This window comes from Ornithinimicrobium avium, assembly GCF_003351765.1.
In the GTDB taxonomy this organism is placed as follows: Bacteria; Actinomycetota; Actinomycetes; order Actinomycetales; family Dermatophilaceae; genus Ornithinicoccus; species Ornithinicoccus avius.
The window spans coordinates 3307506-3363723 of the sequence record NZ_CP031229.1 but is presented as its reverse complement, the minus strand read 5'-3'; the positions used below and the strand labels follow the sequence as shown (position 1 = coordinate 3363723).

General features: G+C 73.3%; 52 protein-coding genes, 2 tRNA genes and 1 pseudogene (2 of these 55 only partly in view). 18 read left to right on the top strand and 37 right to left on the bottom strand.

Going from position 1 to position 56218, the window contains the following annotated elements; all coding sequences use genetic code 11:
* Positions 1–245 carry the 5' portion of a VOC family protein gene (locus tag DV701_RS15435; RefSeq protein ID WP_114929572.1) on the bottom strand. The gene continues 253 nt to the left of window position 1, outside the view, so only the first 245 of its 498 coding nucleotides appear in the window; it begins with the start codon at positions 243–245; its stop codon lies off the left edge, out of view.
* A gap of 27 nt (positions 246–272) precedes the next feature.
* Between DV701_RS15435 and DV701_RS15430 the strand changes: the two genes are divergently transcribed.
* Positions 273–1151 (top strand): AraC family transcriptional regulator, encoded by an 879-nt coding sequence (locus tag DV701_RS15430; protein ID WP_202863555.1) that lies wholly within the window; start codon positions 273–275, stop codon positions 1149–1151.
* On the opposite strand, the gene DV701_RS15425 is transcribed toward DV701_RS15430, so the two are convergent.
* The 5 genes from DV701_RS15425 to DV701_RS15405 form a co-directional block, all read right to left on the bottom strand.
* Positions 1140–1433 (bottom strand): hypothetical protein, encoded by a 294-nt coding sequence (locus DV701_RS15425; RefSeq protein ID WP_114929570.1) that lies wholly within the window; start codon positions 1431–1433, stop codon positions 1140–1142. The genes DV701_RS15430 and DV701_RS15425 overlap by 12 nt on opposite strands.
* A complete protein-coding gene (locus DV701_RS15420) occupies positions 1433–2308 on the bottom strand; it encodes a Bax inhibitor-1/YccA family protein (protein ID WP_114929568.1) in 876 nt (291 codons plus the stop codon). Before DV701_RS15420 ends, DV701_RS15425 begins: the two co-directional genes overlap by 1 nt.
* Positions 2309–2411: 103 nt before the next feature.
* Positions 2412–3455 (bottom strand): glutathione synthase, encoded by a 1044-nt coding sequence (locus DV701_RS15415; RefSeq protein WP_114929566.1) that lies wholly within the window; start codon positions 3453–3455, stop codon positions 2412–2414.
* Positions 3452–4630: a flavohemoglobin expression-modulating QEGLA motif protein gene (locus tag DV701_RS15410; RefSeq protein WP_228255071.1), complete on the bottom strand. Its 1179-nt coding sequence runs from the start codon at positions 4628–4630 to the stop codon at positions 3452–3454. The genes DV701_RS15415 and DV701_RS15410 overlap by 4 nt, the downstream gene beginning before the upstream one ends.
* A 4-nt stretch (positions 4631–4634) precedes the next feature.
* A complete protein-coding gene (locus tag DV701_RS15405; protein ID WP_114929564.1) occupies positions 4635–5423 on the bottom strand; it encodes an N-formylglutamate amidohydrolase in 789 nt (262 codons plus the stop codon).
* A 125-nt stretch (positions 5424–5548) separates the two neighbouring features.
* Here DV701_RS15405 and DV701_RS18940 point away from each other — a divergent pair.
* Together DV701_RS18940 and DV701_RS15395 are read left to right on the top strand one after the other, a co-directional pair.
* Positions 5549–6301, top strand: a pseudogene (locus DV701_RS18940) (M14 family zinc carboxypeptidase); the annotation flags it as partial.
* 1807 nt (positions 6302–8108) lie between these two features.
* Positions 8109–9512 carry a UTP--glucose-1-phosphate uridylyltransferase gene (locus tag DV701_RS15395; protein ID WP_324616596.1) on the top strand — a complete coding sequence of 468 codons (1404 nt, stop codon included), beginning with the start codon at positions 8109–8111 and terminating at the stop codon, positions 9510–9512.
* A 61-nt stretch (positions 9513–9573) separates the two neighbouring features.
* Here DV701_RS15395 and DV701_RS15390 read toward each other — a convergent pair whose 3' ends face one another.
* From DV701_RS15390 to DV701_RS18930, 11 genes are all read right to left on the bottom strand, one after another.
* Positions 9574–10617: an ArsA family ATPase gene (locus DV701_RS15390; protein WP_114929558.1), complete on the bottom strand. Its 1044-nt coding sequence runs from the start codon at positions 10615–10617 to the stop codon at positions 9574–9576.
* 34 nt (positions 10618–10651) lie between these two features.
* Positions 10652–10930 carry a cory-CC-star protein gene (locus DV701_RS15385; RefSeq protein WP_114929556.1) on the bottom strand — a complete coding sequence of 93 codons (279 nt, stop codon included), beginning with the start codon at positions 10928–10930 and terminating at the stop codon, positions 10652–10654.
* A 21-nt stretch (positions 10931–10951) separates the two neighbouring features.
* Positions 10952–12664, bottom strand: a complete 1713-nt coding sequence (locus tag DV701_RS15380) for a carbon starvation CstA family protein (protein ID WP_114929554.1) — start codon at positions 12662–12664, stop codon at positions 10952–10954.
* Positions 12665–12752: 88 nt separating this feature from the next.
* Positions 12753–12826: transfer RNA gene (locus DV701_RS15375), tRNA-Leu, on the bottom strand.
* Between the two features lie 27 nt (positions 12827–12853).
* Positions 12854–13678 (bottom strand): uracil-DNA glycosylase, encoded by an 825-nt coding sequence (locus DV701_RS15370; RefSeq protein ID WP_114929552.1) that lies wholly within the window; start codon positions 13676–13678, stop codon positions 12854–12856.
* The gene (locus DV701_RS15365) at positions 13675–14628 is read right to left on the bottom strand and encodes a Ppx/GppA phosphatase family protein (RefSeq protein WP_114929550.1); all 954 of its coding nucleotides are present in this window, start codon (positions 14626–14628) and stop codon (positions 13675–13677) included. The genes DV701_RS15370 and DV701_RS15365 overlap by 4 nt, the downstream gene beginning before the upstream one ends.
* The gene (locus DV701_RS15360) at positions 14625–15161 is read right to left on the bottom strand and encodes a DUF501 domain-containing protein (protein WP_114929548.1); all 537 of its coding nucleotides are present in this window, start codon (positions 15159–15161) and stop codon (positions 14625–14627) included. Before DV701_RS15360 ends, DV701_RS15365 begins: the two co-directional genes overlap by 4 nt.
* Positions 15158–15709: a septum formation initiator family protein gene (locus DV701_RS15355; RefSeq protein ID WP_162803076.1), complete on the bottom strand. Its 552-nt coding sequence runs from the start codon at positions 15707–15709 to the stop codon at positions 15158–15160. Before DV701_RS15355 ends, DV701_RS15360 begins: the two co-directional genes overlap by 4 nt.
* A gap of 139 nt (positions 15710–15848) precedes the next feature.
* Positions 15849–17135 carry a phosphopyruvate hydratase gene (gene eno, locus DV701_RS15350; protein WP_114929544.1) on the bottom strand — a complete coding sequence of 429 codons (1287 nt, stop codon included), beginning with the start codon at positions 17133–17135 and terminating at the stop codon, positions 15849–15851.
* Between the two features lie 62 nt (positions 17136–17197).
* Entirely contained in the window at positions 17198–18214 is a 1017-nt protein-coding gene (locus tag DV701_RS18935) for a MazG family protein (protein ID WP_228255070.1), read from the bottom strand.
* Positions 18187–18738: a hypothetical protein gene (locus DV701_RS18930; protein ID WP_228255069.1), complete on the bottom strand. Its 552-nt coding sequence runs from the start codon at positions 18736–18738 to the stop codon at positions 18187–18189. Before DV701_RS18930 ends, DV701_RS18935 begins: the two co-directional genes overlap by 28 nt.
* Before the next feature lie 107 nt (positions 18739–18845).
* On the opposite strand from DV701_RS18930, the gene DV701_RS15340 reads away from it, so the two are divergent.
* A complete protein-coding gene (locus DV701_RS15340) occupies positions 18846–19511 on the top strand; it encodes an NAD(P)H-binding protein (RefSeq protein ID WP_114929541.1) in 666 nt (221 codons plus the stop codon).
* A gap of 30 nt (positions 19512–19541) precedes the next feature.
* Here the strand turns inward: DV701_RS15340 and mfd are convergent, their stop codons facing one another.
* A complete protein-coding gene (mfd, locus tag DV701_RS15335; protein WP_114929539.1) occupies positions 19542–23144 on the bottom strand; it encodes a transcription-repair coupling factor in 3603 nt (1200 codons plus the stop codon).
* A 149-nt stretch (positions 23145–23293) separates the two neighbouring features.
* Here mfd and DV701_RS18530 point away from each other — a divergent pair, with 149 nt between their 5' ends.
* Positions 23294–25372 (top strand): TPM domain-containing protein, encoded by a 2079-nt coding sequence (locus DV701_RS18530; RefSeq protein ID WP_202863554.1) that lies wholly within the window; start codon positions 23294–23296, stop codon positions 25370–25372.
* Positions 25373–25475: 103 nt separating this feature from the next.
* A complete protein-coding gene (locus DV701_RS15325) occupies positions 25476–26195 on the top strand; it encodes a PspA/IM30 family protein (RefSeq protein ID WP_114929535.1) in 720 nt (239 codons plus the stop codon).
* Positions 26196–26302: 107 nt separating this feature from the next.
* Here DV701_RS15325 and DV701_RS15320 read toward each other — a convergent pair whose 3' ends face one another.
* The 5 genes from DV701_RS15320 to glmU form a co-directional block, all read right to left on the bottom strand.
* Positions 26303–27394, bottom strand: a complete 1092-nt coding sequence (locus DV701_RS15320; protein WP_114929533.1) for a 3-deoxy-7-phosphoheptulonate synthase — start codon at positions 27392–27394, stop codon at positions 26303–26305.
* 206 nt (positions 27395–27600) lie between these two features.
* The gene (gene pth / locus DV701_RS15315) at positions 27601–28197 is read right to left on the bottom strand and encodes an aminoacyl-tRNA hydrolase (RefSeq protein ID WP_114929531.1); all 597 of its coding nucleotides are present in this window, start codon (positions 28195–28197) and stop codon (positions 27601–27603) included.
* A gap of 105 nt (positions 28198–28302) precedes the next feature.
* On the bottom strand, positions 28303–28983 hold the full coding sequence (locus DV701_RS15310) for a 50S ribosomal protein L25/general stress protein Ctc (RefSeq protein ID WP_114929529.1): 681 nt from the start codon (positions 28981–28983) through the stop codon (positions 28303–28305).
* Between the two features lie 226 nt (positions 28984–29209).
* The gene (locus DV701_RS15305) at positions 29210–30193 is read right to left on the bottom strand and encodes a ribose-phosphate diphosphokinase (RefSeq protein WP_114929527.1); all 984 of its coding nucleotides are present in this window, start codon (positions 30191–30193) and stop codon (positions 29210–29212) included.
* Positions 30194–31720: a bifunctional UDP-N-acetylglucosamine diphosphorylase/glucosamine-1-phosphate N-acetyltransferase GlmU gene (gene glmU / locus DV701_RS15300; RefSeq protein ID WP_114929525.1), complete on the bottom strand. Its 1527-nt coding sequence runs from the start codon at positions 31718–31720 to the stop codon at positions 30194–30196. It lies immediately after the preceding gene.
* A gap of 99 nt (positions 31721–31819) precedes the next feature.
* On the opposite strand from glmU, the gene DV701_RS15295 reads away from it, so the two are divergent.
* Positions 31820–32443, top strand: coding sequence for a TetR/AcrR family transcriptional regulator (locus tag DV701_RS15295; RefSeq protein WP_114931245.1), 624 nt, complete (start codon positions 31820–31822; stop codon positions 32441–32443).
* A gap of 39 nt (positions 32444–32482) precedes the next feature.
* Positions 32483–32561, top strand: a tRNA-Gln gene (locus DV701_RS15290).
* A 37-nt stretch (positions 32562–32598) separates the two neighbouring features.
* On the opposite strand, the gene DV701_RS15285 is transcribed toward DV701_RS15290, so the two are convergent.
* On the bottom strand, positions 32599–33114 hold the full coding sequence (locus DV701_RS15285; RefSeq protein WP_114929523.1) for a MarR family winged helix-turn-helix transcriptional regulator: 516 nt from the start codon (positions 33112–33114) through the stop codon (positions 32599–32601).
* A 91-nt stretch (positions 33115–33205) separates the two neighbouring features.
* Between DV701_RS15285 and DV701_RS15280 the strand changes: the two genes are divergently transcribed.
* Genes DV701_RS15280 through DV701_RS15260 form a run of 5 tightly spaced genes read left to right on the top strand, consistent with a single transcriptional unit; the run spans position 33206 to position 36912 of the window.
* The gene (locus DV701_RS15280; RefSeq protein WP_114929521.1) at positions 33206–33838 is read left to right on the top strand and encodes a TetR family transcriptional regulator; all 633 of its coding nucleotides are present in this window, start codon (positions 33206–33208) and stop codon (positions 33836–33838) included.
* Positions 33835–34767: an ABC transporter ATP-binding protein gene (locus DV701_RS15275; RefSeq protein ID WP_114929519.1), complete on the top strand. Its 933-nt coding sequence runs from the start codon at positions 33835–33837 to the stop codon at positions 34765–34767. The genes DV701_RS15280 and DV701_RS15275 overlap by 4 nt, the downstream gene beginning before the upstream one ends.
* A gap of 1 nt (position 34768) precedes the next feature.
* The gene (locus tag DV701_RS15270; protein WP_114929517.1) at positions 34769–36412 is read left to right on the top strand and encodes an ABC transporter permease; all 1644 of its coding nucleotides are present in this window, start codon (positions 34769–34771) and stop codon (positions 36410–36412) included.
* An 18-nt stretch (positions 36413–36430) separates the two neighbouring features.
* Positions 36431–36634: a hypothetical protein gene (locus DV701_RS15265; RefSeq protein ID WP_162803075.1), complete on the top strand. Its 204-nt coding sequence runs from the start codon at positions 36431–36433 to the stop codon at positions 36632–36634.
* A complete protein-coding gene (locus DV701_RS15260; RefSeq protein WP_114929498.1) occupies positions 36616–36912 on the top strand; it encodes a YetF domain-containing protein in 297 nt (98 codons plus the stop codon). The genes DV701_RS15265 and DV701_RS15260 overlap by 19 nt, the downstream gene beginning before the upstream one ends.
* A gap of 162 nt (positions 36913–37074) precedes the next feature.
* Here DV701_RS15260 and DV701_RS15255 read toward each other — a convergent pair whose 3' ends face one another.
* From DV701_RS15255 to rsmA, 4 genes are read right to left on the bottom strand one after another with little or no spacing between them, the layout of a single operon-like run.
* Positions 37075–38922 (bottom strand): ABC-F family ATP-binding cassette domain-containing protein, encoded by a 1848-nt coding sequence (locus DV701_RS15255; RefSeq protein WP_114929496.1) that lies wholly within the window; start codon positions 38920–38922, stop codon positions 37075–37077.
* Positions 38922–39917, bottom strand: a complete 996-nt coding sequence (locus tag DV701_RS15250) for a 4-(cytidine 5'-diphospho)-2-C-methyl-D-erythritol kinase (protein ID WP_114929494.1) — start codon at positions 39915–39917, stop codon at positions 38922–38924. The genes DV701_RS15255 and DV701_RS15250 overlap by 1 nt, the downstream gene beginning before the upstream one ends.
* A 10-nt stretch (positions 39918–39927) precedes the next feature.
* Positions 39928–41241: an MFS transporter gene (locus DV701_RS15245; RefSeq protein WP_114929492.1), complete on the bottom strand. Its 1314-nt coding sequence runs from the start codon at positions 41239–41241 to the stop codon at positions 39928–39930.
* A gap of 1 nt (position 41242) precedes the next feature.
* A complete protein-coding gene (gene rsmA / locus DV701_RS15240; protein ID WP_228255068.1) occupies positions 41243–42130 on the bottom strand; it encodes a 16S rRNA (adenine(1518)-N(6)/adenine(1519)-N(6))-dimethyltransferase RsmA in 888 nt (295 codons plus the stop codon).
* A gap of 80 nt (positions 42131–42210) precedes the next feature.
* On the opposite strand from rsmA, the gene DV701_RS15235 reads away from it, so the two are divergent.
* Complete coding sequence (locus DV701_RS15235) at positions 42211–42558, top strand: thioredoxin family protein (protein WP_114929490.1); 348 nt, start codon at positions 42211–42213, stop codon at positions 42556–42558.
* Positions 42559–42608: 50 nt separating this feature from the next.
* On the opposite strand, the gene DV701_RS15230 is transcribed toward DV701_RS15235, so the two are convergent.
* The 7 genes from DV701_RS15230 to DV701_RS15200 form a co-directional block, all read right to left on the bottom strand.
* Positions 42609–43913 (bottom strand): FAD-dependent oxidoreductase, encoded by a 1305-nt coding sequence (locus DV701_RS15230; protein WP_162803074.1) that lies wholly within the window; start codon positions 43911–43913, stop codon positions 42609–42611.
* A 29-nt stretch (positions 43914–43942) separates the two neighbouring features.
* Positions 43943–44788 carry a TatD family hydrolase gene (locus tag DV701_RS15225; RefSeq protein WP_114931241.1) on the bottom strand — a complete coding sequence of 282 codons (846 nt, stop codon included), beginning with the start codon at positions 44786–44788 and terminating at the stop codon, positions 43943–43945.
* 22 nt (positions 44789–44810) lie between these two features.
* Positions 44811–46634 (bottom strand): methionine--tRNA ligase, encoded by a 1824-nt coding sequence (metG, locus tag DV701_RS15220; RefSeq protein WP_114929486.1) that lies wholly within the window; start codon positions 46632–46634, stop codon positions 44811–44813.
* Between the two features lie 61 nt (positions 46635–46695).
* A complete protein-coding gene (locus tag DV701_RS15215) occupies positions 46696–47727 on the bottom strand; it encodes a GNAT family N-acetyltransferase (protein ID WP_114929484.1) in 1032 nt (343 codons plus the stop codon).
* Positions 47728–47810: 83 nt separating this feature from the next.
* Positions 47811–49172, bottom strand: coding sequence for a hypothetical protein (locus DV701_RS15210; RefSeq protein WP_114929482.1), 1362 nt, complete (start codon positions 49170–49172; stop codon positions 47811–47813).
* On the bottom strand, positions 49165–49650 hold the full coding sequence (locus DV701_RS15205) for a SigE family RNA polymerase sigma factor (protein WP_162803073.1): 486 nt from the start codon (positions 49648–49650) through the stop codon (positions 49165–49167). Before DV701_RS15205 ends, DV701_RS15210 begins: the two co-directional genes overlap by 8 nt.
* A gap of 95 nt (positions 49651–49745) precedes the next feature.
* The gene (locus tag DV701_RS15200) at positions 49746–50702 is read right to left on the bottom strand and encodes a cytochrome b/b6 domain-containing protein (protein WP_228255067.1); all 957 of its coding nucleotides are present in this window, start codon (positions 50700–50702) and stop codon (positions 49746–49748) included.
* A 78-nt stretch (positions 50703–50780) separates the two neighbouring features.
* Between DV701_RS15200 and DV701_RS15195 the strand changes: the two genes are divergently transcribed.
* On the top strand, positions 50781–51554 hold the full coding sequence (locus tag DV701_RS15195) for a HipA family kinase (protein ID WP_114929478.1): 774 nt from the start codon (positions 50781–50783) through the stop codon (positions 51552–51554).
* Positions 51551–51937 carry a DUF3037 domain-containing protein gene (locus tag DV701_RS15190; protein ID WP_114929476.1) on the top strand — a complete coding sequence of 129 codons (387 nt, stop codon included), beginning with the start codon at positions 51551–51553 and terminating at the stop codon, positions 51935–51937. Before DV701_RS15195 ends, DV701_RS15190 begins: the two co-directional genes overlap by 4 nt.
* 104 nt (positions 51938–52041) lie before the next feature.
* On the opposite strand, the gene DV701_RS15185 is transcribed toward DV701_RS15190, so the two are convergent.
* Positions 52042–54237: a hypothetical protein gene (locus DV701_RS15185; protein ID WP_114929474.1), complete on the bottom strand. Its 2196-nt coding sequence runs from the start codon at positions 54235–54237 to the stop codon at positions 52042–52044.
* Positions 54230–54724, bottom strand: coding sequence for a SigE family RNA polymerase sigma factor (locus DV701_RS15180; RefSeq protein ID WP_228255066.1), 495 nt, complete (start codon positions 54722–54724; stop codon positions 54230–54232). Before DV701_RS15180 ends, DV701_RS15185 begins: the two co-directional genes overlap by 8 nt.
* Before the next feature lie 196 nt (positions 54725–54920).
* Here DV701_RS15180 and DV701_RS15175 point away from each other — a divergent pair, with 196 nt between their 5' ends.
* Together DV701_RS15175 and DV701_RS15170 are read left to right on the top strand one after the other, a co-directional pair.
* Complete coding sequence (locus DV701_RS15175; RefSeq protein ID WP_114929470.1) at positions 54921–55532, top strand: DUF4126 domain-containing protein; 612 nt, start codon at positions 54921–54923, stop codon at positions 55530–55532.
* 88 nt (positions 55533–55620) lie between these two features.
* Positions 55621–56218: the 5' portion of an SPFH domain-containing protein gene (locus tag DV701_RS15170; protein ID WP_114929468.1), read on the top strand. 374 nt of this gene lie beyond the right edge of the window; only the first 598 of its 972 coding nucleotides appear in the window; its start codon is at positions 55621–55623; the stop codon falls past the right edge of the window.

Genomic DNA, 56218 nt, shown 5'->3' with positions numbered 1-56218 from the left:
TTGGCCACGGCGTGGAACTGCTCGTTGGCGTCCATCACCTGCAACCGGCCGTCCTCGAGCTCCAGCTCGCAGTGCCAGACGCTGCCGTCGGGGCCGTTCATCCGGCTGGTCACGCGGGCGTCGAGGACGTCGGTGTAGAAGTCCACCGCCTCCGCCGCGGGCGAGACCACGAGCAGGGGGGTGAGCGTGCTGTAGCCCACGGGCCGGTACGGCGTCGGGGCAGAGGGTCGGGTGTCTGTCGTCATGTCACCCACCCTCCTAGGATCAGCGACGTGCCGCTTGAAGATCCGCGACGATCTGGCCCGGCGCGACCTGCCGGGGTGCTCTGGCCGGCCCGCGGTCAGGACGTCTACGACGTCGGCCAGGAGCAGGTGTCCGAGCCGATCACCGAGGTCGTCAGCCACTACTGGTGGGTGCGCTGGCGTCGGGAGTCCGTCCGCCCGTTCCGGCCCCACGTCCTTGGCCACCCGGTGGCGCACCTGACGGTCGAGGACGCCGAGGGCGGACGCATGCACGGTGTCGGTATGCCGTCCGCCCTCGTCCACGGGCTCCTCACCCGCGTCTTCGCGCCCGACCTGCCGACGGCCGGCAGGGTCGCAGGGGTCGCCTTCCGGCCCGGCGGGCTGGCTGCCCTGCTCGACCGGGACGTGCGTGACCTGACCGACCGGATCGTGCGGGCCGCGGACGTGCTCGGCCCACGGGTGAGCGAGGCCGCGCAGGCGGTGCTGGGCGAGCCGGACGAGGCCACCCGCCGTCAGCTTCTCCTCGCCTACCTGCTCGAGGTGCTCGATCCGCAGCTGCAGCGGGTGCGTGAGGACACCGCATACGCGACCGTGCTGGGGGCGGTGGACCTGATGCGGGCGCGTGAGCACACCACGCTCGCGCCGGTCGCGGACCGGTTGCACGTGTCGACCCGGACGCTGCAGCGGATGTTCGCGCGCTACGTCGGAGCCTCCCCGCTGTGGGTGCTGCGGCGCTACCGCCTGCAGGATGCGGCGCGCGCCATCGACACCGGCGACGGGCAGGACCTCGCCGCGCTGGCGAGCGACCTGGGCTTCGCCGACCAGGCGCACCTGACCCGCGCGTTCACCGCCGTGGTCGGGGTGCCGCCCTCGGCCTACCGACGGGGCGGGCCGGGATCAGGGCAGTGAGCGGCGCAGCGCGGTCAGCCGCCCGCCGAGCTCCTCCTCGCCCAGCCCGGCCGCGCGCCAGTCGTAGACCATCACCCGCAGCTGGTCCATGAGGACCCCGGGACCGAGGTCGGGGACCGGGACACGCTCCGTACCCTGCACGTCGGCGACCGCGTCGGCGAGCGCCTGCACCGTCGCCGACACCCCCGGGACGGCAGGGAGCGCGCGGTCCAGGGGCAGCTGCTGCCACCGCCGGACCACGCGCTCCAGCTCGTCCCCGACCGTGCGGCCGGGGTCGGTCATCAGCTCCTCTGCAGGATCGAGAAGAGACGCAGGAACTCGATGTAGAGCCAGACCAGGGTCGCCACGAGGCCGTGGGCGAGCAGCCAGGAGTACTTCTCCGGCGCACCGCCGGAGACCGCGCGGTCGATCGAGTCGAAGTCGACGGCCAGCGAGTAGGACGCCAGGCCGACACCGAAGAGCGAGACGAGGATGCCCAGCGGGCCGCCGTAGATGCCCCAGCCGTCGCCGAAGCCCAGGAACGAGGCACCGATGTTGACGAGCAGGAAGACCAGGTAGCCCATCGCCATCATCCCGAAGATGCGGCGCGACTTGCTGGTGACCTTGATGAAGCCGGCCTTCCAGCCGATGAACATCCCGGCGAAGGTCGCCATCGTGGCGACCACCGCGGTGGTGACGACGCCGGGGTACATCGCGTTGAAGGTCACGCTGACCGCGCCCAGGAACAGGCCCTGCAGCACGGCGTGCACCATGATCAGCGGGACGTTGACCTGCTTGGAGAAGCCGATGGCGAAGCTCAGCGCGAGCGAGCCGAACATGCCGAGCAGCCAGACCGGCATCGCCACGCCCGGCTGGGCACCCACGTAGAACCAGGTGGCGGCGGTCACGGCGAGCACGACGCCGAAGAGCATCAGCGACTTGACGACGACGTCGTCCAGGGTCAGCCGTCCGGTCTGCGCCGGGCCCGCGGGCGTCTGCGCGTACATGTCGCGCAGCTGCCGGTCGGTGAGCGTCTCGCTGGGGCCGGGCTGGTAGCCGGCCGGGATGGTCGGCGCGCCCTGGGCAGAGGCGTGGCCACCGGCCTGCTGGCCGAAGCCTGCGTAGGCGCGCTGCGCGGCCTCCCTGTCGATGCGGTTGAAGACCGGGTTGACGGCCATGAAACCTCCGTGGTTCGCGTGGCACGACGGGAAAGTCCCCCGCCGTGTCGGTTCACAGCCTAGAACGAGCGACCGGCGCAGACCATTCCGCGGCGGGTCTGTGTCAGAGGGTGGCGAGCCTGACGTTGGCGAGCTCGCGACCGTAGTGCGCGCGCATCGCGACCTTGCGCTCGAGGTCCTCGATGACGGCGGGCGCGAAGTCCACCTCGTAGAGCGCCTCGCAGCTGCCCAGCCCGCCGGGGCTGAAGACGTTGACCTCCATGAGCTTGTCCCCGACGATGTCGAGCCCGACCAGGAACATCCCGTCGGCGACCAGCTTGGGCCGCACGGCGTCCACCAGGCCGAGCATCTCGTCGGTGACCTCCACCGCCTCCGCCTTGCCGCCGGCGGACATGTTGGAGCGGATGTCCTCGCTCGTGCTCCGGCGCCGGAAGGCGGCATACTTGCCGTCCACCTTCAGCGGGCGACCGTTCATCACGAACATCCGGACGTCGCCGTCCTTGGCCTGCGGCAGGTACTCCTGCACCACGACATATCCGTCGCGCGCGATCGCCTCGATGATCTGGTTGAGGTTGGGCGACTCCTTGGAGTTGACCATGAAGACGCCCGAGCCGCCGGATCCCTGGAGCGGTTTGAGCACCGCCTTGCCGCCCAGCTCCTGGACGAACTGCTCGATCCGCAGCCCGTCCCGCGAGATGAGGGTCCGCGGCCGGACCGCCTCCGGGAAGTGCTGGAAGTAGGACTTGGACAGCGCGGTCGCCAGGCTGCCCGGGTCGTTGACCACCAGGACGCCTCCGGAGGCGATGAGGTCGCCGAAACCGACGAGGGCGTTGTTGGCCCAGGCCGCTCCGTCCGCGTCCTCGGCGGGGTCGCTGCGCAGCATGACGACGTCGAACTCGTCGAGCGGGATCTGCTCGTCCTCCTCCGGCTTCTGGACGTCGTGCAGATAGCGCTCGAGCGAGCGGTAGGTCTTCTCCGCCCCCGCCCGGGCGCGCGCGGACAGCGAGCCGTCCGGCTCGTAGCCGAAGTCGCCCATCCCCATCAGCCAGGCCTCGTGACCCATGTTGGTGGCGGTCATCGCCAGCCGTGTGGTGGTGTAGACGGACTGCTCGGTCATGACGTCGTTGACGACGAAGGCGATCTTCATCCCAGGCCTTTCGTGAGGGTGGTGAGGTCGTCGGTCCCGGCGACCTCGTGCAGGCGCGTGACGGCGCGGGGGTCGCGCAGCCAGCGGGGGGTGAGTCGGGGCGGGCGCAGGATCCCGCGGTCGTGCAGGTCCTGCACCAGCGGCAGGTCGCGCAGGGCGAACTTGCCCAGGAAGAGCAGGTCCAGGGTCCCGCCGCCGGCCAGGTGGTCACGCAGGTCGAGCAGGCCGCGCAGGTAGATGGCGTCCTTGGTGAGCCCGCCGGAGCGGTAGACCCGCATGACGGTGGTGTAGGCCGTGCCCGCCGGCACGCCGTCCGCCACCAGGGCCGCGTGCGCCTCCCGGAACGAGGCGCCGGAGAGCATCCGGTGGACGGTGAGCACCCGCACGGCCAGCTGCCGGAGCCGGAACGGCGTCAGGCCTCCGCAGCCCACCTCGGCGAGCACCGCCAGGCCCTCCTGGGTCTCGTCGTAGCCGGCCAGGCCCTCGCCGAGGGTCTTCACCGGCTGGCCGGACCCGTTGACCTGGGTCACCAGGTGGGTGCCGACCTCGTGCTGGAGCAGGGCGTCGCCGCGGACGGCCGCGACGGCCGCGGTCTCGCTGATCAGCAGGGTGCTGCCCTCGACGAGCACGCCGCTGACGTCGGGCCGGACCTCGGCGTGGATCCCGACATCGGGATCGTCCTCGCGGTAGGTCTCGATCTCGGCCTCCGCCAGCGCCAGGAACTCCTCGGCGGTCAGCATGTCGCCGGGCTGCCCGGCCACGTCGAGCCGGGCGACGAGGTCCTGGGCCTGCCCGCGCAGGGTGGGCCCGACGGCTCCGTACAGCTCCACCGACAGCGCCCGGAAGTCGGCGGTGCCCCGCGCCCGGAGCATCTCCAGCTGGAGCTTCATCTCCCGGTGCTTGCGGCGCAGCAGGTCGCCCAGCGTCGGGTCGCCGACCCGGTCGAGGGCGACGTGGTCCAGCTGGGCGTCGAGGACGTCGGGGTCGGCGTCGAGCTCCCGGTAGCGGAACGGAGGCTCCTTCACAGTGCCGGCCAGGAACTCGGCGCGGTGCGCCTCGGCGTCGACAGGCGTGACGTCCAGGATGAAGCGGATGCCCGAGGAGAGCATCGCCAGGGTGTGGTCGACGGCGAGGTCCTCGGCGCTCAGCACGGCGGGACCCTCGGCGGGGGTCACGCGCTCACCTGCGCTCCAGGGTGCGCAGCGCGTCCAGCACCGGCGCGTGGGTGGCGGCGAGGGCGTCCGCCAGCTCCTGCAGGTGCTGCCGGTCCGGCTGGCCGGTCCACTCGTCCATGAAGGTCTTCTTGAACTCCAGGGCGAGGCAGACGCCGACGCCTGCGTAGCGCTCGTGGACCCACCAGGCCAGGGCCCGGCCCTCGAACTTGACGTTCTCCCGCACGTCCAGGTGGTGTCCCTGCACCTGCTGGGCCCGCAGCGTCCGGGAGAAGGCCTGCACGAGCGGGGCGAACCTCTCGTCCACGGTGCCGGTGCCCAGGTTGACCTCCGGGTTCTCCTCGACGTCCGCCTCGTCGGCGTCGGCACCGTCCCGGCGGTGGTTGTAGGAGTGCACGTCGTAGACCACGAAGGGACCGCGCGCCGCCACCTCGTCCAGGTGCCGGGCGAGGTCGGCGTAGAAGGCGTCGTAGACCTGCAGGCTCCCCGCGACGAGCTCCTCCTCGAGCGGGTCCGCACGCCATACCTCCAGCCCCCAGCAGTCCTCCGGCGTGCGGTAGACGGCCGTCTCACGGGGCCGGTTGAGGTCGACCTCGAAGCGCGAGCGTCGGGCGACGACGCGGGCCGGGGCGGCCGCGCCGATCACGTCGGTGAAGGGATCCTCCTCGCGCAGCCGCACGGCCTCCTCGAGGATCATCGCGGCGGCGATCTCGGGGCGCAGCTCGTGGCCCTGGTGGATGGCGGTGGCGACCAGCTGCCCGGACCAGTCGCCATGGATGTCGTGCGTCGGTGGCATGTGCCCTGTCTACCCGACGTTGACGCACGCGTCACCCTGAGGGCCGACCGCAGGACGGCGGGGATTCCGTTTGTCGGGGGTGGCCGTTAGGCTCTGGGGGTCATCCGGCCGGAAGGAGTGAGGGTATGGCGCGTCTCGCCCCCTCGCGCCGGCGCGCCCGCAGCTCGCTCGCCCTGGTGCTGACCGCCGGTGTCGGACTGAGCGGTGTCGCCGGCACGGGCCTGGTCGCTGGCGCGAGCCCCACGACGTCCGCCCGCACGATCGCGCCACCGCAGCACCCCGTCCAGCCGCTCCGCCAACCACTGCCCGAGCCGCCGGTCGACGCGTCCGACCCGGCGCTGCGCCTGGGGCTGACGCCCTACCACGACGTCTCGCGCCGGATCAACGCCGCCGTCGCCTCCTCCGACCGGGTCTCCGCGCAGGTGCTCACCACCACCGCCGGCGGCCGCGACGTGGTCATGGTCACGCTCACCGCGCCGGAGACCCCGGCGCAGATCGAGCGTCAGCAGGCGATGCGCGAGCTGGTCGGCGACCGTCCGGCGCTGGCCGCCCGCGACACCGAGGTGGCCCGGGACTACAAGGTGCCGGTGCTCGTCGACGCCAACATCCACGGCAACGAGTTCGAGGGCACCGACGCGGCGCTGCGGCTGGTCGAGGAGTGGGCGACCTCCACCGACCCGCAGGTGGTGCGCACCCTGGAGACCACCCGCGTGCACCTGGTGATCTCGGCCAACCCGGACGGCCGGGCCGCCAACACCCGGCGCAACGCGGCCGGCTTCGACCTCAACCGCGACCTGCTCACCGCCAGCCAGCCGGAGTCGCGGGCGCTGCGCGAGGTCCTGGCCCGGGTCCAGCCGGTGATGATGATCGACCTGCACGGCTACGTCAACGGCACGCTGGTGGAGCCCACGACGCCGCCGCACGGGGAGAACTACGAATACGACCTCTTCCTCAAGCACGCCTGGCCCAACGCGCTCGGTATCGAGCAGGCCATCCTCGACCTCGGCTACGGCGAGTCCGACGGCCTGCGCCCGCCCCAGGTGCCGCTGCGCGACTGGGACGAGGGCTGGGACGACTGGCCGCCGATCTTCGCGCCCCAGTACGCCGCCCTCCACGGTGCGGTGGCGCACACGGTCGAGATCCCGCTGCGGGTCAACAACTCCTCCTACCAGCTGCCGGTCGAGGAGCTGCGGCGCCGGGCGGCGATCAACACCGACGTCGCCCACGCCGTGATCACCGCGACGCTGGGGTATGTCGCGGCGCACCGCTCCGCCCTCCTCGCCGACCAGATCGAGGTCTTCCGCCGCGGCGCGGCGGGCGAGCCGCAGCGCCGGGTGGCCGACGTCCTGCCCGAGGTGGCCGGCGAGGAGGATGTCTGGACCACCCTCTACCCGCGCGCCTACGTCATACCCGTGGGTCCCGGGCAGCGCTCCGCCCCGGCGGCCGCGCGCCTGGTCGACCATCTGCTCGCCGACGGCGTGCAGGTGCGGCGGCTGACGCGGGCGGCGCGGATCGACGGCGCCACCTACCCGGTCGGCAGCTATGTGGTCGACCTGCACCAGCCGTTGCGCGGGCTGGCCAACACCACGCTCGGGCCGGGCACCGACATCTCCGAGCGGGTCGGGGCGATGTACGACATCTCCGGGTGGAGCCTGGGGCTGCTGTGGGGCGCCGACGTCGTCACCGTGCCGCAGGGCGCGCCGCTGCGGGTGGCCGACGAGCCGGTCGAGGCCGCCGCCGCCACCGCGTCGGTCGAGCCGTCCCGCACGGGATGGGTGCTGCATCTCGACGACCCGGCGGACGTGGCCGCCCTCACGGACCTGCTCGGGGCAGGGGTCCCGGTGCAGTGGCTCGACGACGGGTCGGTCCTGGTGCCGCAGGGTGCCGACGCGGCCGCGGTGGCGCAGGAGCACGGCGTCCAGCTGGCCGCGGCACCGCGGGGCAGCGTCGGTGAGCCCCTCGAGCACCTCCTCGTCGGCGTCGCCGGCACGCCCGAGGAGCGCTGGGCGATCGGCGAGATGGACCTGGTGGCGCAGCCGGTCAGCAGCGCGGCGCTCAACGACGGGCTCGACCTGTCCGGGCTCGACGCGCTCTACGTCTCCTCGGGGCTGCGGTGGGCCGAGCTCACCCCGGACGCCCGGGCCGAGCTGCGGTCCTTCGTCGACGACGGCGGCGGCGTGGTGGCGCGCGGGCCGGAGGGCGCAGCCCTCAACGCCGCCCTGGGGCTGCTCGACGTCACCGCCGTGGAGGGCCGCGGGGACGCCAACGGCGTCGTGACCGTGGACAACGCCACCGGCCCGCTGGGCAGCGGCGCACCGGAGCACACCTTCGTCTACGCCCCGATGTGGTTCACCGGACTCGGCAGCGGCGTCGTCGTGGAGCAGCGTCTCGCCCCGGACCCGCTGCTCAGCGGGCACTGGCGTCCCCGTGACGACGGCACGGGCGGTCCGGGGGACGCGGCCGGGCAGGCGCTGGTCGTGCGCGGCGAGGACGACGCGACCGGGGCACGCACCGTCCTGATCGGCTCCGAGCCGCTCTTCCGGGCCCATCCCAAGGGCAGTACGCCCTGGTCGCCCGGGCCCTGCTCTGGTCCTCCCTCGGCGGCTGAGCCACCCTCCCGGACCTGGTGGGCTGACACGCCCGGCGGCCGCGCCCGGGTGCGGCACGGCATACCCCTCTGCCACGATGAGGCTCGTGAACCCGAGCACACCTGCATCGCTGGAGGCTGCCACCGCGAAGATGCGCGCGGCACGGGTGTCCGACGTCGCCGTGGAGGTCTTCCGGCAGGCGTGGACCGAGCTGGCCCGCGGGGACACCGGCACCCTCGCCGAGACCCAGCTGGAGCCGGTGACCGACCTGGACAGCCTCCAGGACCTCGATCCCGACGCCGAGGCCCGGGCTCTGGGCCGCACCGCGGTCGTCAAGCTCAACGGCGGACTGGGCACCTCGATGGGCATGGACCGCGCCAAGTCCCTGGTGCCCGTGCGCGAGGGCCGCAGCTTCCTGGAGCTGACGATCGACCAGGTGCGGCACGCGCGCGAGCGGTCGGGGGCGCGGCTGCCGCTGGTGCTGATGAACTCCTTCCGCACCCGCGAGGACAGCCTGGCGGTCCTCGCCGAGCACCCGGACCTGCCGGTCGACGGCGTGGACGCCGACTTCCTGCAGAGCCAGGAGCCCAAGCTGCTCGCCGGGACGCTCGCCCCGGTGCAGTGGCCGGCGGACCCGGACCTGGAGTGGTGCCCGCCGGGGCACGGTGACCTCTACCCCGCGCTGCTGGCCTCCGGGATGCTGGAGCAGCTGAGGGCGGCGGGCTTCCGCTACGCGATGGTGAGCAACTCCGACAACGTCGGGGCTGCCCCCTCGGCGGCGATCGCGGACTGGTTCGCCCGCAGCGGGGCGCCGCTGGCGATGGAGGTGTGCCGGCGCACGGCCGCCGACCGCAAGGGCGGCCACCTGGCGGTGCGCCGGTCCGACGGGCAGCTGGTGCTGCGGGAGAAGGCGCAGACCGCGCCGGAGGACGCCGACGCCTTCGCCGACGTCGACCGGCACCGCTTCTTCAACACCAACACCCTGTGGCTCGACCTGGACCAGGTCGCCTCGGTGCTGAAGGAGCGCGGCGGCGTCCTGGGCCTGCCGCTGATCCGCAACGAGAAGACGGTCGACCCCACCGACCCCACCTCTCCGCGCGTGGTGCAGGTCGAGACGGCGATGGGCTCGGCGATCGAGGTGTTCGAGGGGGCCACGGCGATCGAGGTGCCGCGCACGAGGTTCCGTCCGGTGAAGACCACCGACGACCTGCTGCTGCTGCGCTCGGACGCGTTCGAGCTGACCGACGACGCCCGGCTCGAGCCCGTCGTCGACCCGCTGCCGCTGGTGACGCTCGGCGAGCACTACCGCACGCTGGCTGCGTTCGAGTGTCGCTTCCCGCACGGCGCGCCCTCGCTGCGGGAGGCGTCCTCGCTGACCGTGGAGGGTGACTGGACCTTCGGGGCCGGGGTGCGGGTGGTCGGCGACGCGCTGCTGGGTGCCACCCCCGGTGCGCGGCCCGTGCCCGACGACGCGACCGTGGGACCGGACGGCGTGGCCTGACCGGCTCCGGCGGCCCTCGGCCACGACCCGGAGCGCAGCCGCTGCGCTCAGGGGGTTCCAGTCATCCGTCCGTCGCCTGGCCGGTCGTGCGGGCCAGGTATCGGCCCAGCTCGACCAGACCGTCCTCCCCCAGCACCTCGCCCGGCAGCAGCGGCACCTCGACGAGCGGGAGCTGCGGCAGCGACGAGCGCAGCTGGGCGAGGTAGCCCTCCTCCACCTCCCGGCGGGCGGCGAGCAGGTCGCCGGCGTCCGCGGGCGAACGCTTGTTGACGACCACGGCCGCCACGTCCATCCCGGAACGGACCAGCTGCGCGTGCAGCTCGACCGACTCCAGCACGGGCAGCCGCTCCGCGGCGGTGACGATGACGAACGCGGTCGCGGCGTGGTCCTGCAGCACCCCGCGCAGATTGCGGAAGCGGTGCTGACGGCGGTCGAGCACCTCGCGGATCTCCTCGTCGCGCCGGGCGCGACGGTCCTGGGTGCGGCGCGGGCCGACCGAGGTCCCGACGACGTCGGCGGCGGGGTCCCGGTCCCGGTCCTCGCCCTCGAGCCCCCGCAGCGCGGCCCCGAACCTGGAGGAGCGGTCCTGACGCCGCAGCAGCCCCTCCGTCCAGGCCTGCATGAGCTCGGGCAGGGCGATGAGCCGGGTGGTGTGCCCGCTCGGCGCGGTGTCGAAGATCACCAGCTCCTCGGGCGCGCGAGCCTCGACGACCTCGGCGACCCGCTCGAGCACCGCGGCCTCGTGGGTGCCTGGCGCGTCGCGCGCCAGGTCCAGGTGCTTGTCGACCTCGCGCTGCAGGTGCTCGGGCATCAGCCGGTGCAAGGTCGTGCGCACCGTCTTCAGGTGGGCGTCGGTGGTGCGACCGGGATCGATCTCCAGGCCACGCAGGAGCGGGGCGAGCTCGACGGGCTCGTCGCCCACCTCGCGTCCCCACAGGTGCCCGAGGTTGTGCGCGGGGTCGGTGGAGACCACCACCGTCGGCCGGCCGGCGCGTGCCTGCGCCAGGGCGAGCGCGGAGGCGACGGCGGTCTTGCCGACCCCGCCCTTGCCCCCGACGAACAGGACCTCGCGCTCTCGGGCCAGGTCGGTCAGCGGGTGGGACATCGGGCTCCTGGGGTCGGGGGGTGGAGGACCGTGATCAGCAGCAGGAGAAGGTGTCCAGCGGCGAGCGGTCCAGGCCCATCCGCCGGTGCCAGGCGTGGAACTGCTCGTAGACGGCGGGCAGCAGCTCGACGGTGTAGTAGCTGGCGGGGTTGGGCACGCCGAGCGCCTCGGCCATGACGATGACCATGAACAGGTCGTCCTCGTCCTGCTGGGCGCGGGCGAAGGTGCGCCGGTAGGGACCGCTGTAGAAGTCCCGCAGCCCCGCGGCCAGCCCTGAGAGGCGGCCGCGGGGCTCCGGGGTCGGATCGGACATGCTGCCAGGGTAGGGCGCGCGCTACTCCCGCGCGTCCTCGGCCTCGTAGGTCGCCTCCGCGAGCAGCTCGGCGTCGTCGTCACCGGTGTAGGACCGGGCAGCCTTCATCGCGCCGAAGGCCTCCACGATCACCCAGATCGAGGCGACCAGGATGATGACGTCGAGCACCAGGAGCAGCCAGTTGCCCTGCTCGTAGAAGGTGCCGAGCTGGATGAACAGCGCGTAGATCGTCACCACCCCGACGAACACCAGGGGGATCAGCGCCGGGAGCGGGTTGCGCTTGCGGCGGATGAGCATGATCGCCAGGATCGCCAGCGTCAGACCGGCCATCAGCTGGTTGGTCGTGCCGAACAGCGGCCAGATGAGCAGACCGCCGGAGCCGTCGACACCGGCACCGAAGGTGAGCGCGAGCGCCACGGCGACGGCGATGAAGGTCGCCAGGTTCTTGCGGACGGTGACGCCGATGACGTCGCCGATCTCCTGGACGACGAAGCGCTGGAGGCGGACACCGGTGTCCATGGTGGTCGCCGCGAAGAGGATCGCGGTGGTCGCCATGATCGTGGCCGACAGCGACTGCGGCAGGCCCAGGCCCGCCTCGATGATCGTGCCGCCGCCCTGGACGAAAGCGTTGACTCCGCCGTCGTTGAAGGCCTGGTAGACGTTCTCCCAGTCGGCCAGGGTGCGGAAGCCGGCGGTGGTGGCGATGATCGCACCCAGGGCGAGCAGACCCTCGCCGACGGCACCGAAGTAGCCGACGAAGCGGGCGTCGCTCTCCTTGTTCAGCTGCTTGGAGCTGGTGCCGGACGACACCATGCCGTGGAAGCCGGAGATGGCGCCGCAGGCGATCGTGACGAACAGCAGCGGGACGATGCCGGGCGTGCCGTCGGGGACGTTCTGGTTGTAGGCCGGAGCGACGACCTCCGGGCGGGCCAGCAGGACCGAGCCGTAGAGGATGCCCAGGGCGATGAACAGCTGGAGGCCGTTGATGTAGTCGCGCGGCTGGAGGAGCATCCAGACCGGCAGCATGGAGGCGATGCCGGCGTAGACGAACAGCAGGATGATCCACACGGCCTTGTCGGGCAGGCCCCAGACCGTCTCGGGCAGGGCGAGCGGCGCGCTGTTGCCCACGAGGATGAGGGCATACAGCGCCACGACGCCGACCACCGACACGGTGGGCAGGCTCCACTTCAGGCGGTAGATCGCCTGGCCGACGAGGAAGGCCACGACCAGCGCGCCCCACGTCGGGATGACGGCGGTCGGGGTGCCGATCAGCAGGTTGGCGATGACCACCGCGAACGCCGCGTTGACCATGAGCAGCAGCAGGAAGATGACGACGAGGAAGAGGTTGCGGCCGTGCTTGCCGATGTAGCGGCCGGACAGCGCACCGATGGACTGGCCGCGGTTGCGGACGGAGGCCCACAGTGCACCCATGTCGTGCATGCCGGCGAAGAAGACGGTGCCGAGCGTGACCCAGAGGAAGGCCGGCAGCCAGCCCCAGATCACCGCGATGGCGGGGCCGACGATGGGCGCGGCGCCGGCCACCGAGGTGAAGTGGTGGCCCCACAGGACGTACTTGTTGGTCGGGACGTAGTCGACCCCGTCCTCCATCGTGTGGGCGGGGGTCGGCCGCGAGTCGTCGAGGGCGTAGATCTTGCTCGCGAGGAACTTCGAGTAGAGGAAGTATCCCGCCAGGATCATGCCCACGCCGATGACCGCGAGGAGCAGAGAGTTCATGACAGCACCTTGTGGTGAGGGACCTGCCGGTCCGGGATCGTGATGATGGCCACCGTAGCGAACGGGTGCGGACGAGGTGGCAGGAAGGTGCCCCCGACGGGACTCGAACCCGCACTGTGCCCATTTTAAGTGGGCTGCCTCTGCCGGTTGGGCTACGGGGGCGCCGTCAGGATAGCGCCGCGGGCGGGCTCACAACCGCGCGATCACCGCGTCGAGCATCTCCTCGGTGAGCGTGCCGGTGAAGGTGTTCTGCTGGCTGACGTGATAGCTCCCGAGCAGCCGCACCGACCGGCCGGTCGGGGTCGTCAGGACCGCCTCCGCGCCGTGGCCGAAGCGCGGCTTGGGTCGCGGCACCTGCCAGCCCACCGCGCGGGCCGCGCGCAGGAAGGCGTCCCAGCCGATCGCGCCGAGCGCGAGCACGGAGCGCAGGTGCGGCTCGGACAGCTGCAGGTCCCGCTCCAGCCAGCCGGAGCAGGTCGCCTTCTCCTCGGTGGTGGGCTTGTTGTCGGGCGGGGCGCAGTGCACGGCGGCCACGATGCGTATGCCGTGCAGCGTCAGCCCGTCCCCCGCGTGCCGGCTCTCCGCCTGGCTGGCGTAGCCCGCCCGGTGCAGGGCGGCGTAGATCCAGTCGCCGGAGCGGTCACCGGTGAACATCCGCCCCGTGCGGTTGGCGCCGTTGGCGGCCGGCGCCAGCCCCACCACCAGGACGGGCGCGTCCCCGTCGCCGATCCCGGGGGCCGGCCGCCCCCAGTAGGGCTGGTCGGCGTACGAGGCGCGCCGCCCCGAGGTCGCCACCTGCTCGCGCCAGCGGACGAGGCGGGGACAGGCACGGCAGACCGAGACCCGGGCGTCCAGCTCGGCGGCGGTGGTCGAGCCGGCGGCCAGCCGGCGCACGCCGGCGGCGGAGCGGGCCGAACGGGTCTGCGCGGTGGCGGGGTCCTCGGGCCAGCCCGTGCCCGGGGGCACCGGCGAGGGAAAGGGCTGGCCGGTGACCGGGTGCGGGTCGGTCCTCATCGCTGGGACAGCGCGATCCCGTCGAGGATGTCGGTCTCCGAGGCCCGCACGGTGTCCAGGCCCGAGTCGTGGGCGACCCGCTGGACCACGGTGCGCCAGATCAGGGCTCCGGCGCCGATGACGTCGACGCGCCCCTCGTGCATGAACGGCAGCCCGCGGCGCCGGGAGTGCGGCATCAGGAGCAGGTCGGTGCAGGCGTCGATCACCTCGGGGACCGGCAGCTGCGCGCCGTGGATCCGCTCGCGCCGGTAGGAGGGCAGGTCGAGGGCGTGCGCGGCGACGGTGGTGACCGACCCCGCGAGCCCGACGAGCGTGCCGACCCCGGTGAGGTCGACGTCCTCGGCGACGCCGTCGATCGCCCGGACGATGTCGGACAGGGCCGCCCAGACCTGGTCCTCGTGCGGGGGGTCGTCGTGCAGGTGGCGCTCGGTCATCCGCACGCACCCGAGGTCGACCGAGGCGGAGGCCTCGACCCTCTCGGTGCCGCGCACGAACTCGGTCGAGCCGCCACCGATGTCGACGACGAGGTAGGGGCCGGGCGCGTGCTCCGCCCGCAGCGCGCTGGTGGCGCCGACGAAGGACAGCTCGGCCTCCGCTGTCCCGGAGAGCACCTCGGGGCGGACGTGCAGGTCGCCGAAGGCCGCGACCACGCCGTCGGTGAGCTCCGCGGCGTTCTCCGCGTCGCGGGCGGCCGAGGTGGCCACGAACCGCACGGAGGCGCAGCCGGCCTCCCGGCAGAGCACGGCATACCCCTCCGCGGCGGCAAGCGTGCGCGCCATCGCCTCCGGCGAGATCCGCCCGGTCGCGTCGATCCCCTCCCCCAGGCGCACGATCTGCAGCTGGCGGGAGATCTCCTGCAGGACCGGCCGGCCGGTCCCGTCGGTGCCCACGTCGGCGACGAGAAGGCGGATCGAGTTGGTGCCGCAGTCGACGGCGCCGACGCGTCTCATGCCTGCTCCGGCGGCTCGAGCGCACCGCAGCAACCCTCGACCCACCAGTCCGGCAGCGCCTCGACCGCCTCGTCGCCGAGCGGGTTCACGCCCGGTCCGGCCGCCAGCGCGTGGGCGACCAGCACGTGCAGGCACTTGACCCTGTTCGGCATGCCGCCGGCGCTGATCCCGGCGATCTCGGGCACGTGCGCCAGCTCCTCGCGGCGGCGCAGGTAGTCCTCGTGGGCCTGGACGTACTCGGCCCGCAGCGTGTCGTCGTCCTCGAGCCGGTCGCTCATCTCCTTCATCATGCCGCTGGTCTCCAGCGTGGAGATCGCGCCGGTGAGCCGGGGGCAGGTGGCGTAGAAGGTGGTCGGGAAGGGCGTGCCGTCCGGCAGCCGCGGCTCGGTCCGCACGACCGTCGGGCAGCCGCAGGGGCAGCGGTGCGCGATCGAGACGACGGCGCGCGGCGGACGGCCCAGCTGGCGCTCGATGACGGCGAGGTCCTCCAAGGTGGGCTCCTCGTCGAGCGTGGTGCGTTCCGGACGGCTCATGGCAGCGTCGGCTCCGGCAGGCCCTCGTTGGCGATCTTGACCGACTCCCAGACCTGGCCGTACCAGGGGCTGTCGGCCAGGACCTCGTCGCTCACCGGCGCCATCCCGGGCAGCGCCTCGGTGTAGTCGCTGCCGGTGTCGTCGATGACCGTGAAGGCGGTCTCACCCTCCTTGACGAAGCGCAGCCGCTCCCGGGCCTGCTGCTCCACGTAGTCGGGGTCGTCCCACTTCTTCAGCTCCCCCTGGAGCCGGTCGATCTGCTGCTGCTCGGTGACCAGCCGGTCCTGGGCGGCGGTGATCTCGGCGCGCTGCTGGAGGTAGCCGGACAGCACGGGCGCCACGATGACGGCCATCACCACGACGAGCGCGAGCAGCAGCAGCATCCGCCGGACGTGCGCGGGAGCGCGACGCATGCTCGAGGCGGCGGAGGCGCCCGCCCCGGAGATCGCCCGGGCGCCGGGCCGCGGGCCCGGTCGCCTGGAGCCGGCCCCCCGCCCGGGGCGCGCGGCGCTGCCGCGCCGGTCGCGCGGGCCGCGTGCGGTGGTCATGGTGCTCCTGGGGTCGGCCTGGGTGGTCACGTGGCAGGGACGGTCCTCAGCGTATGCCGTCCCCCCGGGTCAGCCGGTGAGGCAGGCCCGGCGGGGCGCGTCACGTCACCGACGAACCGGTCACCCGCGCCGTGGCTGCTCAGCCCTGGGCGCGGAAGCGGGGGAAGGCCCCCGCCCCGGCGTAGATGCCGGCGTCGTCGAGCTCCTCCTCGATGCGCAGCAGCTGGTTGTACTTGGCGACGCGCTCGGAGCGGGCCGGGGCGCCGGTCTTGATCTGGCCGCAGTTGGTGGCCACCGCCAGGTCCGCGATCGTGGTGTCCTCGGTCTCGCCGGAGCGGTGGGACATCATCGAGCGGAAGCCGTTGGCGTGAGCCAGGGCGACGGCGTCGAGGGTCTCGGTGAGCGTGCCGATCTGGTTGACCTTGACCAGCAGGGCGTTGCCCGCCTTCTGCGTGATGCCGCGCTGGAGCCGCTCGGGGTTGGTGACGAACAGGTCGTCACCGACCAGCTGGACCTTCTCCCCGAGGGCAGCGGTGATCTGCTGCCAGCCCTCCCAGTCCTCCTCGTCCAGCGGGTCCTCGATGGAGACGAGCGGGTAGGAGTCGACGAGCTCGCCGTAGTAGGCGGCCATCTCCTCGGCGGTCCTGGCCGCGCCCTCGAAGGTGTAGGAGCCGTCCTGGTAGAACTCGCTGGCGGCGACGTCCAGGGCCAGGGCGATGTCGGAGCCCACCGTGTAGCCGGCCTTCTCGATCGCCTCCACGATGAGGTCGAGCGCGGCTCGGTTGGACTCCAGGTCGGGCGCGAAACCGCCCTCGTCGCCCAGCCCGGTGGCCAGCCCGCGCTCCTTGAGCACCGCCTTCAGGGCGTGGTAGACCTCGGTGCCCCAGCGCAGCGCCTCGCGGAAGGAGCCGGCTCCGATCGGGGCGATCATGAACTCCTGGATGTCGACGTTGGAGTCGGCGTGCGAGCCACCGTTGAGGATGTTCATCATCGGCACCGGGAGCACGTGGGCGTTGGGTCCGCCGACGTAGCGGAAGAGCGGCAGCCCGGCCGAGTCGGCCGCGGCCCTGGCCACCGCGAGGGAGACGCCGAGGATCGCGTTGGCGCCGATCTCGGCCTTGTTGTCGGTGCCGTCCGCGGCGATCATCTCGGCGTCGACGAGGCGCTGCTCGGAGGCGTCGAAGCCCAGCAGCCGCGGCTCGAGGTCGTCCATCACCGCGGTCACGGCGCCCTCCACCCCCTTGCCCAGGTAGCGGCTCTCGTCGTCGTCCCGGCGCTCCACGGCCTCGAAGGCGCCGGTCGAGGCGCCGGAGGGGACGGCGGCGCGGGCGACGGTGCCGTCGTCCAGGCCCACCTCCACCTCGACGGTCGGGTTGCCTCGGGAGTCGAGGATCTCGCGGGCGATGATGGCGTCGATGGCGGCCATGGGCGCTCCTTCTGATGAGGATGGGCTGTCTGACCCAGCAGCCTAGTGGCCCAGGGTGCCGGTCACTCGCCCCGGACCTGCTCCTGCAGGTCGCGCAGGGTCTGCCGCAGCGCGGCGGCCGCGTCGACGTCGCCGTCGTGCAGGTCCAGGAGCGCGTCGAGCAGCAGGGCGCCGGGGTCACGCTGCTCCAGACGCGCCTCCACCCAGTCGCGCAGCCGCTCCTCCTGCCCGGCCCGGCGCATCCGCGAGGCGACCTTGGCCGCGCGGGCGAGCGGTGGCATACCTGCGGGAATGCCGTCCAGGAGGCCCGCCCGGTCGGGCCTGCCCCTGTTCTCCCGCGCCTTGATCTGCTCCCAGCTGGCCTCCACGGCCTCGGGGGTGTCGGCGTCGACGTCGGCGAAGACGTGGGGGTGGCGGCGCACGAGCTTGTCGACGAGCCCGGCCGCGACGTCGTCGACGTCGAACGGGTCGTCCTGGTGCTCGGCCGCGACCCGGGCGTGGAAGAGCACCTGCAGGAGGACGTCGCCGAGCTCCTCGACCGCGTGGTCGCGGTCGGCGTCCGGGCGGTCGAGCACCTCGAGCGCCTCGACGGCCTCGTGCGCCTCCTCCACCAGGTATGGGGTGAGGCTCGCGTGCGTCTGCTCCGCGTCCCAGGGGCAGCCGCCCGGGGACCGGAGGCGGTCCATGACGGCGACTGCGTCCAGCAGACGGGCGCCCGGCACGTCCCAGGAGCCGACGAGCAGCTCGAGCGTGGGGGCCTCGTCCTCGGGCAGGGCGACGGCGAGCGCCTCGGCCAGGCCCGGGTCGCCGTCGGGCGAGCCGACCCAGACGACAGATCCCTCGGCGGCGCGGCCGAGCAGGTGCTCGGCCAGGCTCTGCGGCGACCGTGCCGCCGGCGGGACGGCGCCGACCTCGATGCCCGCGGCGCGGACCGCCGTCGCCTGCGGGCCCCCGGGATCAGCGCAGAGCACGGCGTCCGCGGCGCCCAGCGCCTCCCAGGCCGCGGCCGAGAGCAGCCCGGGCGCGATGCGGGGGCTGCTCAGCAGCAGGCTCAGCTGTCGTCGGAGCTCTGGATCCACGCGGGGACCTGCGGGACCAGCCCGCCGTTGGCCACGTCCCAGGTGCCGTAGCGCGGGTTGACCTCGACGTCGACGGCCGCGAGGTCCTCCTCGGTGACCGACTGGGCCCGGGCGAGGACCTCGGCCATCGCCGGGTCCTGCAGGGTGGCCGGGTCGCCGAGCTTGGTCTGGTAGAGCCGGGAGCGCTCGGCGTCCATGGTCGCCGGGCCCGGGTCGGAGACGCCGTTCTCGCCGAGCGAGGACCGGACCTCGGTGTCGCTGACGACCGCTGGGGACCCCTCGAAGACCTGGTCGAGCAGGGGGAGCAGCGCCAGGCTGGCGATGACCTGCTGGGCGCCGAGCTGCTGGCCGCCGGCCTGCGGGCCGAACGCCTCGTTGAGCTGGGTGGTGGCCTGGTGCAGGTCGTCCATCGAGTAGCTCTGGCCGTCCACGGAGACACCCGTGTCGGATCCGACGGCCGAGCACCCGGCCAGCGCCAGGATGGCGGTCAGGGCGAGGGCGGGGACGAGACGTGATCGCTTCACGCGCGCCATCATCGCACGGCGTGCTGACGGGGCCCTCCCAGGTCCGGACCCGGGCCGGGCCGGGCCACCCAGGGAATGTCCGGCGCCCCGGACTTGCTGTCCCTGTCATGCGAATAGCCATCATCGGAGGACACGGCAAGGTCGCCCTCAGGCTCAGCCCGCTGCTGCGCGGGGCCGGGCACGAGGTCGACGCGATCATCCGCAACCCCGACCACGCGCAGGAGGTGGCCGCCACGGGGGCCCTGCCCGTGGTCGCCGACGTCGAGTCCATGGACACCGACGCGCTCACCGACCTGCTCGCCGGGCACGACCTGGTCGTCTGGTCGGCCGGCGCCGGCGGAAGCGACCCCGACCGGACCTACGCGGTCGACCGCGACGCGGCGATCCGGTCGATGGACGCCGCCGTCCGCGCGGGCGTCGACCGCTACGTCATGGTGTCCTACTTCGGCGCCGGGCCGGACCACGGCGTCCCCCAGGACAACCCGTTCGTGCACTACGCCGAGGCCAAGGCCGCGGCCGACGCCCACCTGCGCGCGAGCAGCCTGGACTGGGTCGTCCTCGCCCCGAGCACCCTCACCCTGGAGGCTGGGACCGGCCATGTCGAGGTCGACGACGGCACCGGCAGCGTCAGCGCGGGCCAGGTCAGCCGGGACGACGTCGCCCGCGTCGCCGCCGCCGTGGTCGACCGGGAGGACCTGCACGGGCGGACCGTGCAGTTCAACAACGGGCCGGACCCGATCGACGAGGCGCTGGACGCGCTGGCTGGCTCCTGACCGAGGGCGCCGGGCGCCCCCGCCCGGCCCTCAGCCGACGCTTCCGCCCGCGGCGGCCGCGATGTCGTCCAGCAGGACGGCCCTCAGCAGCTGGGAGGCCCACTCGAGGACCGCGCCGTCGCGCAGCGGCTTGCCGCCCACGCGCGCGGTCGTCGGCGCGGGCACCAGGACCTGGCGCAGAGCCGGCTTGATGATCGTCCCGGGGTAGAGCCGGTTGAGCCGCAGCTGCTGGCTCTCCCGCAGCCCCTCGACGGGGGCGAAGCGGATCATCTTGCCCTGCACGCCCACGTCGGCGACCCCCGCGGCGCGGGCCACCGTCCGCAGCCGCGCCACCTCCAGCAGGGTCTGCACCGGGACCGGCGGTTCGCCGTACCGGTCCACGAGCTCCTCGCGGATCTGCGCCAGCTCGGCCTCGTCGGTGACCTGCGCCAGCTTGCGGTAGGCCTCCAGCCGCAGCCGCTCCCCCGGCACGTAGTCGTGCGGCAGGTGCGCGTCGACCGGCAGCTCGATCTTGACCTCGGCCGGCGCCTCCTCGCCCTCTCCCTTGAACCGGGCGACGGCCTCGCCGACCATCCGCACGTAGAGGTCGAAGCCGACCCCCTCGATGTGGCCGGACTGCTCGCCGCCGAGCAGGTTGCCGGCACCGCGGATCTCCAGGTCCTTCATCGCCACGGCGATGCCCGAGCCGAGGTCGGTGTTGGCCGCGATCGTCTGCAGGCGGTCGACGGCGGTCTCGGTCAGCGGCTTCTCCGGCGGGTAGAGGAAGTAGGCGTAGGCGCGCTCGCGGCCGCGGCCCACGCGTCCGCGCAGCTGGTGCAGCTGGGAGAGCCCGAAGGTGTCGGCCCGCTCGACGATGAGGGTGTTGGCGTTGGAGATGTCCAGGCCGGTCTCCACGATCGTGGTGCAGACCAGGACGTCGAAGCGCCGCTCCCAGAAGTCGACGACGACCTCCTCCAGCCGGTGCTCGCCCATCTGCCCGTGGGCCGTGGCGATCCGGGCCTCCGGGACCAGCTCGCGCAGCCGGGAGGCGGCCTTCTCGATCGAGCTCACCTTGTTGTGCACGAAGAAGACCTGGCCCTCCCGCAGCAGCTCGCGCCGCACCGCCGCGGCGATCTGCTTCTCGTCGTAGCCGCCGACGAAGGTCAGGACCGGGTGCCGCTCCTCCGGGGGCGTGGCCAGCGTCGACATCTCCCGGATGCCGGTCACCGCCATCTCCAGGGTGCGCGGGATGGGCGTGGCCGACATGGCCAGCACGTCGACGTCGGTGCGCAGCGCCTTGAGCTGCTCCTTGTGCTCGACGCCGAAGCGCTGCTCCTCGTCGATGATGACCAGGCCGAGGTCCTTGAAGCGCACGGTGGAGCCGAGGAGCCGGTGCGTGCCGATCACCACGTCGACCGAGCCGTCGGCCAGCCCCGCGACCGTCTCCCTGGCGTCCTTGTCCGACTGGAAGCGCGACAGCGAGCGCACGGTGACGGGGTACTGCGCATAGCGCTCGGAGAAGGTCTGGAAGTGCTGCTGCACCAGCAGCGTCGTCGGCACGAGCACCGCGACCTGCTTGCCGTCCTGGATCGCCTTGAACGCCGCCCGCACCGCGATCTCGGTCTTGCCGTAGCCGACGTCGCCGCTGATCAGCCGGTCCATCGGGACCGGCTTTTCCATGTCCTCCTTGACCTCCTCGATCGAGGAGAGCTGGTCGGGGGTCTCGGTGAAGGCGAAGGCGTCCTCGAGCTCGCGCTGCCACGGCGTGTCCGGGGCGAACGCGTGCCCCTGGCTGGCCATCCGCGCCGAGTAGAGCCGGATCAGCTCGGCCGCGATCTGCTTGATGTGCTTGCGCGCCCGGCTCTTGGTCTTCTGCCAGTCCGAGCCGCCCAGCCGGTTCAGGGTGGGGGCCTCGCCGCCGACGTACTTGGTCAGCTGGTCCAGCTGGTCGGTCGGCAGGTACAGCCGGTCCGGTATGCCGTGCCCGCGCGGCTTGGAGCTCGCGTACTCCAGCACGACGTACTCCCGCGTCGCTCCCTGGACCTGACGCTGGACCATCTCCACGAACCGGCCCACGCCGTGCTGCTCGTGCACGACGTAGTCGCCGGGACGCAGCGCGAGCGGGTCGACCTGCTGGCGGCGGCGCGAGGGCATCCGGCGCATGTCCCGCGTCGAGCCCCCCGTGGACGACTGGCCGATCAGGTCCGCCTCCCCCACGAGCACGAAGCCGGCACCCGGCAGGACGAAGCCGTGCCCCACGGCGCCGGTGGTCAGCGTGATCCGGTCCGGGCTCAGCACCTCCGCGGAGGTCAGCTCGCTCTCCAGCCGCTGAGGTATGTCGTTCTCGCCCAGGATCTCGGCCACCCGCCTGGCCATGCCGGGCCCGTCCAGGCTGACGAGCACCCGCCGGCGCTCGCCCAGCCAGGAGCGCAGGTCGGCGAAGATCGCCTCCCGGTCGCCGCGGTAGGAGTTCACCGGGGAGCTCGGCACCTCGAGGGTGTCGTCCCCGGCCAGCTCGGTGTCGACCGCGAAGGAGGTCAGCGACCACCACGCCCGCCCGGTGGCCAGCGTGTGCTCGCGCATGTCGCCCAGCTCCCACGAGGACGCCGTGCCCAGGGCGCGCTGCAGGTCGATCGGGGCCGCGCCCTCGACGGTCGCCGCAGCCGCCCAGCTGGCCTCGAGGAACTCCCGGCTGGTGGCGACCAGGTCGTGCCCGCGGGTGCGCACCCGCTCGGGCTCCACGACGACGACCCGGGAGCCCGCGGGCAGCACGTCCACGACCGTCTCCATGCCGTCGACGAGGACCGGCGAGAGCGACTCCATACCCTCGACCGCGATGCCCTCGGCGACCTTGGCCAGCAGGTCCGCGGCGCCCGGGAGGCTGCCGACGAGCTCGCGCGCCCGCTCGCGGACGTCGTCGGTGAGCAGCAGCTCGCGGCAGGGCGGGGCGTAGAGCCCGTGCTCCTGGCCGACCATCTCCAGCGAGCGCTGGTCGGCGACCTTGAACCAGCGCACCTCCTCGACGGTGTCGCCCCAGAACTCGACGCGCACCGGGTGCTCCTCGGTGGGCGGGAAGACGTCGAGGATCCCGCCGCGCACGGCGAACTCGCCGCGGCGCTCGACCATGTCGGTGCGGGTGTAGGCCGCGGCCGCCAGCGCGTCGACGACCTCCGACAGCGGCCGCTCGTCACCGGCGCGCAGCCGGACCGGGACGAGGTCGCCCAGCCCCCTGACGAGCGGCTGGAGCAGCGCGCGCACCGAGGCGACGACGACCCGGACCGGGCCCGCCTGCTCGTCCTGCGGGTCCGGGTGCGCGAGCCGGCGCAGGGTGGCCAGCCGCCGGCCGACGGTGTCCGAGCGCGGGCTGAGCCGCTCGTGCGGCAGCGTCTCCCAGCTGGGGAAGGCCGCGACCGCGGACGGTCCCTCCTCGAGGAGCGAGCCGAGCGCGGCGACGAGGTCGTCGGCCTCCCGCCCGGTGGCCGTCACCGCCAGCAGCGGGGCCTGGTCCGCGCGGGCGAGCGCCGCCACCAGCGCCGGGTGGGCGCCGGCCGCGGCGGACACCTCGACGACCGGCTCGCCGGAGCGGGCGGCCTCGAGCACCCGCGCGGCGGCGGGATCGGCGCAGAGCAGGTCGACGACGGGTGAGAGGTGCATGCGGTGAGGGTCCTTCGCCGGGCGGGCGGTCGGGGTGCTGGCAGGTGGCCAGTGGTCCAGTCTAGGACCGTGCGTGGGATGCTGATCCGCACACGGTTCACCCCCCACGGGTGGACCGCAGCTCGCTGGTCAGGGAGGATCACCACGTGATGACCACGCTCGCACCGCTCCGGGGACGACGGCCGCGCGGCCGCGCCCTCCTCGTCGCCGGCTGGGTCGCCGCGTCGTGCCTGCTCGGCCCCGGCGCCCCCGCGCACGCCTCCGAGCCGCTCGACCTGGCCGACTCCGTCACCGACCAGGCCGACGCGTTGAGCCCGGCCGAGGAGGAGGCCGCGCGCACCGAGGTGGAGCAGCTGCGGGACGAGACCGGCCTGCAGCTGTTCGTGGTCTTCGTCGACACCTTCGAGGACAGCTCGGGCAGCCCCGTTGACGGCCCGACGTGGGCGCAGGACACCTCGTCGGTCTCCCGGATGGGGGACGGGGACCTCGTGCTCGCGGTGGCTGTCGACGACCGGCTCTACGGCGTCGGCGACGTGTCCGGCACCCTGCCCGCCGCGTCCGTACGCACCGTGCAGCTGCAGGACATCGAGCCCGCGCTGCGCGACTCGGACTGGGCGGGCGCGGTGTCCGGTGCGGTGACCGGCTTCGAGCGCGAGTACGCCAGCGCCGGCAGCGGGGGCGGGGTCGCCGTCCCCGAGGACCAGGGCCCCGTCTATCCCCGCTCCTCCGGCGGGCTCGGCAGCGGCTTGGGCACCCTGCTCTTCGCCGCGCCGGTCGTGCTCTTCGCCGGCGCGGGACTGGTCACCGCGATGGGCAAGCGTCGCCGGCGTCCCAGCTCGGGCGCCCCGGTGCCGACCTCGGCCCAGGGCGTCTCGCTGCCGGACCTGCAGCGCCAGGCTGCCGAGGCCCTCGTCGGCATGGACAACGCGGTGCGCTCGGCGCAGGAGGAGCTCTCCTTCGCCGAGGCGCAGTTCGGGACCCAGCGCACCGAGCAGTTCAGGACCGTGCTCGGGCGGGCGCGCGCCTCGGCCAAGGAGGCCTTCTCCCTGCGCCAGCAGCTCGACGACGACCAGAAGGAGCCCGAGGACGTCGAGCGCACGATGCTCGCGCGCATCATCGAGCTGACCGGCACCGCGCGCACGACGCTGGACGAGCACACCCAGGAGTTCGCCACCCTGCGCGCCCTGCAGGACCGCGCGCCCGAGTTCCTCGCCGAGCTGCGGACCCGGCTGGGCGAGGTGCAGGAGCGGCTGCCGGTCGCCGACCAGGAGCTGGCCGGTCTCTCCGCGCGCTACCCCACGCAGGCCCTGGTGACGGTGCGCGAGCACCGCACCCACGCCGAGGAGCTGCTCCGCTCGGCCGACGGCTTCGTCACCGCGGGCAGGCAGTCGCTGGAGCGCGACGACCGCCCCTCGGCGGTGGCAGCCGCCCGCGCGGCGGAGGAGTCGGTCGGCCAGGCGGTCACGCTGCTGGACCAGATCTCCCAGGCCGACCAGGCGCTGGCCGGATCCGCGCAGGAGCTGACCCGGCGCGTCGCCTCGATCACCTCCGACCTGCGTGACGTGCAGCGGCTCGCGCCGCGCGAGCCGGTCATCGCCCAGGCCGCCGACCGCGCCCGCGCGGCCGTCGAGCAGGCCCAGAGCTCGCGCACCTCCGGCGACCCGCTGCGGGCGATCGCCGAGCTGGACGCCGCCGAGCACGACCTCGACACGCTGCTCCAGCCGATGCGCGACGCCGAGGAGCACACCACCCGGATGCGGGAGAACTTCTCCCAGCGCGTCGCCCGGGTCGGTGCCCGGCTGCGCAGCATCGACGAGACGATCCGCACCCGCCGTGGCGCGGTCAACAGCGGCGCCCGCACCCGCATCTCCGAGGCGCTGCGCGTCTTCGACGAGGCCCAGCAGGCGGCCGAGCAGGACCCGACCAACGCGATGGGCCTGCTCACCCGGGCCGAGCAGCTCGGCGAGCAGGCGCTCACCGAGGCACAGAACGACATGGACTCCTGGGGCGGGTCGGGGGGCTACGGCGGGCGCCGCGGCGGCCTGGACCCGTGGTCGGTGATCCTCGGCGGCATCCTGCTCGGGGGCCGCGGCGGGGGGCACCACCACAGCGGCGGCTGGGGCGGTGGCGGCGGCTTCGGCGGCGGAGGAGGCTTCGGGGGTGGCAGCTTCGGCGGCGGCAGCTTCGGCGGCGGTGGAGGAGGCACGTTCGGCGGCGGACGCTTCTAGGCGTCGCCGCGGGTGCCCCGTCGCTACCGGCGCACCTGGCGCGGAACCCCAGCACACGACATACCGTCAACAAGACGCAGGATCCGACGAAAGGAAACCGAGCATGACCCAGAAGCAGACCGTCCTCGGGCGCATCAGCCAGCTCGCGCGCGCCAACATCAACTCGCTGCTGGACCGCGCGGAGGACCCCGAGAAGATGCTGGACCAGCTCGTCCGGGACTACACCAACAGCATCGCCGAGGCCGAGGAGGCGGTGGCCCAGACCATCGCCAACGTGCGGATGGCGGAGTCCGACCTGCAGTCCGACCGCGACGCCTCGGCCGAGTGGGGACGCAAGGCGGCGGCCGCCTCGGCCAAGGCCGAGGAGCTGCGCGGCAAGGGCGACCCCGACGGGGCGTTCAAGTTCGACGACCTCGCACGGGTTGCCCTCAGCCGGCAGATCCAGCACGAGAACGACGTCAAGGTCATGGAGCCCAACGTCCAGCAGCAGAACGCCACCATCGAGCAGCTCAAGGACGGGCTGACCCAGATGAAGACCAAGCTGGAGGACCTGAAGTCGCGGCGCAGCACGCTCGTGGCCCGGGCCCGCAGCGTCGAGGCGCAGAACAAGGTCCAGGACGCGATGTCCTCCATCGACGTGATGGACCCGACCAGCGACCTGTCCCGGTGGGACGACAGCATCCGCAAGGAGGAGGCGCTCGTGCAGGGCCGCGCCGAGGCGCAGTCCACCTCGCTGGAGGACCAGTTCGCCGAGCTGGAGTCGGGCTCGGCCGACGCCGAGGTGGAGGCTCGCCTGCAGGCCCTGAAGAACCAGCAGGGCTGAGGTCCGGCCCCGCCCGGGGCCCCACTTACGTACTCTTCTTGTAGAGAACGCATGATCCATCACGAGTTCTCTACAACGCCGGTACGTGAGTGGGGCGGAGCCGTCCCTCAGGCCGGGTCGGAGCGGCGGACCTGCCGTCGCGTCCGGACCGCCCCGGCGAGGTCGTCGAGGACCTCCACCGTCGTGTCCCAGCCCATGCACGCGTCGGTGACCGACTGCCCGTAGACCAGGCCGGCGGGTGCCGGCTCCTGACGGCCCGGGACGAGGAAGCTCTCCAGCATGATGCCGACGACGGCGTCCTCGCCCGCAGCGACCTGCGCCCCGATCTCCCGCGCGACGCCGGCCTGGCGCACGTGGTCCTTGCGGCTGTTGCCGTGGCTGGCGTCCACCACGAGCCGGCGCTGCAGGCCCGCGCCGGCGAGCCGGTCGGCCGCAGCCTGCACCGAGACCGCGTCGTGGTTGGGGGCAGCCCGGCCGCCCCGCAGCACCACGTGCGCGTCCCGGTTGCCCGCCGTCTCGACCACGGCGGCGCGTCCGTCCGCGTCCACGCCGAGGAAGGTCTGCGCCGCCGCGGCCGCCACGCAGGCGTCGACCGCGACCTGCACGTCGCCGTCGGAGCCGTTCTTGAGGCCGACCGGCATCGACAGCCCGGAGACGAGCTGGCGGTGGACCTGGGACTCGACGGTGCGCGCCCCGACCGCGCCGTAGGTGACCGCGTCGGACAGGTACTGGGGCGTGGTCGTCTCGAGGAACTCGCAGGCCGCCGGAAGCCCGGCACCGAGCACGTCCAGCAGCACCTGCCGGCCCAGCCGCAGCCCACGGGGGATGTCGTAGCTGCCGTCGAGGTCGGGGTCGTTGACCAGACCCTTCCAGCCGGTCGTGGTGCGGGGCTTCTCGAAGTAGACGCGCATCACCACGAGCAGGTCGTCCTCGAGCCGGCGCGCCTGGGCCTGAAGACGCCGGGCGTAGTCGAGGGCCGCGACGGGGTCGTGGACCGAGCAGGGGCCGACGACGACGAGGAGGCGGTCGTCCTGGCCTCTCAGCACCTCCTGGACCTCGCGCCGGGAGCGGTCCACGAGCTCGGCGCAGGCCTCGGGCAGCGGCAGGCCGGCCCGGACCTCCCGCGGGGTGGGCAGCGGCTCCATCCGCAGCACGCGCAGGTCGTCGGTGGCGCGTCCCGCGGTCGTGGTGGGGGTCATGTCTCCTCCTGGGCGGCGGCCGCCCTGGTCCCGGGGCGCCCGCCTGGTGAAATGGCGAAGGGCGCGGACCTTGTGGTCCACGCCCTGGGTCGGCTCCGGTGTGCGCGCGTCAGCAGATCTTCGCGCCGGCCGGAGCCGACCCGAAGGGAAAATAGCGGTGCGCGCTGAGCATGGGTGCCAGCATACACATCTGCCGTGCTGCGCCGTCAGCGGGAGTGGAACCGCTGCTGGGTCGCCTCGAGCCCCAGCTGCACGAGGTCCAGGACCGCGTCGCCGCCGTCGCCGACCAGCAGCTCCACCTCGGTGCGGTCGCGCGCGGGGAAGTCGGACAGCACGTAGTCGGCCGGGTCCTGGCGGCCCGGGGGTCGTCCCACGCCCAGCCGGACGCGCAGGTAGTCGCGGCTGCCCAGGGACTGGCTGATCGAGCGCAACCCGTTGTGGCCGCCCTCCCCGCCGCCCCGCTTGAGCCGGACGGCGCCGAAGTCGATGTCGAGCTCGTCGTGGACGACGACCACCTGCTCCAGCGGCACCTTGTAGAAGTTGACCAGGCCGGCGACCGGTCCCCCGGAGACGTTCATGTAGGTCGCGGGCCGGGCGAGCACCGCGCGCGGGCCGGGCAGCCCGCCCGGTGCGGTGCCCAGCCGCACCTCCGCGGCCCAGGCCTGGGCCTTCTTGTGCTGGCGCAGCGTGGCCGAGGCGCCGCGCGCCAGCTCGGCGAGGACCATCGCGCCGACGTTGTGCCGGTTGCCCTCGTAGCGCGGTCCGGGGTTGCCCAGACCGACGACGAGCCAGGGTGCGTCCACGGGCAGCTGCTCCTTGCGACGTGCGGGGCGGTCGTGGTGCGGGCACGGCCACGCCCCCGGCGGGGACGTGGCCGTGCGTGCGCGGTGGGGGTGTGCCTCAGCGGCTCACTCCTCGGACTTGTCCTCGTCGCCGCCCTCGACGGCGGCCTCACCCTCGCCCTCGGCCGCGGCCTCCTCGTCGCTCTCCTCGTGCTCGATGCCGGCCTCGGCCTCGGCCTCGGCGAGCTCGGCCTCCAGGGCCTCCTCGGAGATGGACTTGGAGACGTGGACGATGAGCTCCTCGGGGTCGGTGACCAGGGTCACGCCCTCGGGCAGCTCGACGCCGCCGGCAAGGATCTGGAAGCCGGGCTCCTTGCCCTCGACCGAGACGGTGAAGGACTCGGGGATGTGGGTGGCCTCGGTCTCCACGGAGATGTGCGGGTACTCCAGGTTGACGAAGGTGTCCGGTGCGGCGTCGCCCTCGACGTGGATCGCGATGTCGACGACGACCCTCTCGCCCTTCTTGATGAGGACGAGGTCGACGTGCTCGATGGTGCGCTTGATCGGGTCGCGCTGGACGTCCTTGGCCAGGGCCAGGCGCTCCTCGCCCTCGACGTCCAGGGTGAGGACGGCGTTCTGGATCTTCAGCGCCATCATGGTGGCGTGGCCGGGCAGGGTCAGGTGCTCGGGTTCGGTGCCGCGCCCGTAGAGGACGGCGGGGATCTTGTCGGTGCGCCGGATGCGGCGGGCCGCGCCCTTGCCGAACTCGGTGCGCTGCTCTGCGGTGATCTTGATCTGGTCGGACATGCGGGAGGTCCTTCGGTCGCTGGGTGGTCGGTCGGGTCGGGCCTCGACGCGGGACAGGGCACGGGTGCTCGCGGAGGCGCAGGAGGCACCCGGGACCGGGGCGTCCAGCACGCTTCGTCGAATCACGGACGGGCCGCAACCGTGCGGTGTCCCTCGCCGAGGCAACCCGGCAAGTCTAGCGCCCGCCCCGGACCCGGCGAAATCCCGTCCCGGCGGCGTCGGGACCCTAGGCGCGGCCGTCGAACATCGAGGTGACCGAGCCGTCCTCGAACACCTCGCGGATGGCGCGGCTGATCAGCGGCGCGATCGAGAGCTCGGTGACCTTGTCCAGGGCCCGGGCCTCCTCCGAGATCGGCAGCGTGTTGGTGACGATCACCTCGCGCGCCACCGACTCGCGCAGCCGGTCCACGGCCGGGTCGGAGAAGATCGCGTGGGTGGCGGCGATGACGACGCTGCGGGCCCCGTCGGCCATCAGCGCGTCGGCGGCCTGGCAGATCGTGCCGCCGGAGTCGATCATGTCGTCGACCAGCACGCAGGTGCGGCCCTCGACCTCCCCGACGACCCGCTTGGCCATCGACTGGTTGGGCCGGGTGATGTCGCGGGTCTTGTGGATGAAGGCCAGCGGCACGCCGCCGAGCCGGTTGGACCAGTACTCCGCGACCTTGATCCGGCCGGCGTCCGGGGAGACGACCGCCAGCTGCTCGTGGCCGTACTTCTCCTTGACGTAGTCGGCCAGGATCGGCAGGGCCATGAGGTGGTCGACCGGCCCGTCGAAGAAGCCCTGGATCTGCGCGGTGTGCAGGTCGACGGCCATCAGCCGGTCGGCGCCGGCGGTCTTGAACAGGTCGGCCATCAGGCGCGCCGAGATCGGCTCACGGCCGCGGTGCTTCTTGTCCTGGCGGGCGTAGCCGTAGAACGGCAGCACCACGGTGATCCGCTTGGCCGAGGCGCGCTTGAGCGCGTCGACCATGATCAGGTGCTCCATGATCCACTCGTTGACCGGCGCGGTGTGGCTCTGGATGACGAAGGCGTCGCACCCGCGCACCGACTCGTCGAAGCGCACGTAGATCTCGCTGTTGGCGAAGGCGTAGTTCTGGCTCGGCACCAGCGACGTCCCGAGGTTGTCCGCGATCTCCTCGGCCAGCGCGGGGTAGGCGCGGCCGGAGAACACCATCAGGTTCTTCTCGGGCGTGCGGTGGATGCCGGTCATTCAGCTCTCCTGGGTGGGGGTGGGTTCGGGGGAGGTATGCCGTGCCTCGCCGTCAACGGCGCCGTCCCGGGCGGCCTGCTGCGCCTCCTCGGCGGCACGCGCCGTCGCCGTGCCGGCGCGACGACGCGCCACCCAGCCGTCGACGTTGCGCTGGCGGCCGCGGGCGACCGCGATCTGGCCCGGGCCCACCCGGCCCTCGATGGTCGACCCGGCCGCGACGTAGGCGCCGTCGGCGATCTCCACGGGAGCCACGAGGACGGAGTCGGAGCCGACGAAGCTGTGCCGCCCGACCGTGGTGCGGTGCTTGGCGACGCCGTCGTAGTTGGCGAAGATCGTGCCGGCGCCGATGTTGGCACCCTCGCCGATCGTCGCGTCGCCGCAGTAGGTCAGGTGCGGCACCTTGGCACCGTCGCCGATCTGGGCGTTCTTGGTCTCCACGAAGCCGCCGATCTTGCCACCCGCCCCCAGGACCGTGCCCGGCCGCAGGTAGGAGAACGGGCCGACGGTGGCGCCGGGGCCGACCGTGGCCAGCTCGGCCTGGGTCCGCACCACGCTGGCGCCGTCGCCGACCTCCACGTCGGTGAGCGTCGTGTCCGGGCCGATCACGCCGTCGGCGCCGACGGTCGTGGCGCCCAGCAGCTGGGTGCCGGGGCGCACCGTGGTGTCCCGGCCGATCGTGACGTCGGCGTCGATCCAGGTCGTGGCCGGGTCGACGACGGTGACGCCCTCGCGCATCCAGTGCTCGACCGTGCGGCGGTTGAGCTCCCGGCCCAGCTCGGCCAGCTGCACCCGGTCGTTGACGCCCTCGGTCTGCCAGACGTCGTCCACCAGCAGCGCGGCCACGCGGCGGCCGTCGCGGCGGGCGATCCCGATGACGTCGGTGAGGTACTTCTCCCCCTGGGCGTTCTCGGTCCCCACCTCGGCCAGCGCCGACCGAAGGACCTGTGCGTCGAAGGCGTAGATGCCGGAGTTGATCTCCCGGACGTCCACCACGTGGGCGTACTCGTCGCCGGCCTCGCGGTGGGCCAGGGCGTCCTTGTACTCCATGATCTCCACGACGTCCCCGGCCCCGTCGCGCACCACCCGGCCGTAGGCCTTGGCGTCGGGCAGCTCGGCGGTGATGACGGTGACGGCCGCCCCGGAGGACTCGTGCCGCTCGGTCAGCTCCACGAGGGTCTGGCCGGTGAGCAGGGGCACGTCGCCCATCGTCACCAGGACGGTGCCGGTCAGGTCGGCGGGCAGCGCGTTCAGCCCGCACTCGCAGGCCCGCCCGGTGCCCTTGACCTCGTCCTGGTCGGCGACGAGGGCCCCGGCGTCGAGCTCGGCGACGTGGTCGGCGACCCGTTGCCGCTCGTGGCGGACCACGACGGCCAGGTGCTCCGGAGCGACCTGTCGGGCGGCGTGCAGGGCGTGGCCCAGCAGCGAGCGACCGCCGATGCGGTGCAGAACCTTGGGGGTCGTGGACTTCATCCGGGTGCCTTCGCCGGCGGCCAGGACGATGACGGCGGCAGGGTGGTACGAGGTCACGGTGACGACTGTACCCGCGGCGGGCGAACCCCATACCCACGGGTTTGGGATGATGGCGCCGTGACCGCCTCCCACCCCAAGTCCTCGCCGCGCAACCGGATGACCGGCCCGCAGCGCCGCCAGCAGCTCATCGAGGTGGGGCGTCGGCTCTTCGCCGAGAAGGGCTTCGAGGGCACCACGGTGGAGGAGATCGCCGCGACCGCCGAGGTGTCCAAGCCGGTCCTCTACGAGCACTTCGGTGGCAAGGAGGGGCTCTACGCGGTCGTCGTCGACCGCGAGATCCAGGCCCTGCTCACGCAGGTGACGGCGGCCCTGCAGCCGACCGAGCCCGGCCGCGCCCCGCACTCACGAGCGCTGCTCGAGGCGGCCGCGCTGGCCCTGCTGGACTACATCGAGAGCTCCACCGACGGCTTCCGCATCCTGGTCCGCGACAGCCCGCCCGGGCAGTCCACGGGGTCCTTCGCCAGCCTGATCAGCGACATCGCCAGCCAGGTCGAGCACATCCTGGCCGCCGAGTTCAGGCGGCAGCGGCTGGACCCCAAGACGGCGCCGCTCTACGCGCAGATGCTCGTGGGCATGGTGGCGATCCCCGGCGGCTGGTGGCTGGACTCGCGCCGGATGAAGAAGGAGGACGTGGCCGCCCACCTGGTCAACCTGGCGTGGAACGGCCTGTCCGGCATGGAGCCCAGGCCCACGCTGCGCACCAAGCCGCACAAGGGCTGAGCCCCGGTGGCCTAGGCTTGTCGGGTCCTGCTGGGACGTTCCCCGGTTGCTCTGCTGGTAGGGGCCGCCTGACTTTGAATCAGGATTAGCGACGTAGGTTCGATTCCTACCCGGGGAGCCCGCCCGCCCCTGCGCGCCCGGCGCCGGCGCACCGCTCAGGGCTCGAAGTCGACCAGCAGCCTCTTGAGGTAGACGGCCAGCTCGGCCCGGTCGCCGGGGGGCAGCCCGGCCAGCAGCTCGTGCTCGTGCTCGAGCAGGGCCTCGAGGGCCTGGTCGGCCAGCCGGCGGCCCTCCTCGGTCAGCGTGACCAGCACCGCGCGCCGGTCGCGCGGCGAGGCGCGGCGGGTCAGCAGGCCGCGGGCGGCGAGCCGGTCGATCCGGTTGGTCATCGTGCCGCTGGTGACGAGGGTCTCGCGCAGCAGGTCGCCGGGGGTGAGCTGGTAGGGGTCGCCGGAGCGGCGCAGCGCCGAGAGCACGTCGAACTCCCAGGCCTCCAGGCCCTGGTCGGCGAAGGCCTGCCTGCGCGCGATGTCCAGGTGACGCGACAGCCGGGAGACCCGCGAGAGCACCTCCAGGGGGGCGACGTCGAGGTCCGGGCGCTCGCGGCGCCAGGCGGCGACGACACCGTCGACGTCGTCCTCGCCCTCCCCGCGCACGCGGCCCTGACCCATGGCGGGAGCCTACCTCCATGTCTCTCGACATCGAGGGACCCTTGACCCCAGATCTCTTGACTGAACGTTCAGTCAGTCCTACGGTGAGGGTGTGTCGAGCGAGCGCACGTCCACCGCCCCTCCGTCCGGCAGCGCCCAGGACCGCATCCTCGTGGCCGCCGTCGACCTCTTCGGCCGCCGTGGCCTTCGTTCCACGACTCTCAAGGCGGTCGCCGAGCAGGCCGGTGTCTCCCCTGCGCTGGTCGTCCACCACTTCGGGTCCAAGGCAGGGCTGCGCACCGCGTGCGACCGCCGGCTCGCCGAGCGGGTCCGGTCGACCAAGGGTGCCGCCCTGCGCCGAGGCGCCCAGCTCCACCCGGGCGGCGTGCTCGCGCAGATCGAGGACAGTCGCCCCCTGCTGCGCTACCTCGCCCGGGCCGTCGTGGAACCCAGCCCCGAGGTCGACGAGCTCATCGACGAGCTCATCGCCGACGCTCTCGACTACACCGCCGCCGCAGAGGCCGACGGCCAGGTCCGGCCCAGTGCCGACCCCCGGGCCCGGATGGTCGTGCTGACCGTCTGGTCGCTGGGGGCGCTGGTGCTGCACGAGCAGCTCGAGCGGCTGCTCGACGTCGACCTGCTCGACGAGGGCGGCGACGTGCTGCCCTATCTGCGCGCCGCCGTCGAGATCTTCACCCAGGGCGTCCTGACGCACGACGCCGTCGTCACGGAAGGGATGTCATGAACGCACCCGTCATCCGGACCACCGGGCTGGTCAAGCGCTTCGGCGCGACGGCCGCCCTCGACGGGCTCGACCTCACCGTGGAGCCGGGCGAGGTCCACGGCTTCCTCGGGCCCAACGGCGCCGGCAAGTCGACGACGATGCGCGTCCTGCTCGGGATGCTGCGCGCCGACGGCGGCACCGTGGAGCTCTTCGGCGCCGACCCGTGGGCCGACTCGGTGCAGCTGCACCGCCGGCTGGCCTACGTGCCCGGTGACGTCGAGCTGTGGCCCAACCTCACCGGCGGCGAGGCGATCGACCTCTTCGCCCGCCTCCGCGGGGCCCTCGACAAGAACCGGCGCGACGAGCTGGTCGAGCGCTTCGACCTCGACCCCGGCAAGAAGGCGCGCACCTACTCCAAGGGCAACCGGCAGAAGGTGGCCCTGATCTCGGCGCTGGCCTCGCCGGTCGACCTGCTCCTGCTCGACGAGCCGACCGCGGGGCTCGACCCGCTCATGGAGGTCGTCTTCCAGGACTGCATCAGGGAGGCGCGGGAGACGGGCACCACCGTCCTGCTCTCCTCGCACATCCTGGCCCAGGTCGAGGTGCTCGCCGACCGGATCTCGATCATCCGGCACGGGCAGATCGTCGAGAGCGGCAGCCTGCGGGACCTGCGGCACATGTCGCGCACCACGATCATCGCCGACGCGGTCGGCGATCCCGCCCACCTGGCCCAGCAGCCCGGCGTGCACGACCTGCACGTCGGGGACGGCCAGGTCCGCCTCGAGGTCGACGGCGACCAGGTGCAGCCGGTGCTGCGAGCGCTCGCCGACATCGGCGTGCGCTCGCTGGTCGCCCACCCGCCGACGCTGGAGCAGCTGCTGATGCGCCACTACGGCGAGGACCTCGCGCAGCGCGACCGTGCCGAGCAGGCCGCGCTGGAGGCGCGCTGAGATGCCGGCCGCGACCGCACGGCATACCGCCGGGCGCACCGGGACCGGGCCGCTGACCGGCACCGGCACGCTGGTGCGCCTGATGCTGCGCCGGGACCGCCTCAAGCTGCCCGCGTGGGTCGGCGGCATGGGACTGTTCGTCGTCTACGTGGGCGTCGCGCTGCCGGGGGTGGCCCCCACCGAGGAGGCGCTGGCGAGCGTCGTGCCCGTCTTCAACCAGCCGGTGGGGCGGATGTTCACCGGACCGGGCCTCGGGCTCGACGCACCGACCTACGAGCGCTTCTTCGCCGCCGGCTACGTCCTCTACCTGTTCGTCATCGCCGCCCTGATGAACATCATGCTTCTCGCCCGCCACACCCGCGCCGAGGAGCAGAGCGGCCGCGCCGAGCTGGTCCGCGCCAACGTCGCCGGGCGGCACGCCGCGCTCACCGCCGCGCTGGTCGTGGCCCTGGTCGCCGACGTCGCGGTGACTCTGGTGGTGGCCGGGCTGGCGAGCGCCAACGGGTTCGCGGCCACCGGCTCGCTGATCGTCGGGGTCGCCTGCGGGCTGGTCGGTCTGGCGTTCGCCGGGATCACGGCCGTCACCGTCCAGCTCAGCGAGTACTCCCGCTCAGCGGCGGGCCTGGCCGGCGGGGCGCTCGGCGTGGCCTTCGTGCTGCGCGCGCTGGGCGACATGGCGCAGGTCGGCGGCTCCGCCCTCTCCTGGGCCTCCCCGCTCGGGTGGGGCAGCCAGGCCGCCCCCTACGTCCTGGACCGCTGGTGGCCCCTGCTGCTCCACGTGGCCCTCGTCGTCGTCACCGTCACCCTCGCCTTCTGGCTGCAGTCGCGGCGCGACCTGGGCGCCGGGCTGGTGGCCGCGCGCCCCGGCCGTCCGGTCGCGCGCCCCTCTCTCGGGACACCGCTGGGGCTGGCGGCCCGGCTGCAGCGCCCCTCCGCCCTCGCCTGGGGCCTGGCGGTCGTGGCCCTCGGCGTCGTCGACGGCCTCTTCGCCCAGGCGCTCGTGGACTCCGCCTCCGAGCTGCCGCCCGCGATCCAGGAGATGTTCGGCACGCGGGGGATGACCGACGGCTACCTCGCCTTCCTCGCGGTGCTCACCGGCTACGTCACCAGCGCCTACGTGGTCTTCGCCGTGCAGAGCCTGCGCGTCGAGGAGGCCCGGGGCCGCGCCGAGGCCGTGCTGGCCACCCCCACGAGCAGGGCCGCATGGGCCGGGTCCCACCTGGTCGTGGTCGCCGCGTGGGCCGCCGCCATCATGGTCGCGACGGGGCTGCTCACCGGCCTCGCGGCCGCCGGTGTGACCGGCGACGGCTCGCTCCTTGGGCGCACCCTCCTGGCGCACGTGAACCTCGTCCCCGCGGTCCTGGTCGTCCTCGGTCTGTGCGCGCTGCTCTACGGATGGGCACCGGTGCTGCTGGCCCCCGTCGCCTGGACGCTGGTGGGCGTGATGGTCCTCGTGGGCAACTTCGGCACCCTGCTCGACCTGCCGCGCTGGCTGATGGACGTCTCACCGCTGAGCCACCCCGCCCAGGTCCCCGTCGAGGAGCTCACGGTCGCGCCCCTGGTGGTGCTGCTCGTGCTCGCCGCCGTCGGGGTCGCCCTCGGCCTGCTCGGGCTGGGCCGTCGACAGGTCCACGGGCGTTCCTGACCGCATGACCTGCAGGTCGTGAGGATGCGGGCGGCGGGCGGCCCGTGGCTCACGCTCCTGCTCGCCGTCGACGCCGCCCACGACGGCGGGGTGACCCTCGAGCTGAGGGCGGACCGGACCCGGGGCGTCGACCTGCAGTCGATCACCCCGCAGCCCGCGGCCGAGAAGCTGGTGCCGGCCTGCTCGGCGAGGACTTCTCGCTCGTGCACGCCGCCCTGGTGATCGTCACGCTGGTCCTGCTGCAGCGCAGCAGCGACTTCCTGGCGTGGAGGTTCACGCCGTTCGCGCGGGTCACCGAGGAGGTGCCCTCGCTGCTCGTCCCCGACGGCGCCCGGCTGCGGCAGGCGCTCGACCTCGACCGGCTGGACGAGTCCGACATCGTGGCGGCCGACCGCAAGGATCAGGGCCTGGAGCGGCTCGACCAGGTCAAGTCGGCGGCGCTGGAGTCCTCGGGGGAGATCACGGTCGTGCCCAGGCAGCACGCCGCGCCGCAGGCCTGAGCACGCACCACCGGGCTGGCGACCCTCCGCCGCCGGTCCGGACAGGACGCCCGGGGTCATGTGCAGGACGGTCGCCCTGGCAGCCGACGCGCCGCGGCGCACACCATGTCCTTGTGCGCGACGCGCCGGGGATGCGGGCCGGGTCTGCGGGTGGAGCCCCCCTCAGCCCTCGGCCGCCTCGGAGGCCTCCAGCCACTCCAGCTCCAGGGCCTCCTCCTGCTCGGCCAGGGTGCGCTGCGCCTCGGTGAGCTCCGCCAGCCTCGTAGGGTCGGTGGCCGCCGCGGCCATCTGGTCGTGCAGCAGCACCTCCTCCTCGTGCAGCCGGTCCAGCGCCCGCTCGACCCGGGCGAGGGTCTTGCGGGCCTCGCGCACCTGCGCCGGGGTGTAGGCCGCCCGCGGCGTCGACGCCCCTCCGGAGCCTGCGGACGAGGGCGCGGAGGTGCTCCGCGCCGACGTCACCCTGCCTGCCTCGCGAATCCGAGCTCGCAGCTCGAGGTACTGCTCGACCCCGCCGGGCAGGTCGCGCAGCGTGCCGTCGCCGAGCAGCGCCACCTGCCGGTCGGTCATCCGCTCGAGCAGGTAGCGGTCGTGGGAGACGACGAGCAGCGTCCCGGCCCAGCCGTCGAGGACGTCCTCCATCGAGGTGAGCGTGTCGATGTCCAGGTCGTTGGTCGGCTCGTCGAGCATGAGCACGTTGGGCTCGTCCATGAGCAGCCGGACGAACTGCAGCCGGCGCCGCTCCCCGCCGGAGAGGTCACCCACCCGCGACTGCTGCCGACCGCCGGTGAAGCCGAGCCGCTGGGCCAGGGAGGAGGCCGAGACCTCCTTGCCCCCGATCATGGTGAAGCTGCGCACCTCGGTGATCGAGTCGATGACGCTCCACCCGGCGACCCGGTCCAGCTCGCGCAGCTCCTGGCTCAGGCAGGCGACCTGCACCGTCTTGCCCGTCCTGAGCCGGCCGGCGGCCAGCGGGTGCTGACCCTGGAGCACCCGCAGCAGGGTGGACTTGCCCGCGCCGTTGACACCCACGACGCCGTAGCGGTCGCCCGGCCCGATCCGCCAGGTGACGTCCTCCAGCAGCGTGCGGTCGCCGACCGTGACCGTGGCGTCGACCAGGTCGAAGACGTCCTTGCCCAGCCGTGTCGTGGCGAAGCGCACCAGCTCGACCGAGTCGCGCGGCGGCGGCTCCCCCTCGATCAGCGCGGTCGCCGCCTCGATCCGGAAGCGCGGCTTGCTCGTGCGCGCCGGGGGACCGCGCCGCAGCCAGGCCAGCTCCTTGCGGGCCAGGTTGGCCCGCCGCTCCTCGGTCACCTTCGCGACCCGCTGGCGCTCGACCCTGGCGAGGACGTAGGCGGCGTAGCCACCCTCGTAGACGTGCACCTGACCGTCGGCGACCTCCCAGGTGCGGGTGCTCACCGCGTCCAGGAACCATCGGTCGTGGGTCACCACGAGCAGCCCGCTGCCGCTCCGCGGACGCCTCGAGGACAGGTATGCCGCGAGCCAGGCGACCCCCTCGACGTCCAGGTGGTTGGTGGGCTCGTCGAGGACGAGCAGGTCGGGGTCGGCGACGAGCAGGGCGGCCAGCGCGAGCCGGCGGCGCTCACCGCCCGACATCGGCCCCACGACCGCGTCCCAGCCGCCGAGCGCCTGCGCGTCGGTGCCGCCGAGCAGCCCGTCGAGCACCTCGCGCACGCGAGGGTCGCCGGCCCACACGTGCTCGGCGAGATCGCCCAGGACCACCTCGCGGACGGTGGCGACGGGGTCGAGGGCGTCGACCTGGCCGAGCATCCCGGCACTCACGCCGCCGGCCCGCACGACCCTGCCCTCGTCCAGCGGGCGGGTGCCGACCAGGGCCCCCAGCAGGGAGGACTTGCCGCCACCGTTGCGGCCGACCACACCGATCCGGTCGCCGTCGGAGACGCCTACGGACACGTCGTCGAGCAGCACCTGGGTGCCGGCGACCAGCCGGGCGCGGTCGAGGGCGACGAGGTTGGCGGGCGGGGCCGCCATCAGCCGGTGACCGGCCCCACCGGCCGGGTGGGCGGCGCCGGGGGCGGGGTGCGCAGGTGCTGGACGACCTGGGCGCCGGGCACGGGGCCGATGGCGCGGACGATGTCGCCGACGGGCCCGTTGGCGGCCAGTCCGACGGAGAGGTCGATGGCCTCGGTCTGCGACCCGGCCAGGAAGGCGACCGTCGGACCGGACCCGGACACCATCGCACCGAGGGCGCCCAGCTCGGTGCCGGCCTCGATGACCCCGGCGAGCTCCGGCCGCAGCGAGACCGCGGCGGCCTGGAGGTCGTTGTGCAGCGCGGCCGCGACGTCCGCGGCGTCCATCCGGCGCAGGGCCGTCAGCAGCTCGCTGGAGGGCTCGGGGGCGGGGGGCGTCTCACCGGCGGCCTCGCGGAGACGGTCGCACTCGGCATACACCTCGGGGGTCGACAGCTCCAGGCCCTCACCGACCCACAGGACCCAGTGCAGCTCCCCGCGGCCCAGCACCGGGGTGACCTGCTCGCCGCGGCCGGAGCCGATCGCGGTCCCGCCATGGAGGAGGAAGGTGACGTCCGAGCCGAGCCCGGAGGCGATCTGGTCGAGCAGCTCGTTGTCGACGTGGTCCAGCTGCCACAGCTCGCGGCAGGCCACCAGGGCGGCCGCCGCGTTGGCCGAGCCGCCGGCCATCCCGCCGGCGACGGGGATCGTCTTGTCGATCTCGACGTGCACCGGCGAGGACCGGCCGTGCCGCGGGCGGCGCCGGCCGAGGGTCTTGGCCGCGACCAGGGCGAGGTTGGAGTCGCCGGTGGGGACGCGGTCGGCGTAGGGACCGGTCACGCTCACCGACCACCGCTCGGCCGGGCGGACGGTGACGCGGTCATAGACGCTGACGGCCTGGTAGACGGTGGACACCTCGTGGTAGCCGTCCTCGCGCTGCGCACCGACGAGCAGCTCGAGGTTGACCTTGCCGGGCACGCGCACGGCGACGGAGTCGGTGCTCGTCCCAGGGCTCATGCGCCTCACCCTATGGGGTCGGCGGGGGTCCCGAGGCGGGGGGCGTGCCGGGTGCGTCGCGGCCCAGGCCGCGCGGCAGGCCGACGGCACGCGCGACCGCCGCGGTCCACGCGGCACCGCCCAGCGCCACCCCGCCGACGCCCGTGAGGGCGAGGCCGATTCCCCCGATCGCGACCAGGGCGGACACCGTCGCGGGTCCGAGGAGCACACCCGCTCCGCTGAACAGCGCCCAGACGCCGAGGAAGCGGGCCCGGCCCACCTCCGGGCTCAGGTCCGCGCCGATCGTCATGTTGATCCCGGCACCCAGACCGTTGCCCAGCGCCATGACCAGGACCGCCGTGACCATGCCCGGCGGCGACGGGAGGGTCGGCATGAGCAGGAACCCGGCGCCGTAGACGGCGAGGCACACGATCAGCACCGGCGTGCGCCCGACACGGTCCTTGAGGTGCCCGCCGGGCAGCATGAGGACCAGCTCGACCGCGGCGCCGACGGCGACCAGGGTGGAGATCGCCGAGGCCGTCAGGCCGAGCTGCACGCCCCAGAGCTGCAGGGCGACGGGCTGGGCCGCGCGGGCGACGGCGAGGGCGCCCACCGCGGCACCGGCGAGCGTCACGGCCCGCCACCGGACGTGGGCCGACGCCGGGCCGGTGGGCAGGCTCGCGCCCGCCCTCTGTGCCCCGGGCGCGACCAGGGCCCGTCCCGGTCCTCCTGCCGGGCGTGCGCCGCGCCCGCCCCCGCGCTCCCGGGCCGCCACGTCGAGCGCCGCGCCGGCCGGGCTGTAGAGGACGGCGAGCGCGAGCAGCGCGCACCCGATGCTCAGCACGTAGACCGACCAGATCGGCAGGCGCAGCAGGAGCGCGGCGCCCAGCAGCGGCCCCACCAGGTTGCCCGCCCGCAGGGTGCCCCCCAGCGCGGTCATCGCCCGGCCGCGCTGCACGGTGGGGACCTGGTCGGCGACGAGCGCCTGTCGGGAGAGGGTCCAGACCGACATCACCGGTGCGTTCAGCACCATGGCGACGACGAAGAGGCTCAGCGCTCCCTGACCACCCCAGACCAGGGCGCCGACGATCGCGGCCGTGCAGACCGCGCCGGCCGCCACGGAGACGAGCATCGCCGGACGGTCCCCGACGTGGTCGATGAACCGGCCGGCAGGCACGGTCGTGAGCAGCGCCGCGCCACCGACCAGCGCGATGATGAGGCTGGCCAGAGCCGCGGAGGCTCCCAGCTGCATCGCGGCCAGCACGGACACCGGCAGGGTGGCGCCGCGCGCCACGCCGACGAGGACGGAGGGGACGAAGACCGGCCAGGCGAGCTGCCGGTACACCTCAACGCTCGACCCGCTCGGTCCGCGGACGGTGCTCGGCGATCCGGGCGAAATCCTCGACGGTCAGCACCTCGCCCCGGGCGCGCGGGTCGACGCTGGCCGCGCGCAGCGCCTGCTCCGCCGCGGCACCGCTCCCGGCCCAGCCCGACAGCGCGGCGCGCAGCGTCTTGCGCCGCTGGGCGAAGGCGGCGTCGACGACCGCGAAGACCTCCGGGCGCGTGGCCAGCGTCACCGGCGGGTCGCGGCGCACCATGCGGACCAGTCCGCTGTCGACGTTGGGCGCAGGCCAGAAGACCGTGCGCCCGATGCGCCCGGCTCCGGTCACCTCGGCATACCAGCCGGCCTTGACGCTCGGCACCCCGTAGACCTTGCTCCCCGGGCCGGCGGCGAGGCGTTCGGCGACCTCGAGCTGGACCATGACGAGGACCGTCTCGAGCGTCGGGACGGTCGCGAGCAGGTGCAGGACGACCGGCACGGCGACGTTGTACGGCAGGTTGGCGACCAACGCCGTGGGCGCAGGACCGGGGATCTCGGCGACGCGCAGCGCGTCGGCGTGCACCACGTCGAGCCGGTCGAGCAGGTCCGGCGCGAGGTCGGCGACGGTCCTCGGCAGCTGCTCTGCGAGGACCGGGTCGATCTCCAGGGCCGTCACGTGCCGGGCGTGCGGCAGCATCGCCAGCGTGAGGGAGCCCAGTCCCGGGCCGACCTCGAGGACGACGTCCTCGGCGGTGATCTCGGACGCCCGGACGATGCGCCGGACGGTGCCCTTGTCGATGACGAAGTTCTGCCCCCACTGCTTGGTGGGGCGGATGCCGAGCCGGGCGGCGAGGTCGCGGATCTGCGCAGGGCCGAGCAGGGTCACGGCGGTGCTCTCCTCGGGCTCGCTCACGGCTGCATTATCCAGGGACGGACAACGCCCTGCACCCACCCGGTGGTCCGGTCACGATCGGGGCCGGAGATGCTGGAGCCATGAGCACCACCTACAGCCCGGAGCAGCCCGCGCGGGAGACCCTGGAGGCGGCCGAGGGGCCGGCCGTCGTCATGTTCGGCACCACCTGGTGCGGCTACTGCCGGGCGGCGGAGCGCTACGTCGACCCGGCCCTGGCCGAGCACCCGGACGTTCCGGTGCACGCCGTCGAGGACGGCCGCGGGCGGGCGCTGGGGCGTTCCTACCGGGTCAAGCTCTGGCCGACGCTGATCTTCCTGCTCGACGGCGTGGAGGTCGACCGGGTCGTCCGGCCGACCGGTCGGGAGGCCGTCGACGCCGCACTGGCCCGGATCGCCGCACCTGGTCCGCAGACCGGCGCAGCCCGCTGACGGCCGTACCGGTCCGCACCCCACCCCGGACCGCCGCGCGATGGCCGTCGTCAGCGGTCGGAGGTCCCCCGGGAGAGCAGCTCGTCAGGGTCGTTGATCCGGACCTGCGGCGCTTCGCGCGTCACGCCTCGCTCCCGCTCGGCCGCCTCGATCCGTCGCCAGCCGTCCGCGTCGACGAAGCGCACCCCGCGACCGTGCAGGAGTGCCGCCAGGTCCTCGACCCCCGGTCGAGGGCGCGCGGGCACCTCCTCCCCGACGGTCCGCCAGATCGTCTCCACCGTCCGTGCCGCCTCCGAGCGGTTGGTCCCGATGACGCCCGTCGGCGCGCGGCCCGCCCAGCCGACCACGAACTCGCGCCCGGCGACCCCGGGCTCGTTGCCGGTGACGAGCCCGTCCGCGTTGGGGATGGTCGAGGTGCTCTCGTCGTAGCGCAGGTCGGGCACCCGCGTGCCGTGGTAGCCGATCGCGCTCACCGTCAGGCCCGAGGTGAGGACGAGCGGCTCGCGCCCCGACCGCTCCAGGACGACCTCCGCCGCCCCGTCCGGCCCGGCCGGGCCGACCTCGACGACCTCGCTGCCGAAGTGGAAGACCACGAGCCGTGACAGGTCGTCACGTTCCTGCGTGCGGGCCGCCGCCTCGGCGAAGAGACTGAGCCGCTTGGCCACCTGCCGTCCCTCGACCCCGGACAGGTCGTCCGGGACGGGCGGCAGACCGGGCGGGTCGAGCTCGGTGCCCAGGCCGGGCACGGCGAGCAGCTCCCGGAGCATGGGCACGGAGAACTTCACGTCCAGGGCGCTGCGACGGATGACGAGGTGGACCTGCTCCACGCGGGCTCCCGAGTAGGCGAGGAGGACGTCGTCGGGCATCGCCGAGCGGCGCAGCTCGGCGGCGTCGAGCAGCAGCAGGCGCGCGACGTCGAGCGCGACGTTGCCACCACCCACGACGACCGTGGAACGGACCCCGGACAGGTCGAGCGCGGGGCAGCCGGGCAGGCCGGTGTACCACTCGATGAGAGGGAGCGAGCCGACCACTCCGGGGACGCCCAGCTCCCTGTCCCGGTCCACCCCGACGGCGTAGACGACGACGTCGTAGCGCTCGAGGAGCTCGGCGCGGCTCACGTCCTTGCCCACCGTGACGTTGCCGAAGAACCGCACGCCGTCCAGCTCGAGGGTGCGGGTCAGGACCTGGGCGACGGACATCGTCGAGTGGTGGTCGGGTGCCACGCCGTGCCGGACGAGCCCGAAGGGGGTCGGGTGGGCGTCGAGCACGTCGACCGCGTCGACCCGCTCGTCCTGCGCGAGGAGCGCGGCGGCATACATCCCCGCCGGACCGGACCCCACCACTGCGACGCGCACGGCTCCATTGTCCCCCGCCGCCGGCGAGGTCACCAGGGCCCGTAGACGCGCTCGCTGTTGTCGGAGAGCGCCCGGCACAGCTGGGGCACGCTGGTGTTGAGCGTCGCCGCCATCGCCCGCACCGTCAGCGGGATCAGGTAGGGCGCGTTGGCCCGGCCCCGGTGCGGGGTCGGGGTGAGGTACGGGGCGTCGGTCTCGACGAGCAGGTGCTCGACCGGCGTGACGGCCAGGGCGTCGCGCAGGCCCTTGGCCGACCTGAAGGTCACGGTGCCCGCGAAGGACAGGTAGTAGCCGCGGCGCACGCACTCCTGCGCCATCGCCATGTCGCCGGAGAAGCAGTGCAGGACCGTCCTCGCCGGTGCACCCTCCTCGGCCAGGATCCGCAGCACGTCCTCGTGGGCGTCCCGGTCGTGGATCTGCAGGGCCAGGTCCAGCTCCTTGGCCAGCGCGATGTGCCGGCGGAACGCGTGGTGCTGCGCCGCGACGCCCTCGGTCCCGGTGCGGAAGTAGTCCAGGCCGGTCTCCCCGATCACCCGGACCCGCTGGTGCCGGGCGAGGGCGGCGATCTCGTCGATCACCTCGTCCAGGTCGCCGGCCGTCTCGTGACCGGGTGCCTCGTTGGGGTGGATCGCCACGCCGCCCAGGACCGCGGGGTGGTCGTCGAGGACCGAGACCGTCCACCGCGCGGACCCGATGTCGCTGCCGATCTGCACGAGCCGGTCGACGCCGACGGCTGCTGCCTCGGCCACGACCTGCTCGAGCCCGACGAGGGGCGCGTCGTCGCGCCGGACGTCCAGGTGGCAGTGGTTGTCCGCCACCGGGATGGGCAGCGGGTCGGGCGCGGGGGGCCGCCCGGCGCGACGCTCGGCGGTCACGGCCGCACCCACCGGCGCCACGTCATACCCCGGCCCCGTCGACCAGCCCGAGCCGCGCCCGCTCCTCCTCGACCACCGACGGGTCGAGCTTGGTGAAGATCGGCGACGGCTTGGCCACGGGCGCGCCCACGGTGACGGGGCGGTGCTCCCAGCGGGGCGCCGAGGTGTAGTCGCCGGTGATGACCGGATAATCGCCGATCGACGGGTCGTCCAGGTCGCTGACCTCCTGGATCTGCGGCATCGGCTGGAAGATGCCCTCGCCTCCCAGCGCGTGGTGGACCGCGGTCGAGCTGTGCGGCAGGTAGGGCGAGAGGATGGTGTTGAGGTCGACGACCGCCTGGGCGAGCACGTGCAGCACCGTGCCGAGACGCTCGCGCTGGTCCTCCCCCTTGAGCTTGAACGGCTCGGTCGTGGAGACGTAGGCGTTGGCCTCACCGACCAGGCGCATCGCCTCGGCCAGCCCCGCCTTCTGCTTGTGGGCACCGATGAGGCCGCCGACGGCGCCGAACCCGGCGCGGACCTGCTCCAGCAGCGCCCGGTCGACGTCCTCGAGCTCGCCCGCGGCAGGGACCTGCCCGAAGTTCTTGGCGATCATCGAAGCGGTGCGGTTGACCAGGTTGCCCCAACCCGCGACGAGCTCGGTGTTCGTGCGCTTGAGGAACTCCGGCCAGGAGAAGTCGGAGTCGTGCGTCTCGGGCGCGGCGGCGGAGAGGAAGTAGCGCAGCGCGTCGGGCTGGTAGCGGTCCAGCACGTCGCGGACGTAGATGACGATCGAGCGCGAGGTGGAGAACTGCTTGCCCTCCATCGTGAGGAACTCGCTGGAGACGACCTCGGTGGGCAGGTTGAGGTGGCCGAAGGGGCCCTGCTCACCGCCTCTGCTGCCCTCCCCGTTGTGCGCGAGCATCTCCGCCGGCCAGATCTGGGAGTGGAAGGTGATGTTGTCCTTGCCCATGAAGTAGTAGGACAGCGCCTCCGGGTCGTTCCACCAGTCGCGCCACCGCTCCTCGTGGCCGTCCCCGAGCCGCCGGGCCCACTCGACGGACGCCGAGAGGTAGCCGATGACCGCGTCGAACCACACGTAGAGCTTCTTGGTCGGGTGCTCCGCCCACCCCGGCAGCGGGACGGTGATCCCCCAGTCGATGTCGCGCGTCATCGCGCGCGGGCGGATCTCCTGCAGGATGTTCGTGGAGAAGCGGATGACGTTGGGGCGCCACAGCCCACTGGCCTCGCGCCCGTCCAGCCACTCCCCCAGGGCCTCGGCGAGCGCCGGCAGGTCGAGGAAGAAGTGCTGGGTGTCCTTGAACTCCGGCGTCTCGCCGTTGATCTTGGAGTGCGGCTCGATCAGGTCGGTGGGGTCCAGCTGGTTGCCGCAGTTGTCGCACTGGTCGCCGCGCGCCTCGGCGTAGCCGCAGATCGGGCAGGTGCCCTCGATGAAGCGGTCCGGCAGCGTGCGGCCGGTCGAGGGGCTGATCGCCACCAGCTGCGTCTGCTCGACCATGTAGCCGTTGGCGTAGCAGGCCAGGAACATCTGCTGCACGACCTGGTGGTGGTTGGCCGTCGTGGTGCGCGTGTAGAGGTCGTAGGAGACCCCGAGAGCGACGAGGTCCTCGGCGATGAGCCGGTGGTTGACGTCGATGAACTCCTGCGGCGTCATCCCCGCCTTGTCGGCCTGCACCAGGATCGGCGTGCCGTGCTCGTCGGAGCCGCTGACCATGAGCACGTCGTGGCCGGCCATCCGCATGTACCTGCTGAAGACGTCGGACGGGACGCCGAAGCCGGCGACGTGGCCGATGTGGCGCGGACCGTTGGCGTACGGCCAGGCGACGGAGGTCAGGACGTGGGTCATGGGGCCACAGTCTAGGTCCGGTGCCTCCCCCTCCTTCCGGGCCGCTGCGTCACCTCGCGGCTCACAGCTCCAGTCGCGCGACCGCCTCCCCCTCGTCCCTCTCGCCGGTCAGCACGAACCCGAGCTGGAGGTAGAACGGCTCCGGGCCGCCGGGGTCCTGCACCCAGCTGGTCACCGCCACCGTGTGACCGGCGGCTCGCAGGTCCGCGGCCCACCGCTGAAGGGCACGCCTGCCGATGCCCCGGCCCTGGTGGCGCCGGTCGACGAGGAAGCGCCACAGGTAGGGCTCGGGGGTGCCCTCGTTGATCCCGTCGGCATACATGAGGAACCCGGCCGGCTCGCCGTCGGCCTCGATCCCGCGCAGCACGGGGAGCACGGGGTGGCCGCCCTCCGGCTCGGGGAAGAGCGCGTCGGTGTAGGAGTCGGCCATGGTGGCCACGAACCTCTCCTGCGTCCGGTGGGTGCGCAGCCGGCCGTAGGTCGCGGCGTTCTCGTGCGTGAGCTCGACCAGCCGCACGTCCTGGGGCGGCGTGCGCGGGCGGTCGCGCCAGGCCCGCCGCCCGTCCGCGGTCATCGAGTACCAGAGGTTGTCGTCCCACGCGCCGCGCCACCAGAAGGACTTCTCGGCGAGGTGCTCGAAGGTCATCCCGACCCGTTCCAGCAGCCGCGCCGAGGCGAGGTTGTCGGGGGAGAGCTCGGCCACGAGCCGGTGCACCCCCAGCCGGTCGACGAGGTCGTCGACGACCGCGCAGACCGCCTCCACGCCATACCCGCAGCCCTGGTGGGCGGCGGCGAGGGTGAAGCCGAGCTCGGCCACCCCGCAGTGCTCGTCGAGCCCGACGTAGAGGTCGCCGACCAGCTCGCCGTCGAGGTCGAGGGCCAGCTGGGTGCCCGTCCCCGGCACGACGTCCCTCCGGTCGGCGTGCGCGGCGACCAGCCGCTCGGCCCGCTCGCGCGGCCAGGGCAGATCCCAGTCCTGCAGACGCGCGACCTCGGGGTCGTTGCGGTATGCCGTGAGGACGTCGACGTCCTCCTCACGCAGCATGCGCACGAGGAGCCGCTCGGTCCGGATCGGGTACGGGGTGTGGCTCATCGCCTCATCGTCGGCACGGACGGCGCTCCGGCGCAACAGGGTTTGCGGACCTCGCCACCGGTTCCCGGGCCTCGGCTCTAGGGTCAGGAGCCAGCCGGGACCGCGACCAGCCCTACCTCGCCCGCAGGCCCGGTGACGGTGACGCGGTCCCGGCCCTCCTCACCAGGGACCAGCTCGGGCTGGCCGTCCAGCCGGAAGTGGACCACGTCGCGGTCCGACCAGGGCCACCAGTGCGCGCGCCACATGACCATGCCGCTGCCGTCCCCCGCCGGCGGGCCCTCGTCGTCGGAGACGCGCAGGAAGACCGTCCCGTCGGCCTCGAGGAGCTCCGGCCAGCCGTGGCTGTCGAGGGCGACCCGGTAGGTCGTGCCCAGGAGCGTCACCTCGCCGCCGGGGCCGACCCGTCCCTGCGTCGGGGTGGGCGCCCGCGTCTGTGCCGGCGACTGCTCGTGCCACGTCTCGCCGTCGGTCGACCACTCGACGGTGTAGACGAGATCCTGCGACTCCGGTCCGCCACCGGCCCAGTCGGAGACGAAGAGCACCATCGACCAGCCCCCCACCAGCGAGGTCAGGCGCGGCTCGGAGGCGCGCACCACCTCGCTGCCGTCGACGAGGACCTCCCGGGCAAAGACGGCCTGGCGCGGCAGCCGCGCGACGGTCGCGAGGTCATATCCTCCGCCCCGCCACCAGGGCCGGTCGACGCTGGAGACGGTGAGGGTGTCGACGTCGTACAGGCTCGCGCCGTCGGTGTACCCGGACACGTCCAGCTCGGGTATGCCGTAGACGGTGACCTCGACGCGCCCGTCGCGCAGGTGCTCCGTCTCCACCGCCGCCCCCTTCGCTGTCCACAGGGAGTGCTCGTCGAAGAACAGCACGTCCTCGGGCTCGTAGCCGGCGTCGTCGATGGCCACGAGGGCCAGCCGCTCTCCGGCGACGGTGACCTCCGCCCAGCCACGCGTCACGGCCGGGACCGGGTGCAGCTGGCCGTGCACCCCGGGCCTCGCCTGCCACACGACGAGGGTGCCGCGCACGCCCCGGTAGACCTCGACGCCGTCGGCGAGGGTCCGGCCCTCGGCGGTCTCCTCGAGGCCGTCCACCCGGAAGCTCGCCTCGGACCCTCCCGGACCACGACTCAGGGTCAGCGGCTGGACGTCGCCCACGAGCGCGAGCCCGTCGGGCAGCTCGACCGGCGACGGCTCGTCCACCTCCCAGGACCCGGCCGGGGAGACCTGCTGGGTCCAACGGAGACCGTCCCCGCCCTGTCCCATCCCGACCCAGGCTGCGACGAGCAGGACGAGGGAGGCGAGCGTCATACCCGAGGACAGGACGCGGCGGCGGCGGACGCGGCGCCGGGCGGTGGTCACGACCTCCGGGACCGAGACGTCCATGGGCGGCGTGGCCGAAGCCATCCGGTCGAGCAGCGCGGTGACGTCGCGGTCAGACATGGTCGGCCTCCTTGAGCACGTCGCGCAGGGCGCCCAGCCCGCGCGAGGTGTAGCCCTTGACCGCGCCGACGCTGACGCCCAGCGCCTCGGCGGTCTGCTTCTCGGACAGGTCCAGGTAGTGGCGCAGAACCACGCACTCGCGCTCGCGCGGGCCCAGGCCCTGCAGCGCCCGGACGAGGTCGACGAGGACCGGGTCCGGGGCGTGGCCGCCCGAGCGCTCCGCGTGGTCCTCGACGAGGACCTCCCGGCGGGTGCGCCGCCACCGGTCGGTGTGCAGGTTGGCCAGGACCCGGCGGGCGTAGGCGGCGGGCTGCTGGTGGCCGACGCGCGACCACCGCGTGTAGAGGCGGACCAGGGTCTCCTGGACGAGGTCCTCGGCGGTGTGCGGGTCGCCGGCCAGCATCCAGGCGGTCGTCAGCAGCCACGGCTTGGCGGCCGTCGCGAACGCGACGAACGTCTCCTCCTGCTGCCTGCGCACGACCGACCTCCTCCGACCCGTGACGGTCAACTGTGCCGTCCCACGGGTCCCCAACGCGCCAGGCCGCGCAAAGGTTGTACCGCGGTTGGGGCCTCCTACCGTCGGGTCACCTTCCCGGACATGCTGGCGACCGACTGCATGAAGATCGGCCGGGCCGCCACCCAGCCGGCGACCACGACCACGAGCACGCCCATGAAGACCACCAGCCCCCACCAGCTGGTCGGGTTCGGCTCGTCGTGCCAGGAGTACATCGCGTTGAGGTTGAGCCGCAGGTCGGTGACCAGGACCAGGGCGACGTGGGTGACGATGAAGACGACGAAGTAGAACATCGTCGGCAGGTGGAGGGCGCGGGCGAGCTCGACCGGGTAGACCTTCGAGATCTTCCACTCCGCGCGCCAGGCCGGCGACATGCGGATGCCGGTCACCGCCGCCAGCGGGGCCGCGACGAACACGGTCGTGAAGTAGGCCAGCACCTGCAGCGCGTTGTAGTTCAGGAACGGCTCGTTGACCGGGAAGTTCAGGGAGAGGTACTGCAGCGCGGCCGACACCGCGTTGGGGAAGACGTCCCAGCTCGTCGGCACGATGCGCCGCCAGCTGCCGGTCACGAGCAGCAGGACCCCGAAGAGGATGCCGTTGGGCACCCACAGCGCGTCCATGAGCAGGTGCAGCCACAGGTAGAGGCTCATCTTCGTCGGCGGCTTCCTGGTCTTGAACCGTCCGGTGTTGCGCCGCGTCCAGTAGGCCTCCGGCCGCTGCTGGACGCGCAGCAGCCAGCCGGCGCGGATGATGAGGACGATGAGGAAGAAGTTCAGCGCGTGCTGCCACTTCATCCACCAGGGGAAGCCCTCGGGAGTGCCCTCCGGCACCGCGGACGCGCCGGGGTAGGCCGCCAGGAACTCCTGGCCCGCCGACGAGCGCAGGAACCACTGCGAGCCGAGCACCGCCAGCACGAGCAGCACGGCGGCCAGCGGCAGCGCCCAGACCAGCGGGAACCAGCGGGACGCGCGCAGCGCGGACATCTTCGGCACGCGCGGCGGTGAGAGCTTCGTCATAATGCTCTATTTACCAGATGTCGCGTCCCGGACCGACGACGGGTCCGCTCCCGACACCCTGCCGATAGCCTGTCGCTCGTGCTCGACCACGTCACCGCCGTCCGCTACGTCACGCCCCTGCGCGAGGGCGGGTCGATGCCGGGCGTGGTCGAGGGCGCCGACCTGGGGACCTACGTCGTGAAGTTCCGCGGCGCCGGCCAGGGGGTGAAGGTGCTCGTCGCCGAGGTCGTCGTCGGCGAGCTGGCCCGTCGGCTCGGGCTGCCGGTCCCGCGCCTGGTCACGATCGACCTGCCGCCGGCGATGGCGCGCTACGAGGCCGACGCGGAGGTGCAGGACCTGCTCAACGCCTCCCCCGGCACCAACCTCGGCGTGGACCTGCTGCCGGGCGCTCTCGGGTACGACGGCTCGCACCCGCCCGGCGCCGAGCTCGCCGCGCAGATCTTCTGGCTGGACGCCTTCACCGCCAACGTCGACCGCACCTGGTCCAACCCCAACCTGTTGACCTGGCACCGCAGGACCTGGCTCATCGACCACGGCGCCGCGCTCTGGTTCCACCACTCCTGGCCGGGCCGCGCTCCCGACGCCGAGCGTTTCGCGCACCAGCCCTTCCGCGTCGGCGCCGACGACCACGTGCTCGGCGCGGTCGCGACCGACCTGCCCGGCGCCCATGCCACCCTCGCGCCGCGGGTCACCGCCGACCTCGTCGCCGACGTCGTGGACCAGGTCCCCGACGAGTGGCTCGAGACCACCGACCACCTGCCGGACACGGACGCGGTGCGCACGGCATACCTCGACCACCTGCTGGCGCGCGTGGCGATGCCGCAGGTCTGGCTGCCGGGAGGCGGTTCGTGACCACCGTCGACTACCAGTACGTCGTCCTGCGCCTCGTCCCCCGCGTCGAGCGCGAGGAGTTCGTCAACGTCGGAGTGGTGCTCTACAGCCAGGAGGCGGACTTCCTTGAGGCCGCCTTCGAGCTGGACGGGGCGCGGGTGCTCGCGCTGGCGCCGGACCTCGACCTCGACGCGGTGCGCGCCGCGCTGGAGACGGTATGCCGTGTCGCCGCCGGCGAGCGCTCCCCCGGCACCCCGCCGCCGGGGCGCCCCGGGCCGCGGTTCGGCTGGCTGAGCGCTCCACGGAGCACCATCGTGCAGCCCGGGCCGGTGCACGGCGGGACGACGCAGGACCCTGCCGCCACGCTGGAGCACCTCGTGGGCGTGCTGGTGCGAACGAGGTGACCCGCCCTGACCGACCTGTGCACCGTTTCCGGACTTATGCCTAGGAAATACCTCGCGCACACGTCGTTCTACGGTGCACAGGTCCGCTGGTCGGCCACCCGCTGTCAGCCGCGCGAGGCCGGCCGGAGGTCCGGCTCGCCGTCACCGTCGAGGTCAAGGCAGGGTACCGCGGCGGCCGGCGAGACGCCGTCGGGGACGCTCACGTCGGCGGTCCACACCTCAACCCCCCCGACCGGGCCCTGATAGGTGGTGGACGCGTGCACCTCGACCCCCGGACCGGCGATCAGCTCCGGGTCGGACCCGGCAGGGAGCACCGCGACGAGGTCGTAGCGGGACGGCTCGTCGGGGCGCTGCAGCTCGGCGAGCGTCTGGCCGACGATGCCTGCGCGCAGCCCGCCGCCGTCCGAGGCGTCGCCCTTCTCGTAGAGCAGCCAGCCGTCGGCGCCCACGGTGACGACGAGGCCGGGGTCAAGGACCAGGTGGCCGCTGGGTGAGGCGCCCATGAGCGTCCACGTGTTGACGGCGGAGGTGGCCGAGCGCAGGGCCAGCTGCACGCCCTTCTCGATCGTCCCCGGCGGCACCGCCACCACCCGCACCGCACCGGCCTCCGTGGGCACCGAGACGGTCGCCCCGAGCAGCCACGGTGCCGGGTCGGCACCGTCGCCCTTGCGCAGGACGGGGACCACCACGTCGCTGTCCAGACCGGCGGGCAGCACCAGCAGGTCGTCGCCCGGGGCGTCGGCCGGACGGCGGTAGAGCCGGGCGTCACCGAGACTCGACCCGCCCACCTGCACGAGCTGCTGCCCGTCGACGGAGGGCACGACCTTCCCGTCCGCGACCAGCAGCTCGACGCCCTCGCCGAGAGTCCCGGCCGGCGGCGCCCAGCGCTCGACCTCCCCGCCCCGCTCGAGCCCGACGCCCGTCACCTCGAGGCCGTCCTCGGCGTCGACCGCCAGGAGCGTGACGAGGCGGCCGTCGTCGAGCGCCACCTGGGCGAGGTCCGTCGGCGCGACCCACCGGGCGGCCCCGTCCCGCGTGACCTCCACCCGGGCGTCGGCCCGGACGGTCGCGTCGGTGTCCCAGCCCTCCGCGAGCACGACCAGGCTGCCACCGACCGGTTGCACCGCGAAGGCGCCACCGGCCCCGAAGGTCGCCTCCGGCTCGTCCGTGTCGCGCCGCCACAGGGTGACCTCCCCCTGTCCCTCGCCTGGCTGCGCCACCAGCGCGGTGCCGTCCACGTCCAGCACGTTCAGGTCCTCGACGTAGGCGTCGAAGGTGGAGGACGTGCCACCGAGCGTGAACCTCACGTCCGACGGCGGCCTCTGCCCCGCGTCCTCGCGGACGACCAGGGCCAGGGGGCGGTCGAGAAGCGTCGTCGCGACCCAGTCGACCCCGCGCTCGTCCTCGTCCGCGGTCCCCTCCACCTCGGAGCCCTCCGGCAGCACGAGCACCCGGGTCTCGGTGCCGCCCGAGGAGAGCGCGCCGGAGGAGAAGGCCTGGGCCGGTCGGTCGCCGAGCTGGGTGAGCACGGGTTCCTGGTCGTCGACCGCCCAGCCCACGACGCCGCGCCGTTCGTCGGCGAAGGCGTGCAGACGGTGCCCGGCCGTCCCAGCCCCGACCCACCGGACCGGTGCGCCCGAAAGCGCCACGGCGCGGTCCCGGCCCACCAGGTAGACGTCCACCAGCTGCTCCGGGAGCGGCACCACGTCCGCCGACCACACGGCATAGGCGAGCTGTTCGCCGCCGACCTCCGCGTGCTGCACGTTCGCCGGCCCGCCGGGGTCGTGCGGCCCGACCAGGGGCACCGAGGCGACAACACCGTCCGGCTCGGCCCAGACCGCGACGGTCATCCGCTCGCCGGAGAAGACGTCCAGGCCCGGCACCGGCGAGGCCGCCGGGACTCTCTCCACCACGCCACCGCCGTCGGAGAGGACCAGCGTGACCGGCCCCTGGCCCGACGCGCGCGACAGCTCCGCCGCGTAGGAGTGCCCGACCTGGTCCTGGTCGACCGTGTGCACTCCGGTGAACAGCGTGCCCTCCACGGTCTCGCCCGGCTCCCACAGCGTCGACGCCGGCTGGATGTCGGTCGTCCCGGTGAGCATCCCGGACCCACCGCCGGCGAGGCCTCCCCACACGGCGGCCACCACGGCAAGGGACCCGACGGCCACGCCGATCCCGGTCGCGCGGCGCCTCCGGACACGCCCCCTGCCCGCCTCGAGCATCGCCTCCCCGGTCAGGTGCATCGGGGGTGCGTCGTGGACGGCCCGGTCGAGCAGCTCGCTCAGCTGATGTTCAGACATGACGCTCCACCTCGGTCACGGCGAGCAGCGGGCGCAGTCCCGCCAGCCCCTTGGACGTATAGCTCTTGACGCTGCCCACGCTGATCGCCAGCGTGGCGGCGGTCTCCTTCTCGGACAGGTCCAGGTAGTGCCGCAGCACCACGCACTCGCGCTCCCGCGGCGACAGCCGCTGCAGCGCGCGCACCAGGTCCGTGGTCATCGGGTCGCAGGTGTATGCCGTCTCCGGCACCTCCCCCCGCAGCACCTCGCGACGGCGCGAGCGCCACCGGTCGGTGTGCAGGTTGCTCAGGACCTTGCGCCCGTAGGCCAGCGGCTGCCCGTCGCGCACCTTGCGCCACCGGACGTAGACCCGCACGAAGGTCTCCTGGACCAGGTCCTCGGCGGCGCTCCCCTCGCCGGTGAGCAACCAGGCGTAGGCGAGCAGCGTCGATCTGGACGCGTCGACGAACTCGACGTATGCCGCGTCGTCCTCATCCTTGGTCTGCACCGAGCCTCCTGGTCTCATCCTGTCCTGCCCTCGCACCGGTAACGGAACGAGGGCAGGAAAGGTTGGGGGCAGGGCGGAGGGGTCCGGGTCAGCGCACCGCCGCCGACCGGGAAGAAGCACGGCATACCCCGTGGTTGACTGTGGACGACCGCCCCCCGCCGGGGGACGGCCGAGAGACGAAAGGCGAGGCCGTCGCATGCTCGCTGCCCTCACCGGAGCCGGCCTGTCCGCGGCCGCGGGGCTGAACGCCTACATCCCGTTCCTCCTCGTGGCGCTGATCGCCCGGTTCACCGACGTCATCACCCTGCCGCACCAGTACGCCTGGATCGAGTCCAACTGGGCGATCGGGATCGCGGCGGCGCTGCTGCTCTCCGAGGTGGTCCTCGACAAGGTCGCGGTCGTCGACCACCTCAACGACGCCGTGGGCACCTTCGTGCGCCCGGCGACAGGGGGGCTGATCTTCGCCGCGACCACGGCGGCGGAGGACTTCGAGAAGAGCTCCTCGTTCCTGGCCGACAACCCCTGGGTGGGCGTCCTGCTCGGCATCATCACCGCCGGGATCGTGCACACCGGCAAGGCGGTCACCCGGCCGGTCGTCAACGTCGGCACCGCCGGGCTCGGGACGCCGGTCGTCTCCGCGGCCGAGGACGGCGCGTCGGTGACGCTGAGCCTGGTGGCGATCTTCCTGCCGGTGCTCGTCATCTTCCTGCTGCTGCTCCTGCTGTGGGGCGGCTTCGCCCTGTGGCGACGGCGCTGGCAGCGTCGCAGGCGTCGCGACCAGCTGATGGCCGACGCCGGCTACAGCTGAGGCCACTCCCCTGCGCGGCGCCCGGCGGAGCCCCTGGGTCAATAAAGTGATATCATTTTGATCTCACATTGATCCGAAGGGGTGCACCATGACCGAGCCGACCACGCAGCCGCAGACGGACGAGTCCACGGGCGGCGAACCCGCGGGCCGCCCGGTCGGTCCCGACGGGACCCGCGTCGACATCACCGAGCGCCGCGCCTGGTCGGTCGACGGCTTCGGCGGGCTGGTGCTCGCGCTCGCCCTGCTGGGGGTGGGCGTGTGGCAGTTCGCCGTGGGGGCGATCGCGGCCGACGCGGGCGAGGGCGGGGCCGCCGGCCTCACCATCGGCAGCATCCTGGCCCTGGTCGCGATCCTGCTCCTGGCCTCGCTGACGATCGTCGCCCCCGGGCACACCAAGGTCGTCCAGTTCTTCGGCCGCTACATCGGGACGGTGCGCCGGCCCGGGCTGCGGATGACGGTGCCGCTGAGCACCCGCAAGAACGTCTCGGTGCGCGTGCACAACTTCGAGACCCACGAGCTCAAGGTCAACGACGCCGACGGCAACCCGATCAACATCGCCGCGATCGTCGTCTGGCAGGTCGCCGACACCGCCCGCGCCACCTTCTCGGTGGAGGAGTACGAGGACTTCGTCGCCGTCCAGGCCGAGTCGGCGCTGCGCCACGTGGCGATGAGCCACCCCTACGACG

Bases quoted from the DNA above. Each gene is read 5' to 3' on its own strand.
- DV701_RS15425 (WP_114929570.1), bottom strand. From the start codon at position 1,433: ATGACCGACCCCGGCCGCACGGTCGGGGACGAGCTGGAGCGCGTGGTC.
- DV701_RS15215 (WP_114929484.1), bottom strand. From the start codon at position 47,727: ATGAGCCACACCCCGTACCCGATCCGGACCGAGCGGCTCCTCGTGCGC.
- eno (WP_114929544.1), bottom strand. From the start codon at position 17,135: ATGGCCGCCATCGACGCCATCATCGCCCGCGAGATCCTCGACTCCCGA.
- DV701_RS15255 (WP_114929496.1), bottom strand. From the start codon at position 38,922: ATGGCGGCCCCGCCCGCCAACCTCGTCGCCCTCGACCGCGCCCGGCTG.
- DV701_RS15295 (WP_114931245.1), top strand. From the start codon at position 31,820: ATGACCGGCCCGCAGCGCCGCCAGCAGCTCATCGAGGTGGGGCGTCGG.
- DV701_RS18530 (WP_202863554.1), top strand. From the start codon at position 23,294: ATGACCACGCTCGCACCGCTCCGGGGACGACGGCCGCGCGGCCGCGCC.
- DV701_RS15275 (WP_114929519.1), top strand. From the start codon at position 33,835: ATGAACGCACCCGTCATCCGGACCACCGGGCTGGTCAAGCGCTTCGGC.
- DV701_RS15210 (WP_114929482.1), bottom strand. From the start codon at position 49,172: ATGTCTGACCGCGACGTCACCGCGCTGCTCGACCGGATGGCTTCGGCC.
- DV701_RS15200 (WP_228255067.1), bottom strand. From the start codon at position 50,702: ATGACGAAGCTCTCACCGCCGCGCGTGCCGAAGATGTCCGCGCTGCGC.
- DV701_RS15415 (WP_114929566.1), bottom strand. From the start codon at position 3,455: ATGAAGATCGCCTTCGTCGTCAACGACGTCATGACCGAGCAGTCCGTC.
- DV701_RS15405 (WP_114929564.1), bottom strand. From the start codon at position 5,423: ATGCCACCGACGCACGACATCCATGGCGACTGGTCCGGGCAGCTGGTC.
- DV701_RS15310 (WP_114929529.1), bottom strand. From the start codon at position 28,983: ATGTCCGACCAGATCAAGATCACCGCAGAGCAGCGCACCGAGTTCGGC.
- DV701_RS15305 (WP_114929527.1), bottom strand. From the start codon at position 30,193: ATGACCGGCATCCACCGCACGCCCGAGAAGAACCTGATGGTGTTCTCC.
- DV701_RS15365 (WP_114929550.1), bottom strand. From the start codon at position 14,628: ATGAGACGCGTCGGCGCCGTCGACTGCGGCACCAACTCGATCCGCCTT.
- mfd (WP_114929539.1), bottom strand. From the start codon at position 23,144: ATGCACCTCTCACCCGTCGTCGACCTGCTCTGCGCCGATCCCGCCGCC.
- DV701_RS15325 (WP_114929535.1), top strand. From the start codon at position 25,476: ATGACCCAGAAGCAGACCGTCCTCGGGCGCATCAGCCAGCTCGCGCGC.
- DV701_RS15370 (WP_114929552.1), bottom strand. From the start codon at position 13,678: ATGAGGACCGACCCGCACCCGGTCACCGGCCAGCCCTTTCCCTCGCCG.
- DV701_RS15390 (WP_114929558.1), bottom strand. From the start codon at position 10,617: ATGTCCCACCCGCTGACCGACCTGGCCCGAGAGCGCGAGGTCCTGTTC.
- DV701_RS15385 (WP_114929556.1), bottom strand. From the start codon at position 10,930: ATGTCCGATCCGACCCCGGAGCCCCGCGGCCGCCTCTCAGGGCTGGCC.
- DV701_RS15285 (WP_114929523.1), bottom strand. From the start codon at position 33,114: ATGGGTCAGGGCCGCGTGCGCGGGGAGGGCGAGGACGACGTCGACGGT.
- DV701_RS15340 (WP_114929541.1), top strand. From the start codon at position 18,846: ATGCGAATAGCCATCATCGGAGGACACGGCAAGGTCGCCCTCAGGCTC.
- DV701_RS15250 (WP_114929494.1), bottom strand. From the start codon at position 39,917: ATGAGCCCTGGGACGAGCACCGACTCCGTCGCCGTGCGCGTGCCCGGC.
- DV701_RS15320 (WP_114929533.1), bottom strand. From the start codon at position 27,394: ATGACCCCCACCACGACCGCGGGACGCGCCACCGACGACCTGCGCGTG.
- DV701_RS15235 (WP_114929490.1), top strand. From the start codon at position 42,211: ATGAGCACCACCTACAGCCCGGAGCAGCCCGCGCGGGAGACCCTGGAG.
- DV701_RS15380 (WP_114929554.1), bottom strand. From the start codon at position 12,664: ATGAACTCTCTGCTCCTCGCGGTCATCGGCGTGGGCATGATCCTGGCG.
- DV701_RS15355 (WP_162803076.1), bottom strand. From the start codon at position 15,709: ATGACCACCGCACGCGGCCCGCGCGACCGGCGCGGCAGCGCCGCGCGC.
- DV701_RS15270 (WP_114929517.1), top strand. From the start codon at position 34,769: ATGCCGGCCGCGACCGCACGGCATACCGCCGGGCGCACCGGGACCGGG.
- DV701_RS15360 (WP_114929548.1), bottom strand. From the start codon at position 15,161: ATGAGCCGTCCGGAACGCACCACGCTCGACGAGGAGCCCACCTTGGAG.
- DV701_RS15175 (WP_114929470.1), top strand. From the start codon at position 54,921: ATGCTCGCTGCCCTCACCGGAGCCGGCCTGTCCGCGGCCGCGGGGCTG.
- DV701_RS15395 (WP_324616596.1), top strand. From the start codon at position 8,109: ATGAGGCTCGTGAACCCGAGCACACCTGCATCGCTGGAGGCTGCCACC.
- DV701_RS15420 (WP_114929568.1), bottom strand. From the start codon at position 2,308: ATGGCCGTCAACCCGGTCTTCAACCGCATCGACAGGGAGGCCGCGCAG.
- DV701_RS15185 (WP_114929474.1), bottom strand. From the start codon at position 54,237: ATGTCTGAACATCAGCTGAGCGAGCTGCTCGACCGGGCCGTCCACGAC.
- metG (WP_114929486.1), bottom strand. From the start codon at position 46,634: ATGACCCACGTCCTGACCTCCGTCGCCTGGCCGTACGCCAACGGTCCG.